This is a genomic window from Wenzhouxiangella indolica (assembly GCF_042310355.1).
Classification (GTDB): Bacteria; Pseudomonadota; Gammaproteobacteria; order Xanthomonadales; family Wenzhouxiangellaceae; genus Wenzhouxiangella.
This window is the reverse complement of sequence record NZ_JBHJMR010000005.1, coordinates 115,344-171,290: the sequence shown is the minus strand read 5'-3', so window position 1 is coordinate 171,290 and position 55,947 is coordinate 115,344. Positions and strand designations below refer to the sequence as shown.

The following is a 55,947-nucleotide window of genomic DNA, read 5'->3' as shown; positions in this document are numbered from 1 at the left end:
CGAGCTGTTCGAGCGCATCTGCGAAACGCCGGAGTATTACGTCACCCGGGCGGACCTGGCCCTGCACAAGGCCCATACCGGCGACTTTGCGGCACTGATCGGGCCTCGGGCGCACATCATCGAACTGGGTTCGGGAGCCGGGATCAAGACGCGACGCCTGCTGGCAAGCCTGGACTCGCCCCGCGCCTACACGCCGATCGAGATCTCCGCCGCCGCCCTGGCCCAGTCGACACGCGACCTCGAGGCCGCCTTCCCCGATATCGGGATTCGACCCGTCCAGGCCGACTACACCCATCCCATCGGGGACGAAGCACTGACCCTCGACCCGCCGGCCCGGCGGCGGATCGTCTACTTCCCCGGTTCCACCATCAGCAATTTCGACCACGACGAAGCAATCGCCTTCCTCGACCGCCTGCGGCGCATCGTCGGACCCGACGGCGCCGTCCTCATCGGCGTCGACCTGATCAAGCCGGTCGAGCGCCTGATCGCGGCCTACGACGATGCCGGCGGTATCACCGCGGCGTTCAACCGCAACCTGCTCGAGCGCCTGCGGCGCGAAGTCGACGCCGAGATCGACGCCGAAGCCTTTTCACACGAAGCACGCTGGGACGAAAACCTCGAACGCATCGAGATGCACCTCGTCGCGCGCTACCCGACAAGAATCACGCTTGCCGATCACGTCTTCGAGTTCGAGCGGGGTGAGTCGATTCACACCGAAAGCAGCCACAAGTACTCCGAGGCCTCGTTCAAGGCCCTGGCCGAAAAGGCCGGCTTGCGCTCGGAGAGGGTCTGGTTCGATCCCGACGGTCTGTTCTCGATGCACTGGCTCGTCGCCGAGAGCTGATTGCCGCGTTCGGGCTGCGCGCGAGAGGCGCAGGATTGGGTCGCGTCCCCGACAGACGGTTTGTAAGGAGTCCGGGAAGGCACCCGTAGGATGCGTGAAGGCCGCCAGGCCGTAACGCATCGCGTCCGACGTCCGATTTGATGCATCGCGCTTTGCTCCACGCATCGCGCGGATCGGGCGCCGGTCCTGGCGGGGCTGGCGCCACCGGGCGGTGTGGTGGCTTCGACAAGTCAACTGCGGTTTCGCCCGGCCTGCTTCGCAGGCGCTTTCGGCGAGTACCTTTTTTCCAAAGCGAAAAAAGATACGAAAAAGCGCTTTTCAAATTCAAAGTCCCACGCTCGATTATCTCGGAATTAACGCGCTGTGCGGGCTGGCCCCTTCGCGGAGCGGGCTTCGCGAAGATTCGGTCGGAGGATCCGGTGGCACTGGCAGGAATGGGACGAAGCCCGCACGAGAACGGCTCGGCTTCGAAGGTGGCGCGCTGCGCGCGCGGGGGGGCTCGATCCAGGCGCGTAGGATACGTGGAGGCCCGTAGGGCCGTAACGCATCGGCCGATGCGTTGCGCTTCGCTCCACGCATCCTACGCTTCTCCGCAACCGCGCAGATGGCGCGCGCAAAGCGCGCGGTGTAACCGATTTCGAGCGCAAGCCCGGAATCCCTCCCATGGCCACTTTCGGAAACGATCCAGGCCACCACGCGACCAGCCGGGCCCTCGCGAAGCCCGCTCACCGAAGGGGCCAGCCCCCACAGTCATCAAGCTCCTGAGGCAACCGAGCGTTGGACTTTGACTTTGAAGAGCAATTTTTGGTGCCTTTTTCTTGCTCTGGAGAAAAAGGTACTCGCCATCAGCCTGCGAAGCAGGCGGGCGAAACGCAGTTGACTTGTCGAGGCCACCAAACCGCCCGGTGGCACCAACCCACCCAACGCCCCAAGTAGAGTCAGCAGCCAGAACCCCGTGGTCAGCTCGCCGCCGGCGGCGGAAGCGGCTCGGCGCCCCGCCCGTCGCGCAGGCGCAGGGCATTGCGGTAGCACTGCGCCGCGGCCTCGAGCTTGCCGGCCCGGTCGAGCACCCGCCCCAGCGCGGCATAAGCCCGGCTGTTGGGGCGCTCGCGGACCACGCGCTCGAGGCAATCCCGGGCATGTTCATACTGCCGGTCTTCAAGGTAGAGCAATCCCAGGGTCTGCTGCAGCCCGACATGATCGGGGTGGGATTGCAGCCATTTTTCGCACTGCTTGATGCGGTGGGTGCGCTCGCCGTCGTCGGCCGCGGCATACAGGGCCAGCAATTCATCGTCAGGCTCGCTGGCGAGGTAGCGCTCGAGCAGGCCGGAAGCCCGGGCGGTTCGCCCCAGGTCGGCTGCGCGCCGCGCGTAGGCTGCGACCAGCTCCCGTCGCTGATGCAGTTTGCGCGGCAGTTCCTTCCAGCTCTTCTCGAGGCGATCGATGTCGATGCTCGCATCCAGTTCGCGCTGTGCGGCCAGGGCGGCCAACTCGGCAGCACGCTCGCGGTCGACAACACCAGCACGACGCAAGGCGGGGGTCAGCAATCGCAGGTCGCGCCAGCGACCGAGCTCCTGGTAGTTCTCCAGCAACAGGCGAAGCACGCCCTGGTGGCGAGGCTTGCGCAGGTGCAGTTTTTCGAGCACGGCGGTCGCCTCCGCGGCCCGGCCCTCGGCCGCCAGCAGGCGCGCCCGCGCCAGCCCGGTCACGAAATGGCGTCGCCCGAAGCGGCTGTCGGCATGTTCGAGCCAGCGATCGCGGCCGGCCTGGTCGCCGCGCCCCTGGGCGGCGCGGGCGGCGGCCAGGTAGCCGGCCGTCGAGTCGCGATGCCTCAGGGATTTCTGCAGCGCCCGCTCGGCACCCTGCCAGTCGCCCTCGGTCAGGCAAAGGAACCCCTTCTCGAGTTGTTGACGCGAACGACGCTCGCGCGATTTGCGTATGAGCTGCGTCGGCAGGCGGAACAGCGCTACTAAAAGGGAAAGCGCGAACCAGGTCGCGATGACCGCCCCGACGAGAACGAGCACAGAGGTTTCGATCCGCCAGGGCCCGATATCGAGCTGAACATGGCCCGGATCGTCGGCAAGGATCGGCGCGATCAGGGCGGTCGCAACCAGCGCCAGGGCGACGAGCAGGATGAACAGCAAACGCTTCACGATGCCGCCAATCGACGTTCGGCCTCGGCCAGGGCGTCGCCGAGTTCGGGCAGGGACTGCGGCGAAACCGCCGAAGTCATGGCCGAGAGGGTCTCTAGCGCACCCTTGACCGAATCGCTGCCGGAATCGAAATGTGCGTCGATCACCTCGACCGCCGCGGCGGCGTGATTCGCCAGCTCTTCACTATCGCGGCGCGCCGCCGCCACTTGCGCCGCCGCCAGGTGCAGGCGCAGCCGTTCGCGCACGCTCTCGGCCGCCGCCGGCGTCAGCGGCGCGGACTCGCGCGGCGAGACGCGAACCAGGCCGCCCATCGAGCGCCGCAGTTCGGCCCACCAGCCATCGCCTTCACCCTCGCCGCCATCGCCACCGGAATCGCTCTCGGGCTCGTCGGTGGCCGCTTGCCGAGACTGCATGGGCCATTGCCCGGTCTCGCCCTCCAGGGCCGCCAGCTCGCCGACCAGCGCCGACCAGTCGGTCGCCTCGATCGAGCGCAGAGCCTCGAGTTCCTGCCCGACCAACTGGCGCAGGCGCTGAGCCCGGCTGTCGTCGATCGACTCGAGCCGCGCTTGCGCGCGACGGTAGACGGACACGGCCGAATCGTAGTCGGCCGCCAGCTCGGCGCGCGACTGGCCCAGCCGCAACAGCCCGGCAACCTCGATCAGGCCCAGCCGGAAACTCGCTTCGGCCAGCGACTCGTCGATTCGGTCGGTCCGGACCGTGCCCAGCTCTTCCAGCTGTGAGTCCATGGCGGAGACCGCCTGATCGAGCTGGCGGGAAAGAGCGTCCACCCGCTGCTCCAGATCGGCCTGCCGCTGTTCGAGATCGGCCTGCGCGCTCGACAGATCGTCGTCGGCGCGCCGCAGGGCCTGGGGTTCGAAACCATCCTCGGGCAGGCGCCCTTCGATCTCGCCGAATCGTCCGGACAAGGCATCCAGGCGATCGCTGAGTTCGCTGGTGCGGCGCGACTGGGCGTCGAGCGCGTCGGCCTGCTCCTCGAGCGCGTCGACCTGCTCCTCGAGCCGCGGGGCCAGCGGATCGGCCTCGACCTCGCTATGGGTCGACAACCACCATTGCCAGGCGGACAGGCCGGCGGCGGCCAAGGCAAGCAGGAGCGCCAGCCAGGCCAGGCCGTTCCCGCCGCGTCGGCCGCCGTTGGAGGTCGACGTGTCATGGCTGTCGCGTCCGGAGGATGAGTCAGTACCGACGGCCGCCGAATCCTCTCCGGCGTCATCGTGAACAACCGGGTGATCCGGCTCGGTCGCTTCGTTCTGGTGGGGCTCTTTCTGCTCGCTCATCAACTTGTCGGGAATCGAAGACCCGCTTGCAAACCGATTTCGAGATTAACGCAAATCACCGACGTGATGTTGCAACCGCTCCGGCAATCGTGCCATCGAGACATTCCTGACCCGCTCCGGGCCTTCGCGCCCGCGCAGAGTTGTTCAGAGGTTCCTTGAACCTCGACCAGGCGAAACCTCGACCAGGCGCTGAAGCCGGGCCAGCATGGCCTCGTCCGAAGCCCCGGTGGCGATCAGGCAATGCCGGAATCCCATTCGGGTCGCGTGATCGGCCACGCGCTGCGATGGCACGACGAGCGGCGCGGACCGGATCGTGTCCGCCGCCGGCTCCGGCAAGCGCTCGATCAGCCCGGTGACCGCCTCCAGGCTGGCCCCGAGCGTCACCAGCGCCTCGGCAGAGGCGATTCTACCGGCCGTTTCATCCGGAAGCTCGCAAGCAACGCGCCGATAAACATGGATCCGCTCGACAACCGCTCCGCGCTTCTCGAGCACTTCGCCCATCAGGCTACGACCACCGGCGGCCGCCAGGATCAATATTTCCAGGCCCTCGACGTCACGCAACTCCGGCATCGCCAGCATGGCTTCGCTGGTTCCATGGCGCTCGGGATAGATGACATTGTCGAGGCCCAGATCGCGCGCGATCGAGGCCGTTCCCTGCCCCGGCACGATGACCAGTGCGCGATTGAGCTGTCGGGTTCCGACCAGGCCGACGGTCTGCCGCACGGCTTCGTGACTGGTAAGAATGACACGGTCGGCGGGCAGGGCCATGGCCAGGTCGTCGGACACGGCCTCCGGGTTCTCGGGCGGCTCGAGCTCGAAGGGCGCGCACTGGAAGGGCTCACAGCCGAGGGCGGCGACCTGCTCGGCCAGCGCCTCGGCCGCCGGACGCGTTCGCGTGATCAACACCAGGGTCTTTTCAGGCATGACAACCGTCTCTTGCCGGGAGCCGAAAAAAAGAAAGCCTGCCGAAGGGGCAGGCTCTCAGGAGAAGAATCCGGGCGTCTGGCGCAACTTGCCAAAGTGCTGGGGGCTTGCGTGTTGGCGTTGGCAGTAGGGGGACGCACCTCAGCAAACTGAGCCGTGGATGACGCCCGGAAATCAAATCGTCTAAACCCCTGTCGTCCTCCTTTTCAAATACTCTGACACACTTCAAACCCGATGTCCAGACTGTCCGCCGCAAAAATTACGGCAGCCTTCAAATCTGTGACAGGATTCGCATTCCTCCCTTCTCAAGGAGCGCTCGCGCCGCCTTTCGACCCAGTTCGGCGGCCTCGCCCGCGGGCCCTTCGAACGACGCGTCGAGCACTTCGCGACCGTCGGGGCTGGCCAGGCGCGCGTCCAGCGTGATGCGATCGCCTTGCAGGCGCGCGAACGCCGCCAGGGGCATGCGGCAGTCGCCACCGAGTTCGGCAACCACGGCGCGCTCGGCGCGCATCGTCGCCAGTGTATCGGCGCAATTGAGTGGCGCCAGCAATTCGCGCGTCTCGGACTCGCCGGCACGACACTGCACCACGATCACGCCCTGCCCGGCCGAAGGCAGAAACGAAGGCGGCTCCAGTGCCATGACATGTTCGCGATCGATTTGCAGGCGCTGCAGCCCGGCGGCAGCCAGGATCAGGGCGTCGACATCCCCACCGTCCAGCTTGGCAAGCCGCGTCTGCACGTTGCCGCGCACGGTGACGACTTCGAGGCCGGGGCAGCGCGCCAGCAGCTGGCTTTGCCGTCGCAGGCTGGCCGTGCCCACTTTCGACCCGGCCGGCAGCTGTTCCGGGCTCGATCCGTCGCGCGTGATCCACCAGTCGCGCCAGTCCGCTCGCGGCAGGAAGGCCGCCAGGTCGAAATCTGCCGACGGCTCCGCCGGAACGTCCTTGAGCGAATGCACGGCGATATCGGCCTCGCCGTCCAGGATCGCGCGCTCGAGTTCCTTGAGGAACAGGCCCTTGCCGCCGATCTCGGCCAGCGACCGGTCGAGCACCTCGTCACCGCGCGTACTCAGGGGCACCAGGGTCACGTCCAGACCGGGGTAGCGCTCGCGCAGCTGCTGCGCTACATGCTCGGTTTGCCAGAGTGCAAGCTTCGACTTTCGGGTGGCGATTCTGAGGGTCTTCATGATTCGGTTCCATCTGAGGGTTGCCGGCCATCGAGCACCTGCCTGACCAGCGCCAGGTTGCGCCGGCTGACCGGCGGCCGGCAGTCGCTGCCGTCGAGTTCGACGCGCTCCTGTCCCTGCTCGTCGCGGAACAGGCCGCGCAGGTAGCGGCGAGCGATCAGGGCCTTGCGGTGAATGCGGATGAACTGCTGATTGAAACGTTGTTCAAGGGTAACCAGCGAGTCGTCGATCAGGGCCTCGCCCTTGTCGAAATGGACAACGGTGTACTTGTCCTCGGCCACCAGGGCACGGACATCGACGACCGGTATCGAGAGTACGCGATCCCCCAGTCGGGTGCGCAACGTGGCCCCGGGGTCGATCGGGCGATTGCGGGCCCGCTCGAGCGCCCGCGACAGCCGCTCCGGCCGCACCGGCTTGACCAGGTAGTCGACGGCCGCCAACTCGAATGCGTCGACGGCGTAATGCTCGAAAGCGGTCACGAAAATCACCGCCGGCGCAGACTCGAGCTTGCGCAGGCGGCGCGCGATGGCGACACCGTCGAGGCCCGGCATCTCGACGTCCAGAAAGACCACGTCGGGGACCAGCTCGCGGCAGCGCGCCTCCACCTGTTCGGCCTGGTCGACGATGCCGCAGCTGCGCACCGAGGGCTGTTGTTCGAGCAGGCGCGCGAGTCGATCGGCCGCCGGCCGCTCGTCGTCGACGATGAGCGCGCGCATCTCGCTCACGTCCAGCGCTGCTCCAGCCACTCATCGATAGCCGCCACTTCCTCGGCACACACCGCATGCGGCATGGGCCAGGTCTGCCAGGACACGTCGAAGCCGGCCGCCTTGAGACGCTTGGCACTCGCCTCGCCCAGACCGACCGGTACGATCGGGTCCTGGCTGCCGTGTCCCATCAGGATCGGCAGCGCGCCCGCCGGGGTGGCGGACCAGTGTTCGAGACCGGCGGCGTCGACCAGGTAAGTCGACAGGCCGATCAGCCCGCCGAGGGTCTCGCGCCGGGCCAGGCCGCAGCGAAGCGCAATCGCGCCACCCTGGGAGAACCCGGCGAGCACCAGGTTTTCCGGCGGGACACCCGCGGCCACCTGCTCGTCGAGCAGCGCATCGACAAGGCGAACCGACGCGAGAATTCCGTCCATGTCCTGGTCGCGATCGATATCCACCCCCAGGATGTCGTACCAGGCGCGCATCGCCATGCCGCCGTTGATGGTGACCGGCCGGACCGGCGCATGCGGAAAGATGAAGCGCACCGGCCGACGTGAGGCGGCGGTCAGCTGCGGTACAATCGGTTCGAAGTCATGGCCGTCGGCACCCAGGCCATGCAACCACACAACGGCGTGCCGCGGATTCTCGCCGGTGTCGAGGATCACGCTTTCGAGTTTCGAGTCACTGGAGTCGTTCATGCGTGCAAGTTTAACCGCCCTCGCCGTCGCCCTGTTGCTCGTCGCCGTCACGGCGGCGACCGGTTGCGGCCTCAAGGGCGACCTCTACTTGCCCGAAAGCGAAGCGCCCGACATCGCCCCGGAGCCTTCCGGCGAAACCGAAGAGACGCGGCAAGCGGACGCAGCGGAGGGCTGACCGATGGCCGACCCGGCCGACTTGCCGCTCGAATTCCACAAGCTCGAAGCCCTGGGCAATGATTTCATGCTGATCGACGCCCGGCGGCGGCCGATCGCGTTTTCCCGCGAGCAAGTACGGCAATGGGCCGACCGTCGCAGCGGCGTGGGATTCGACCAGATGCTGATTCTGCGCCCGACGGCCGAACCCGGCCAGCACTGCCTCGTCGAGATCCGCAATGCCGACGGCGGCGGGGCCGAACAGTGCGGCAACGGCATGCGCGCCGTCGCGCTGTGGCTGGCGCAAGAGGACGGCACCGACGGCGCGATCCGGCTGGCCACGCCGGCCGGCAGCGTCGAGGTCGAATACCGCTCGGACGACGATATCAGCGCGACCCTGGGCGTTCCGGACTTCGATCCCGTTGCCGTCGGCCTGTCCGGATTCGCGCGCTTTCCGGCAAGATTCGAAGTAGCGGGCGAACCGCTGGCTATCTACGGCGCTTCGCTGGGCAATCCGCATTTGCTGGTGCTCGAAACGCGCGCGCCCGACGCCGCAAGGCTGGAAACGCTGGGCCGCGCGCTGGGACAGCACCCCGATCTCGCCCATGGCGCGAACGTCGGCCTGGCCAAGATCGAGTCGCCGCAGCGCCTGCGCCTGAACGTGTTCGAGCGCGGCGCGGGCGCCACCCGTGCCTGCGGCAGCGGTGCCGCGGCGGCAGCCGCGATACTGCTGTCTCTCGGCCGGGTCGAAAACCCGGTCGAGGTCGTACAGCCCGGCGGAACGCTTGTGGTAGATTGGCCGGGTCCGGGGAACGCGGTCGCGATCGCCGGACCCGCCCGCCGAGTGTTTGAAGGAGCGATACCATGTCCGACGCAGAACCGCTGAACGAAGACGACGTCATCGAGTGGCTGGCGGCCAACCCGGGGTTCTTCGAACGTCACCCGGACGTGCTCGAATCGCTCCACCTGCCGCACGAGACCAGCGCCAGTTCCCTGATCGAGGTCCAGGTCGCGCGCATGCGGCGCGACAATCAACAGCTGCGCGCCCAGCTCGAGACGCTCGCCGGTATCGCCGGCGAGAACGAGCGTCTGATGCAGCGCCTCCACCAGCTCACGCTGGAGGTCATGACCACCCGCTCCAGCGGCGAGTTCATCGAGCGCCTCATGGAACGCCTCGCCAGCGACTTCGATGCGCGCAGCGTGCGCCTGCACCTGCTCGAGCCGCACGCGGGCCTGGCCGACATCGCTTCGGCCACGCTGCATGAATCCGGGGTTCCCGACTGGTTCGAGAAGCTGCTGGCCCAGGGCAGCATCGAGTTCGGGCGCTTCACGCGCGCCAAGCTCGAGGCGTTGTTCCCGAACCAGCACGAAAAGATCGGCTCGGCCGCCCTGGTGCCGATCAGCGGCGTGGGCCTGCTGGCGATCGGCTCGGAATCCCCCGAGCGTTTTCACCCCAACATGGGCACGCTCTTCCTCGAGTTGCTCGGCACCACCATCCGCCACCGCCTCGAGCAGGACAACGCCGACGAACGAAAACGGGCCTAGTGGTCACTACGGGCCCAGTGGTCACTAGATGAAGATCCGGGCGGCCATCACCGCCTTTCTCGCCCACGCGGCGGACGAGGCCGGCCTGAGCCCGGCGACCATCGATGCCTACCGCCGCGATCTCGAACGCCTCGAATCCTGGTGCCGGGAGCGCGACATCAGCCGCATCCAGTCCCTCGATTCGTCCGATGTTCGCGGCTTCGCCGCCAGTGAACACCGGCGCGGCCTGTCGCCACGAAGCGTCCAGCGGCGCCTGTCCGGGCTGAGGCGCTTCTTCCGCTACCTGCGGCGCGAGAAGATCATCACGGGCGACCCCAGCCAGGGCGTGCGGGCACCCCGGGTCCGGCGCAAGCTGCCCGAAGTGCTCGACGTCGACCAGGTCCTGGCATTGCTGGACATCCCCGAAGAAGACGAGCTGGCCACCCGCGATCGCGCCATGCTGGAGTTGTTCTACGCTTCGGGGCTGCGCGTGAGCGAACTGGCCGGACTGAACTGGGACCGCCTCGACCTGGAGCAGGGCCTGGTGCGCGTACTCGGCAAGGGCAGGCGCGAACGCATCGTGCCCGTCGGCCGTCACGCCGTGCGCGCTCTCAATCAATGGCGCCGTATTCACGCGACCGCTGCCGGCATCGAGCAGCCGCGCGTATTCACCAGCCTCAAGGGCCGGCCGCTGGGTGTGCGCGCCATCCAGAAGCGCGTCGCCTACTGGTCCCGGCGACAGGGCCTCGACCAGAACGTGCACCCCCACCAGCTCAGGCACAGCTTCGCCTCGCACATCCTCGAGTCCTCGGGCGACCTCAGAGCCGTGCAGGAACTGCTCGGCCACGCCAACCTGGCCACCACGCAGATCTATACCCACCTCGACTTTCAGCATCTGGCGAAGGTGTATGACGAGACGCATCCGAGAGCCAGAAAGAAGTCCGACTAAATCTCAATTCCCAATCACCAATTTCCAAACAAGCCCCAATGACTGAATTTCCAATGTTCGAAACGGCCACCGGCCAAGTCCGCTCGGTGCAACGCCGTTTTGATCATTAGTTATTGGAGGCCCTTGTTTGAAAATTGGTGCTTGGACATTGGTACTTGCCCGACGCCTGCCTTGCCCCATACCACTCGCATCCCCATGTTCCAGTTTCATTCCCGAACAACGGATCAGCCCGTATGGAACAGTACCGCGGCACCACCATCATCTCGGTAAGGCGCGGCGACCAGGTGGTGATTGCCGGTGACGGACAGGTCACGCTCGGCAACACCGTCATGAAGTCCAACGCGCGCAAGGTTCGGCGTCTCTACAGGGACCGGGTCCTGGCCGGCTTTGCCGGCGCCACGGCCGACGCCTTCACCCTGTTCGAGCGTTTCGAAAGCAAGCTCGAGATGCACTCCGGTCACCTCACGCGCGCGGCGGTCGAGCTTGCCAAGGACTGGCGCACCGACCGCATGCTTCGCCGTCTCGAAGCCTTGCTGGCGGTCGCCGACCACGAGGCCTCCCTGATCATCTCCGGCAACGGCGACGTGATCGAACCCGAAGAAGGCCTGATCGCGATCGGCTCGGGCGGTCCCTTCGCGCAGTCGGCCGCGCGCGCACTTCAGCGCCATACCGACCTGGATGCCGAGACCATCTGCCGCGAGGCGCTGACCATCGCCGGCGAAGTCTGCATCTACACCAATCACAACTTCACCGTCGAAACGCTCGAAACGAATTAAGCCCGAGGCCAGTAAGCCATGACACAGATGACGCCCCGTGAAATCGTCCAGGAACTGGACCGCCACATCATCGGCCAGGCCGATGCCAAGCGCGCCGTCGCCATCGCGCTTCGGAATCGCTGGCGCCGCATGCAGGTCGACGAGAAGCTGCAGCCGGAAATCACGCCCAAGAACATCCTGATGATCGGCCCCACCGGCGTGGGCAAGACCGAGATCGCCCGCCGCCTGGCGACCCTTGCCAAGGCACCGTTCATCAAGGTCGAGGCGACCAAGTTCACCGAAGTCGGTTACGTCGGCAAGGACGTCGAGTCGATCGTGCGCGACCTTACCGAGGTGGCCTACAAGCTGGCCCGTGACGAGGCCATGGCAAAAGTACGTTCACGCGCCGAAGATGCGGCGGTCGAACGGGTTCTCGACATCATGCTGCCGCGCCAGCAGAGCTCCGGTTTCTCGAATGCGCCGGAGGAACCCGCCGAGCAATCCTCGGACACTCGCCGCAAGATGATGCGCAAGCTGCTCGACGGCGACTTCAACGAGCGTGAAATCGAGATCGACCTCGACATGAACATGGGCGTGGAGATCATGTCCCCGCCCGGCATGGAAGAGATGACCAACCAGCTCCAGCAGATGTTTTCCAACATGTCGGGCCAGCGCAAGCAAAAGCGCCGCATGAAGGTCAAGGACGCCATCCCGGTGCTGGTCGAGGAAGAGGCCGCGCGCATGATCAACGACGAAGAGGTCAAGCAGCAGGCGCTGAAGACGGCCGAACAGCACGGCATCGTGTTTATCGACGAGATCGACAAGGTCGCCCGCCGCGCCGAAGGCGGCGGATCCGGCGAGGTCTCGCGCGAGGGCGTGCAGCGAGACCTGCTGCCGCTGGTCGAAGGCGCGACGGTCAACACCCGCTACGGGCCGGTGAGCACCGATCATATGCTCTTCATCGCCTCCGGTGCCTTCCACGTGTCCAGGCCGTCCGACCTGGTGCCGGAACTGCAGGGTCGCCTGCCGATCCGCGTGGAACTGCGCGCGCTCGCGGTCGAGGACTTCAAGCGTATCCTGACCGAGCCCGACGCCTGCCTGACCGAGCAGTACGTTGCGCTGCTGGCCACCGAGGGCGTGGAACTGGAATTCACCGACGACGCCATCACGCGCCTGGCCGAGATCAGCTTTTCGGTCAACGAGTCGACCGAGAACATCGGCGCACGCCGCCTCCACACGGTGCTCGAACGCCTGCTCGAGGACATTTCCTACTCGGCACCCGACCACGGCAGCGAAAAGGTCGTCATCGACGCCGACTACGTCGATCGATCGCTCAAGGACCTGGCAGGAAACGAAGACCTGAGCCGTTATATTCTCTAAGACGGCGTTCTTCCAGGTCCCTCCCGGGCTCGCACACGCGACGGCCGACCGGAGCGTGTGCCGATCGGTTTCGAACATTCAAACTTCGGTCAACAGCCGCAAAACTTAAGAGCTCCTTCGCGGTCGGATCACAGACAGGTAGGGACAATAAGGGCAACATGACCGAACAATCCGCCACTGCCATATCCCTCCGGGGCGTCACCGTGCGCCTGGGCGGACGAACCGTTCTCGAGGACCTCGACCTCGATATCCCCGCCGGGCGGGTGACGGCCGTACTCGGGCCGAGCGGTGCCGGCAAGACGACGGTGCTGCGCCTGGTCACCGGCCAGCTCAAGCCCGACAGCGGAGAGGTATGGCTCGGCGAGACCCGCGTCGACCGCCTCGGCGGCAAGGCCTTGGGCCGCTTGCGGCGCAACATCGGCGTGTTGCTGCAAAACGGCGCGCTGTTCACCGACCTGACCGCCTTCGACAATGTCGCCCTGCCGCTGCGCGAGCACACGAAGCTGCCCGAGTCCCTGATCCGGCGCCTGGTGCTGATGAAACTCGAAATGGTGGGCCTGCGCGGCGCCGCCGATCTCTACCCGGCGGAACTGTCCGGCGGCATGAAACGACGCGTCGCAACCGCACGCGCCATGGCGCTGGACCCGGGCATCATGATCTACGATGAGCCTTTCGCCGGTCTCGACCCGATTTCACTCGGCGTGTCCCTGCGCCTGATTCGCGACATCAACGGCGCGCTGGGCACCACCAGCGTGGTCATCACCCACGACGTACGCGAGATCGCCCGACTGGCCGGTCACGCCTGCATCATCGCCGACCGCCGGCTGGTCGCCACCGGCACGCCGGAGCAGCTTGCCAAAAGTGACGACCCGCTGGTGCACCAGTTCATGCGCGGCGAGCCCGACGGCCCGGTGCCGTTTCACTACCCCGCCGACGACCTGACCGCGCAACTTCTGGCGCGGGGAGAAAGGGTATGAGCGAAAGCGCGCCCCGCATGGCCTTGCTCACGCCCGTACGAGAACTCGGCCGGGCCGGGCTGTTCCTGCTCACCGCCTTCTCTCGCATGCGTTTCGGACCGAAACAGCTGGCCGAGATCCTGCGCCAGGTCTACTTCGCGGGCGTTCGTTCGCTGGTGATCATCGTCATCAGCGGTTTCTTTGTCGGCCTGGTGCTGACGCTGCAGACCTACGACACCCTCACGCGCTTCGGCGCCGCCGACGCCGTCTCGACCGTGCTCGCCCTGTCGCTGTTCCGGGAACTCGGGCCGGTGCTCGCCGCGCTGCTGTTCGCCGGGCGGGCCGGCACGTCCATCACCGCCGAGATCGGCTTGATGCGCGCGACCGAACAGCTCGACGCGCTCGATCTGATGGCCATCGACCCGATGGAACGCATCGTCCAGCCGCGCCTGCTTGCCGGGATGATTGCGCTGCCCGCCCTGGTGCTGGTTTTCAATCTCACCGCCATCGTCGGCGGCATCTTTTTCGCCGTATTCCTGATGGGCAGCGATCCGATCACTTTCTGGGCCAACATGCAGTCATCGGTGGAACTGGTGCGCGATTTCGGCGGCGGCATGCTCAAGGCGGTTTTCTTTGGCTTCGTGGCCGCCTGGCTGGCCGTGTGGTTCGGCTGGTCGGCCCGACCCACCAGCGAGGGCGTGGCCCTGGCCACCACACAGACGGTGATCGCCACGGCCATCGCCGTACTCGTGCTGGACTTCATCCTTTCGGCATTCATGCTCTAAAGACGCAAACACCATGAAATCTTCCCACCAGATCGAACTAACCGCCGGAATCTTCCTGCTGCTGGCCATCGCCGCGCTGGTCTTCCTGGCCCTTCACGCCACCGACCGGGGCGTGGTCTCCGGCGAAAGCTACCAGCTCAAGGCGAGCTTCTCGAACATCGGCGGCCTCAAGCCGAGGGCGACGGTCAGCATGGGCGGGGTTCCGATCGGCATGGTCGAATCGATCGAGCTCGACCCCGAAACTTTCGAGGCCAACGTGACGCTGCAGATCAGCCAGCGCTACGACAATCTGCCCGAAGACAGCTCGGCCTCGATCCTGACCAGCGGCATCCTGGGCGATCAATACGTGGGGCTCGAGCCCGGCGGATCACCCGAGGCGCTGCAGGAAGGGGATCGAATCCTGATCACCAGTTCGGCCATGGTGCTCGAGCAACTGATCAGCCGATACATGTTCAATAGCGAAGACGAAAGCGAAGGACAAGGAGAACAATGATGCGTGCCATTCTTTTGACGCTGATTCTTGCCACGGGTACCGGCCTGGCCGCCGAGGATCCGGTATCGGTCATCAGCGAAAGCAACAATGAGCTGGCTGATCGAATCGAGGACAATCGCAAGGACTACCGCAAGAATCCCGAGTCGCTCAAGCGCGACGTCAAGGCCATTCTCCTGCCGACGATCGACCACATCTACTCGGCGCGGCTGGTGCTCGGCCGCCACGGTCGCGGCAAGGACCGCGAGCAGATCGAGGCCTTTGCCGATGCCCTGGCCGAACAGCTGCTCGACCGCTACGCCACGGCCCTGCTCGACTACAACCTCAAGGAGCGGGTCGAAATCCTGCCGCTGGCCGGGGACAACAGTGATCGCCAGACGCGCGTTCGAACGCGCGTCGAGCTCGATAACGGCGAGCGCGCGCCGGTCGACTACGTCCTGCGCAAGACCGACGAGGGCTGGAAGGTATTCGACGTCATTGTCGAGGGCATCTCGTATGTCGCCACCTTCCGCTCGCAGATCGACCAGGAAATTCGCCAGTCGAGCTTCGAGGACGTACTCGAGCGCCTCGAAAGCGGCCAGTACGAAGTGGAAGTCGATGCCTGAATCCACTGACGTCCTGCGCCTGGAAGGCCGGCTGACGGCGCCGGAGGTCGCCGAACTCGAGCGGCGCCATCGCAAGCGCTTCGACGGCGCCGAAGCACCCGCAAGCGTGAGCCTGGCGGACGTCGAAAGCGTCGACGCCAGCGCCCTGGCGCTGCTCCTCGAGTGGCAGGCGAGCGCCCGCGAGCGCGGGCACGAGATACGTTTCGAACAACCACCCGACAGCCTGCGCGTCATTGCCCGCCTGACCGGCGTGGCACCGCTGCTGGGCTGGCCGGACAGCGAATCCGGCGACAGCGCCGGACCGGAGACATCATGAAATCAGGTTTCTTACTGCCGCTCGCCGGCCTGCTGCTGGCCGGCTGCGCCACGACCGCGCCACCGCCGGACGAGCGCCACCCGCGCGACCCCTGGGAACCGTACAACCGCAACATGTTCAAGTTCAACTCGGCGGTCGACCAGGTGTTGATACGTCCGCTGGCGATCGGCTACGGCAAGGTCACGCCCGCACCGGCGCGGCGCGGCATCCGTAACTTCTTCACCAATATCCGTTCTCCGGTCGACCAGGCCAACCTGCTCCTGCAGGGACGGCCCGGCGATGCGGGCACCGAACTGACGCGCTTCCTGGTCAACTCGACCCTGGGCCTGGGCGGTCTGTTCGACATGGCCTCGCGGGCCGAGGTCGAGGATTTCAGCGAGGATTTCGGCCAGACCATGGCCGTATGGGGCTGGGAGGACAGCCGCTTCTTCATCCTTCCGCTGATGGGCCCGTCGACCGTGCGCGACGGCCTGGGGCGCGTGCCGGACGGCTACGCCGACTTCGTCTGGCGCTGGACCCTCGACGAGACCACCTACGGGCTCATCGGCCTCAACGTCGTCCAGATGCGCCACGCCATGCTGCCGCTCGACGAGGACATTCGATCGGCCTTCGATCCCTACACTTTCATGCGCGACGGCTGGCTGCAGCGTCGCGACCATGCCGTCAGCAACGGCGGGAACGCCACGCCGGACTACGACTCGTTCATCGACGACGACTGGGACGACGACTGGGACAACGGCACAGAGAACTGATCAGGCGTAGAGCGACAACAGGTAACCCAGCCTGTCGCGCACCCAGCGGCTGACCGGGGTGAGCCTGACGTCCAGCCGCCGCTGGAGGGCATCGGTGTCGACCAGCGGCCCTTCGTCGAGGCTCGCGTAACCCTCGTAAAGCCCGGCAATCAGCTGCGCGACGTGCGCACTGCCGGAAAGATGACTCATGGTGTTGGCGAACTCGTCGATGCTCTGCGGGGCGAAATGCACCTCGCGTCCGTGAATCTCTGCCAGCAGCCGGCACAGTTCCGGGCCGGTAATCGCCTCGGGGCTGGCGATATCGATGGCTTCCCCCGCCACGTCCGCCTTCAGGCAGGCGACGGCGATCCGGCCCTGGTCTTCGGTCGCGGTCCAGTTCAAGCGCCGATCGGCACCCAGGGGCGGGTAAGTCAACCGTCCGTAATCGCGAACCTCGCGGAACAGGTGCGGCCAGACCAGGTTGGCCAGGTAGAGCGTCGGCCGCAGGACAACCGCCGGGACATCGGCCGACAGGATCCGGTCGGACAATCGCCGCAGTGCGTCGACGAACTCGCCCGGGGGCATCTGTTCGCCGCAATAGCCGCCGGTGGTGAACACGATCCGGGCCACGCCCTGCGCGGAAGCGGCGGCCAGAACGTGGTCCACCGCCCTTTCCGCCTCGGGCGCGTCCGGCATGGCCGGCAGATGAAAGAAGATGGCTTCGACGCCCTCGGCAGCATCGTGCACGTCCTCGGCATCGAGCAGATCGGCCCGCACCTTCTCCACGCGGCCGGGCAACTTCTCCTCGGCCTCGTCGAGATCGCGCGTGGCCGCGCGTACCGACAGGCCTTCCTCGAGCGCCGCCTCCACCACCGGGTGCCCCTGGGTGCCGGTGGCACCGAAAACGAGCAATTTCCTGATAGTCATTACCGCCACCTTCGCGTCGATTTTCCATGCAGCATAGCAAGTTCGGAACCGGGCGCCGAATCCGGCTGGTAGAATTCGTCTCCATGAATCGACTCGCCCCCCTCCCCCGCAGCATCTTCCGCTTGTTCGTCCTGGCCGCTTGCGCCCTCGTCCTGGCTGGCTGTGAGCCGGATGAAGACCAGGGCCCGGGGGCGGTGCGCGAACGCGTCGACCGCACGGCTCCGACCGAGAATCCGATCGCCGAGAGCCCGAACACCCCGTTCGGCGTGCCTCCCTTCCACCGGATTCGCGCCGAGCATTTTCTTCCGGCCCTCGAGCAGGCGCTCGAGGGCGCCGATGAGCGCGTTGCCGAAATCGCCGGGAACTCGGCCGATCCCGACTTCGAGAACACCGTTCTGGCGCTGGAGCAATCCGGCCGCGACGTCGCCCGCATCGCGCGACTCTGGTACGGCCTGGTCGCCGTCGGCGACGACGAGGCCGCCGACCCGGACCAGGAAGCGTTCACTCGCCTGCTGGGTGAACACCAGCGTCGCGTGCTTCACGACCGGGACCTGTTCGAGCGGATCGAGCAGGTTCGCGAGGGTGAGCAGATGCAGGCCCTCGGACCCCAGCAGCGCCGACTGGTCGACGAAACCTACCGCCGCTTCCTTCGCGCCGGCGCACACCTGGCCGAGCGTGAACGCAACGAGCTTGCCGAGATCGACCGCCGCATCGACGAACTCGATCACCGCTATGCCCGCACCAGGCGCTCGGCCACGCACCGCCACGAACTGCTGATCGAAGACGAAGAACGCCTGGAAGGCCTGCCCGAAAGCCTGGTCACCCTGGCCCGCCGCTCGGCGCTAGATCGCGGACACAGCGAAGGCTGGGTCTTCACCCTTCACGCCCACAGCTTTTACCCTTTCATGCGCCACTTCCCGGGCCGGGAGGAGCGCCGCGAGCTCTACCGCGCCTGGATGACGCGCTATGAGGACCTGCGCCGGAACGACGAGGATCTCGGCCGCCTGATCGAACGACTGGCCGATCTACGTGCACAACGCGCACAGATACTGGGCCATGCCTCGCATATCGATTTCCTGCTCGACGACGCCACCATCGATGATCGCGCCGAACTCGATGCCCTGCTCGAGACCCTGACCGACGCGGCGCGCGACAAGGCCCGGGAAGAAACTCGAAGACTGCAAGCCCTGGCCGCCGAAGACGGCATCGAAGGCACGCTCGAACCTTGGGACTGGTGGTACTACCGCGAACGACTGATCGAATCCGACCTCGCCGATGATGCCGAGCCGCTGCGACCGTTCCTCGAGATCGGGCAGGTCCAGGACGGCCTGTTCAACCTGGCCAACCGGCTCTGGGGCCTGACCTTCCACCCCCGCAGCGAGCTTCCCGGCTGGCACATGGACACTTCGGCCTTCGAGGTGCGGGATGCCGGTGGATCGACACTCGGCATCGTCTATTTCGACCTCATCCACCGCGAAGGCAAGCAGGGCGGCGCCTGGACTTCCCATTACCGCCTGCAGGGCCGCGAGGGCGATGAGCGCATCCAGCCGGTCACTGCCGTGATCGCCAACGTGAGCCCGCCGGCGGCCGGCATGCCCGCCCTGTTGTCGGCCCAGCAGGCACGCACGGTCTTTCACGAGTTCGGACACGCCCTTCACGCCCTGCTGTCGGACGTGGATCACGCCGCGCTGGCCGGCACCAACGTGCCGCCGGACTTCGTGGAGTTTCCCGCACTGCTGCTGGAGCGCTTCTCCGTCGCGCCCGAGATCCTGCGCAGCTATGCGCGGCACCACGAAACCGGCGAACAGATCGACGACGACGGCATCCGCGCCCTGCAGCGCCGCGCCGAGCTGACCAGCGGGCTCGAAACGATCGAGCTGCTGGCGGCCATCGAGCTCGACCTCGCGCTCCACGGTGCCGAAGCCGGTGAAGTACCCGACCTGGAAACGGCCGAGGAGCGGGTGCGCGAGCGCCTGGACCTGCCGGCCATGATTTCGCCCCGGCACCACGGCGGCGGGCTGGCCAGCCTGTTCGCCAGCCAGCGTCGCGGCGGCGACTTTCGCACCCTGTGGTCGGAGATGCTGGCCGCCGACGCTTTCGCGGCCTTCGAGGAAGCGGGCCTGACGAACCAGGCGCTGGCCGTTCGCCTGCGCGAGGAAGTCCTCTCGCGCGGCAACGCGCGCGACCCGATGGAATCCTGGCGCGAATTCCGCGGTCGGGATCCGGAAGTTCGCTTTTTGCTCGAGGCTCGCGGTCTTCAGGACGCGGCGAACACACCCAGCGGCGAATAGCTCCCCAGGGCGGGAAACACGCTCTCCAGCGCGGACGGCGCCAGGCCCATGCGCCGGACCAGCGCCTCGGCCAGCACCTGCCGGTAGTCGGTGGTCGTGGCAACGTCCTGTCCCTCGAACAGGGCCGAGCCGTCGAGGCCGGGAAAACTGCCGTGGAAACCGCCGTTGACCTGCCCGCCCAGCGCCAGCATGACATTGCCATGGCCGTGGTCGGTGCCGCCGGCGTCGTTGGGCCGGACCTTGCGCCCGAACTCGCTGACGACGACCACGTTGACACGGTTCATCAGGTTGCCCAGCGACGAGTCGGCCAGGTCGGTGTAGAAGGCGCCGAGGGCGCGCGAGAGTTCCTCGACCCGGTTGCCGTAGTAGTCGTAGTGGTTGGGATCGCCCGGTTGCGGCATGCCCTGCCCGGCGTGCGTATCCCAGCCGCCGTAGTCGACGGTGGCAGCGACGATCCCCATGTCTTCCTTGACCAGCTGCGCCAGGCTGCGGAACTGGTCGCCCAGGGTGCCGCCGGGATAATCGGCGCCACCTTCAGGCTGATAGTCGGAAAAATTCATCTCGCGCATCTGCTCGAGCGCCTCGGCGGTATCGCGGCCGGACTGAAGCAAGGCCCCGCTGCCGCCGCCGGCCCACAAGGCGGCGAGGCGATGGTGCGCGCCCTCGTGCCCGGCCAGATCAGGATCGCTCGAACCCCAGGACCAGTGAAATCCGTCGACCCGGAAGGCGTCGGGCGTGGCCACCGTCAGCGCCGCCGCCGAGCCCATCAGCGACATGGGCCGGGTGTCGGAGAAGCCGAAAACCGGCGCGATGTCGGCCGTGGGCAGGCCGTCGGCCGCGGCCAGGTAGCGCGTCAGCCAGCCGTCGGGCGTGCTCTTGTCGCCGGGCGTGCCCAGGTCGATCCAGGCCTGCGCATCGAAGTGACTGCGCGAGAGATGCTCGGGCATGCCCGCACCCTGGACGACGGCCAGCTGTCCGTCCTGCCAGAGCCGGTGCAGCCATTTGGGCGCGCTATCGGCCGTGTCGCCGGCGAAACCGCCGGCCCGCGGATGAAGGCCCCACTGCGAGCTCAGCGGCCGCAGCCTCGATTCGGGAATGGCCAGGTTGTCGCGCAGCAGCTGGTAGTGCCCCCGTTCCGGGCCGGCGTAGGGCACAACCAGGTGCAGTCCATCGATGCCGCCGCGCAGGAAGACGTAGACGATCACGTCGTTGCTGGTCCGGCCGGCGGCCAAGGCCGGACGCCAGAAAGTCGTCAGGGGAACCGCGCCGGCCAGAGCGGCGGCACAGCAGCCCTGCAGGAACTGTCGACGTCTCATCGCTGGTAGAACTCCGGCAGCATCATCATCATGGCCACGGTGGCGCGCAGTCGCGCCGGCGTGTAATGGGCGCTGAGATCTCCGCCGCTCCAGTTGCCGGCCGGATAGCCGCTGGTAATGTCCAGGGCGGCGTCGGCCGCGGCGTTCTGCCGCAGGAAGTCGATCAGCTCGTCGCGGCGGGATGTCGCCACCGGCCGGCCGAGCAGGCGCTGCAGCCAGAAATCGACCAGCCCCTCGGCGTTGCGCTGCGACGGCGCGGGAAGCCCCGCCAGGGTGAGATCCTGGATGCGCATCAAGAGCTCGTCGTCGTCGCCCTGAAGCTCCGGCATGCGGCTGAGCAGGCGCCAGCTCTGCCCCATCACCGAGGCCGAAGTCCAGCGGTCGGCCCGGTCCGGGTAACCGTCCGGTGCGGGCCAGCGAAAGCAGCCGTGCCCGGCCTGTCGCAGGCGCGAGAGCAGCTCGCCGTAAGGGTTCCAGCCGCCGCCCGGATCGGGCTCGATCTCGGCCGCGGTCTTGCGCAGGGCCGCGCACATCAACTCGAAGGGCCGTCGGGTCTTCGCGCCCGCGCCCTCGAGAAAGCCCGGCGAAGTCAGGATGTGCCGGACCACGATCGCGATCTGATCGTCGGCCTGCCAGTTGTCCTGCCACAACGTGGCGGCCGATTCGACCAGGGCATCGGGTGGATCGTCGTCGATCAGCCGGCGGCAGATCTTCTCGCACAGGTGGCGGGCGGTCTGCCGGTGCATGCACATGAAGTCCATGGCCAGCGAGGCTTCCAGTTGCCCCAACGGCCCGATCCAGCTGCCCAGCACGTACTTGTTGCCGCCCTCGTGCCAGTTGCCGAAGTAGACGAACTCACCGGTGTCGTATTCGGGGATGTCGGGCAACTGCCAGTGACCGTTGCGAACCGTCCAGCCGGTGAAGCAGCGGGCGACGTCGTAAACGTCGGCATCGCTGTACCCGACCGCGAGGCCGTCCTCTCCGATCTCGATCTCGCCGTGCGAGGCGCCTGGAAAGTAGACGTCGGATCCAAGGGTATGCAGTTCGAGCAATTCACGCGCCCAGTTCTCGTTGTAGCCGCCGGCCCGATTGTCCTTGTTGTCGAGGTAGTGCAGCATCGCCGGGGAGCGGGCCACTGCCTCGAGCATCTGGCGGAAGTTGCCCAGGGCGAAGGGCCGGATGACTTCCCGGTCGTGGTGGACGAGCAGCGGCGCAATCGAGAAGTCCCAGCCGGCGACGTTGAAGTGGTCGTGCCAGAACTCCACCATCAGCTCGTAGAGTTGCCGGCGGGAATAGACGGCGCGCAGGATGCGGGCCGCCTCGGTCTCGGCCGCGGGCAGGTAGCGTTCGGCATCGCCGCGGACGTGGTCGGCCCACAGTTGGGCCATGGGTTTGTCGAGCGTCTGGTAGCCGGCCGCGGCCAGGCGTTGGTCGAGGTCGGTATCGGCGAGTGATTGCCAGGCCAGCTGCTCGTCCAGCCAGGCGGTCAGTCGCGCCGAGTCGTTGCTTCCCAGGGACAGGAACGCATCGACATCTTCCGGCCGGGCGCCGTAGGTGGCTCGCTCGAGGATCCGCCGCGCGAAATCGGGACCGGCGCTCGAGTCATCCTCCCAGCGGTCGGCAAAAATGCGATCGTCGCTCCCCTGAACGACATCGCGCATGGTCCCCCCGGCATTGCTGTCCATAAGCGGCAATCCGGATGCGTGGCGGATACTTTAGCCGAAAGCACAGCGCGCTTTCCGTGATCGTCGTCACAACTTGACCCTGAAGAGTCACGAAAGCCAATTTCCAAGTACCAAATACCAATTATCAAACAAACGCCAATGACCCAATTTTCAATATCCCAAACGGTGCCGGACGCGTCCGAGCCGCTTCCTTCTGCGGCCTGGAAACTCCCCGTCAATGCGGGCGGTGTCCAGTTGGGCACCCTCCAAATACGGGGATCAGGGAGGAGGCGTTCCCGTGCAAAGGAGTGTGAAAACTACCCGAGCTTATTGGGTTGGAATTTCGATCATTGAAAATTGTTTGAAAATTGGTGCTTGGTTCTTGGTAATTAAAAACGCCCTGGAAAGACAATCGTTTCAGTCGATCTCAACCACCACCGCCCCACCGGACTCCCACCGCGGATCGTGCGCGGCTTCGACTTCACCGGTCTCGCGGTTCCACATCACGCCGTGCATGTTGCCCCAGGTGCGGTTTCGCACGGTCACCGTATGCCCCTTTTCTTCCAGGGCCTCGATTTCACCGTCGTCGAGGGCGTCGGGCTCGATCGAGATTTCGTCGGGCAGGTACTGGTGGTGGAAGCGCGGCATCGCGACCCAGCTTTCCGGGCCGTTGCCGTCGACGAAGTCGAGAATGCCGAGCAACACCATGGTGATGATGCGCGACCCGCCCGGCGTGCCGAGCACCGCGGTGCGCTCATCGCCGACGACAATGGTCGGAGTCATCGACGAGAGCATGCGCTTGTGCGGCTCGATCGCGTTGGCGGCGAAACCGATCAGGCCGTAGGCGTTGGGTTCGCCCGCCTTGGCCGAGAAATCATCCATCTCGTTGTTGACCAGCACCCCCGTACCCGGCGGGGCAAAGGCCGCCCCGAACGGCAGGTTGACCGTCAGCGTGGCCGAAACCATGTTGCCCTCGGCGTCGACCAGGGAAAAATGCGTGGTGTCGGCGCTTTCGGCACCGAGCCGGTCCGGATCGGCCGCCAGCATGGACGAAGGCGTGGCGCGATCCATGCGCAGGGTGGTCCGCAGGCCGGCCGCGTAGTCCTCGCTCAACAGCATTTCGGTGGGAATGTCGACGAAATCCGGATCGCCCAGGTAAAGCGCTCGATCACGGTAGGCCCGACGCATGGCCTCGGCCAGCACGTGGACGCGATCGGCCCGCGACATGCCGGCCAGGTCGAAGGGTTCGACGATCTCGAGCATCTGGCCGATTGCGATACCGCCCGAAGACGGCGGTGTGGCGGTGATCAGCTCGTAGCCGCGATAGCTGGTACGCACCGGTTCGCGCTCGACCACTTCGTAGGCGGCGAAATCATCGGTCGTCCAGATCCCGCCGGCGGCGCGCACGCCCTCGACCAGCTTCTGTGCCAGTTCGCCGCGATAGAAGCCGTCCCGCCCGCGCTCGGCCAGTACTCGCAGCGTATCGGCCAGGTCGGGATTGCGGATGGTGTCGCCGATGTCGGGCACTTCCCCGTCGGGCATGAAGATGGCCGCGGTCTCGGGCCAGCGCATCATCACGTGAGCCCGGAAGTTGAGCAGGGCCTGGTACTTGGCGTCGACCGGAAAGCCCTCCTCTGCCAGGCGGATGGCCGGCGCCAGCAGTTCGGCAAGGGGCAGCGTGCCGTAAGTGTCGGCGATATGCGCCCAGGCGGCCGGCGCGCCGGGAATGCCGCCCGCGAGCGCACCATTGACGGCGAGATCGCGGTCGACCTCGCCGTCCTCGTCGAGGTACATGTCCGCGGTGGATGCCGCCGGCGCGGTCTCGCGCCCGTCGACCATCACCGCATGATCATCGGCGGCTCGATGAAGCAGCCAGAATCCGCCGCCGCCGACGCCCGAGGATTCGGGCTCGACCACTGCCAGGGCAGCCGACACGGCAACGGCAGCGTCAAAGGCATTGCCGCCTTTCTCGAGAATCTCGACGCCGGCCTGCGTGGCCAGCTCGTGCGCACTCGAAATCGCCGCCTTGCCGGGGCCTTCGGCCGAGACCTGCGCGACCAGCAGTGGCGACAGTATGAGAAAGATCGTCGATCGAATTGCTGAGTTCATTGATTGATTCCGTGTGGGACCCGGGCTGGGCCGTGGCAACACAAAAGTTCGTACAGAGGCCCTAGCCTAGTACAAAAGCGTGGAACCACCGAAGACACCGAAATCACCGAAAGATCGTCAATGTCTCAGGAAGGTGAACGGTGGTCGGTGAGTCAGTCCCTTGTCCTGATGATGTTTTCTTCGGTGTCTTCAGTGTCTTCGGTGGTTCCGGATCTTCTTGGGTTTCCCGAACTGATCGAACCGCCGCTCACGCGTACCGATCACGAAGCGCTTCGGAAACCCGCGGATGAACGAAGCGGCTGACATCGCCCTGCAGGCGGGCAATCTCCTTGACCAGCGACGAGGAGATGAAGCTGTACTGTTCGGCCGGCGTCAGGAAGACGGTTTCGACGTCCTCGATCAGGTGCCGGTTCATCGAGGCGAGCTGGAACTCGTACTCGAAGTCCGAAACGGCACGCAGGCCGCGCAGGATGACACCGGCATCATGCTCGACCACGAAATGCGCCAGGAGATTGTTGAACCCGACTACTTCGACGTTCTCGAGGCCTTCCTCGTCGAGCACCGCCCTGGCCAGGCCGATGCGATCGCCCAGGCCGAAAGACGGCTTCTTGTGCGGACTCTCGGCGATGGCGACGATGATGCGGCGGTACATGCGCGAGGCACGCGCGATCAGGTCGGTGTGACCGTTGGTCAGCGGGTCGAAGGTGCCGGGATAAACGGCGAGGCCGTAATCGGGCTGGGGCATCGATTGCGTCTCGAGCTGAGTGAACACGCATTATAACCGCCTCCCGCAACCTGCCCGGTGAGGACAAGGCTGGGTTCAGACGCGGGCGAGAAGCGTCATGCGCACATCGCCCAGGGTCCGGGCGCGCAACAACTCGAAGCCTTCGCCGGGATCGATCTCGGGGTCGCGGGCGTCCTGTTCGATGTACACGCGGGCAGCGGCGGCCAGTCGATCGTCTCGCTCGAGCAGTCGCAGCACCTTGTCCTGCAATCCGTCAGTGAACGGTGGATCGATGAAAACCAGGTCGAAGCGCCGACGCGCGTCGGCGAGCCAGCGCAGGGCATCGGCCTGCACGATCTCCATGCGCTCACCACCCGGCCACTCAGCGGCGATCGCGCGCAGGGCCGCGACCAGCTGCCGATCGCGCTCGACGAACACCGCCGAAGCCGCGCCGCGGGAAAGCGCTTCGAGTCCCAGCGCACCGGTGCCGGCAAACAGGTCGAGACAGCGCGCGCCCGGCACAACAGCCTGCAGCCAGTTAAACAAGGTCTCACGCGCGCGGTCGCCGGTGGGCCGCAGCCCCGCCCGGTCCGGCACGGCCAGCTTGCGACCGCGCCATTGCCCGCTGATTATCCTGATTCTGCCCTTCATCGGGGTGATAGCATAACCGGTCGCATCACAGACGTCCGTGGTCCGTGGTCCGTGGTCCGTGGTCCGTAACCCGTAACCCGTAACCCGTAACCCGTAACCCGTAACCCCGATGTTCTCGATCTTCAAACGCAAGAAATCCGGCAAAGGCGTCGAAACCACCCAGGTTCGCCCGGTCGAGCAGTCCGGCGGCGATCCGCTGGAGAAACGCCTCGAACGCACCCGTTCCAGCCTCGGCGGCCTGTTCGGCCTGCTCAGCGCGGCCGAACGAATCGACGAAGACCTGATCGAGGAGATCGAAACCACCCTTCTGACCGCGGATGTCGGCGTGGCCGCAACGACCCGGATCGTCGAGCGCCTGCGTGACGGGGTCGACCAGGGTGTCATCAGCGAGCCGTCGCAAGTGCTGCCGGCGGTCCAGGCCGAACTTTACGACCTGATCGAGCCCTGCGAGGACTTCCTGGCCGTCGACCCGGAAAAGAAGCCGTTCGTGATCCTCATGGTGGGCGTCAACGGCGTCGGCAAGACCACCACCATCGGCAAGCTGGCGCGGCGCTACCTCGACGAAGGCAAGTCCGTCATGCTGGCCGCCGGCGACACCTTCCGCGCTGCCGCCGTCGAGCAGCTCCAGGCCTGGGGCGAGCGCAATGACGTGCCGGTGGTCGCCCAGGCATCCGGCGCCGACACGGCCGCGGTCATCTACGATGCGCTGCACTCGGCCAAGGCGCGCGGCGTCGACGTACTGATCGCCGACACGGCCGGTCGCCTGCACACCCAGGCCAACCTGATGGCCGAGCTCTCGAAGATCATCCGCGTGATGAAGAAGATCGATCCCGAGGCGCCGCACGAGACCATGCTGGTGGTCGACGCCGGCACCGGCCAGAACGCCCTGGCACAGGCGCGGCAGTTCAACGACGCGGCAGCGTTGACCGGCATCACGGTCACCAAGCTCGACGGCACCGCCCGCGGCGGCGTGCTGTTCGCCATTGCCGAGGAAATGAACATTCCCATCCGATTCATCGGCGTGGGCGAATCGGCCGCCGACCTGCGCCCATTCGACGCCGGCACCTTCGTCCATGCGATTCTGCCGGTGGAATCCTGAAGAATGCCGATAGATCCACCATCGGCATACAACCAAAGAGCGCTTCCTTTCGGGCGCTTCGTGAATCGTGAATCGTCAATCGTAAATGGCGCCACTCGAATCCATTCACGATTCACGATTCACGATTCACGAAAGGTCTGATCAGGGCCGCAATGATAGACAGCGCCCCGGACTCCGACTTCGCCACCCGACTCCTGACCTGGTGGTCCACCCACGGCCGCCACGACCTCCCCTGGCAGCAGAACCGCACGCCGTATCGCGTCTGGGTCGCCGAGATCATGCTCCAGCAGACGCAGGTCGCAACCGTCATCCCCTACTTCGAGCGCTTCATGGCCGCTTTTCCCGACCTGGAATCCCTGGCCCACGCCGAAATCGACGATGTGCTTTCGCGCTGGTCCGGGCTGGGCTACTACGCCCGGGCGCGCAACCTGCACGCCGCCGCGCAGCGCTGCATGAGTGAACACCAAGGCGCCCTGCCCGACGACGCCGAGGCGATGGAAGCCTTGCCGGGCATCGGCCGATCCACTGCCAACGCCATCGTCGCGCAGGCCCACGATCGCCGGGCGGTGATTCTCGACGGCAACGTCAAGCGGGTTCTTGCCCGCCACGCCGGTATCGAGGGCTGGCCCGGCCGCAGCGCCGTGCTGCGGCAGTTGTGGAACGAAGCCGAAGACCGCACGCCCGAAGATCGCGCCGCGGACTACACGCAGGCGATCATGGACCTGGGCGCCACGCTGTGCACGCCGCGCCGGCCCGATTGCGAGCACTGCCCGGTCAGCGCCGACTGCATCGCCCGCAAGCAGGGGCGCGTCGGCGAGCTGCCCACGCCGAAACCCAGGAAAGAGAAACCCCATCGCAGCGCCACGCTGCTGATCATCGAAAACGAACGCGGCGAGATCCTGATGCAGCGGCGCCCCGGCGCCGGCATCTGGGGTGGCCTTTGGTCGCTACCCGAAAGCGGCGAGGCCACACTATCGGAACCGGCCGAAATACGCCCGCCGCCGGCGCCCGTCCGTCACCAGTTCACCCACTTTACGCTGGAAATCCGCTTCGAACGGACGCTGATCGGGGTTTCCACAGCCATCGAAGAGGCCGCCGACCGGGCCTGGATGCAGCGAGACGAAGCGCTCGATCGCGGGCTACCCCAGCCGGTGCGCAAGGTGCTCGAACGCCTCGACTGAGAACGCATTACCATGCACTCGAACTCGCAAGGATTGACGACCAAATGAGCGAACGAACCGTTCACTGCAGCTACCTCGATCGCGAGGCCGAAGGCCTGCCCCGTCCACCCCTGCCCGGCGAGCTGGGGCAGCGGATCTACGACAACATCTCCAGGGAGGCCTGGCAGAAGTGGCTCCAGCACCAGACCATGTTGATCAACGAGAAGCGCCTCAGCCCGATCGACCCGGAACACCGCAAGTACCTGGAAGCGCAGGCCGAAGCGTTTCTCTTCGGCGGGGATGTCGATGAAGCCGAGGGCTACGTGCCGCCCGAGGACTGATCGGCCGATTCGACGCGGATCGTGTCTTGCTTGTCCGGGCTTGACTCGAGTTCGGACTCGACCGCCTCGAAGTCCAGCCGGCGAATGGACTGGATCTGGCAGGTCCGCCCCCGCACGACGACATCGTCGAGTTCACCCAGCACGTTGCGGCGGCTCGACGCCAGGCGCAGCGTGATCGCGCTATCGAGCTCGAGGTCGCAGGCGCCGATCAGTTCGACCAGGTAGTGGCGGGAGCGATCCATTTCGAACACCACCGAGTGACGGCCCACCGCCCACCAGTTTCGGATGCTCGTGTAACGCACCCAGCTTTGTGCGGCGCCGGCATGGCGTTCGTAGACGGCCATTTCCCCGGCCCGGTCACGCTGGTTCGAATCACCGGAAGCGGCGCAGGCGGCGATCAGCAGCGTCGAAAGGATCAGCAGGAGTTTTCGCATTTTCGATCTCATCGAAATGGTCTATTGGATGTTGACGCCGTGAACTCGAAAAAGTGCCCCGGAATCGGTGGTTGACTTCCAGGGCCGAAAAAGGTTTAATGTGCGGCTTCCCGGCCACGGGTCGGGAGCGCCAGAAACGGCAAGGCCGGGTAGCTCAGTTGGTAGAGCAGGGGATTGAAAATCCCCGTGTCGGCGGTTCGATTCCGTCCCCGGCCACCATTTCCCAGATTCACCCCCAAAGACTTCGCTAAACGCGTTCCACCGAACCGCCAACTCCGGCTTCGCCGGGCGGTTAGATTGCTGACGCGAGGTCAGCGACCTTCGGTTCCGTCCCCGGCCACCATTTCCCAAGCCCCCCCCGCAACAGTTCCGATCAAAGCTTTCCACCGAACCGCCTAGCGCCCGCTGACTCGACGCAACTGCCCCGTCTCGACCAGTTCTCCGCAGCGCGCCTTGACCGCGCCGACGAAGTTGTCGAACGAAGCCGGATCGAGATCGTCGCCGGGCAACAGCTGCACCCAGCGATCGCGCCCTTCGGTCTTGGCCTGGTAGACGGCGGCATCCGCCAGCTGTACGACCTGCTCCCAGTCGAGCGCGTCGACGGGTCGGCCGAACGGGTAGCAGGCGATTCCCGCCGAGCAGGTCACGGCAATGCGCTCGCCTTCATCGTCGAGGCGAATCTCGGCGGCCCGGACCGAGTGAATGATGCGCTCGGCGATCTGCCAGGCCCGGTCGCATGCGGTCTGGCAGGCCACCACCATGAACTCTTCGCCCCCCCAGCGAATCATGTAGTCGCTCTCGCGCAGCTGATCGGAAACCACCCGGCTGAACTCCGCCAGCACCTGGTCACCGCAGTCATGCCCGTGCTCGTCATTGATTCGCTTGAAATCGTCGAGATCGATCATCACGAAGGCCATATCGCCGTTGCTGGGCGCCCCGTCGAAATGGGCCCGTCTGCTCTGCGCTACGTCTTCGCCGATCCGGTCAAACAGGTAGCGTCGGTTGGGCAGGCCGGTCAACTGGTCGGTTCGGGCCACGCGCTTGAGGCGGCGATTGGCCTCGCTGAGTTCCGCTGTCCTTTGCCGGACGGTCTCCTGCAGTCGCCTGCGCGTGAGCTCGATATGCCTCAGGCGCAGGTGAACGCCCAGCCAGACCAGGCCGGCCAGCCCCAGTCCGAGCACAAGCAGAAACCAGGTTCTTGCCCAGAAGGGCTTGGCGACAACGAACGCGAAACTCGCGGGCTCGGGGCTCCAGACGCCGTCGGGGTTGGCGGCCACGACCTCGAATACGTAGTCGCCGTGGCCGAGGTTGGCGTAGGCCACCTGGTGGTTGTCCGTGGGATCCGACCAGCGATCCGTGGCCCCGGTGAGCCGGTACCTGAAACTCACTGCCGCCTCGTCCTGGAAGCTCAGGCCGGCGAAGTTGAACACCAGGCTGCCCGACCGGTAGGGAAGTCGTTGCCCGGGGGGCACGGCCTCGCGATCGAGCATCGCCGATTCGACCACGACCGGCGGCGGCAGGCTGTTGCGGTACTCGCGCTCGGCGTCGTAGCGCATCAGGCCGTCGGCCGACGCGAACCACAGCAGCCCGTCGCTGCTCTGGTAGGCGCCGGTGGCGCCACCTTCGAGGTGCAGGAGACCGTCACGCTCGGTGTAGTTGACGAATTCATCACTGCCCAGGCGCGAAAGCCCACGGTTGGTGTAGGCCCAGAGCCGGGCCTGATCATCCTCGAGAACCTGCCAGACCGAATCGTCGGCCAAACCCTCGGCGCTGGTGAACTGTTCGATGCGCCCGTCGGGCCAGACGCGAAAGATGCCGTCGCCGTTGCTGCCGACCCACATCGAGCCGTCCGCCGAAGGCGCCAGGTCCCAGAGCATCTCGTCGGTCAGGCCATCCTGCTTGCGGTACTGGTCGAGGCGGCCATCGGGGTGCAGCACCAGCAGACCATCTCGCAAGGTCGAAAACCACAGCCGCCCGGCGCGATCCTCGCGGATGCGCAGCGCGAATGCGCCGGCCAGGACCTGTTGCGGCGGCGTCTCGAGCACCCCGCCTTCGCGATAGCGGATGCCCCGCGTGCTACTGATCCAGAGCCGTTCGGCACGGTCGATCAGCAAGGCGTGCACTTCCTGCTCCGGCAGACCGCTGGAGCGATCAATCAGCTCGACCACGCCCTTCCCTCGCTGCCATTGCACCACGCCCTGGGCGGTGGCGATCCAGGTCGTTCCGGGTTGCCCGAATTCGACGGCATAAACGCGGTTGTCGGGCAGACCGTCCTCACGCAGGATCGTCCGGGCGGCGGCGAAATCCCATTCCCCCTCCGAGCGAGGGACGATCTGCAATCCTTCGCGCGTTCCCAGCCACAAGCGCTGGCGATCATCCTCGTTGATCGTGCGCACGAACGAGGCCAGCAGGCCACTTTCGGCGGAGTAGCCCTCGAAGGGCCCGGGAAGAATCTTCACCAGGCCCTGGTCGGTGGCCACCCAGATCAGGCCCTCACGATCCTCGGCCACGGCCAGCATGCGTCGGTTCGGCAGGCCGTCGCGGGTCGTCAACCGCTGCAGCCGCCCCGGTTGGCCGCGCACCAGTCCATCCGGGGTGGCGAGCCACAAGCGTCCCTCGGAATCGAACTCGATATCGCTCACCCGGGTTCCGTCGGGCACGGGAAGAGACATCTCCTCGAACTCGTCACCGTCGGCATCCAGGGTGAAAAGCCGGCCGGCAGTTCCCGCCCAGAGCCGGTCCTCGTGCCAGGCCAGGGCGTAGACGGGCGGGTCGGCGGTCGGCAACTCGACCCGCCGCGGACCGCCATCGTCGAGGCGGAACAACCCGGCCTGCGCGGCCACCCACAGCCTCCCATTGGCATCGAGGGCGAGGGAATTGACGGCCACCGGACCCGAGTCGGCGGGCCATTGCGCGACCGCTTCGAGCAGACCGTCGCTGTAGCGGAAAAGCCCCTCGTCGGCGGCGACCCAGACCCCGTCCGAATCGATCAGGATATCGGTCACCATCAGCTGATCCAGGCCGGGCGGATTGAAGCATTCGAAGCGCGCGCCGTCGAAACGACACAGCCCCCGCGCCGTTCCCACCCAGACCGTGCCGTCGGCGTGCGAATCGACGATCGTGATGTAGGTCGTCGACAAGCCGCTTTCAGCACGGAACACGGCAAACCGGTTGCCGTTGTAGCGCGCCAGCCCGCCGTAGGTGCCCACCCAGAGATAGCCGAGCGGGTCCTGGTGCACGCTGCTGACCTGGATCTGGGGAATGCCGTCTCGGGTATCGTAGTGATCGAGGTTGAGCTGGGCGGCCCGTGCCGGCAAAACGGCCAGGCAGCAGGCGGCCAGGCAAACGGCGCCTGCCGCGATTCGCAGCTGATCGCAAACCATGCTCATCGAACCCCTTTGATTGCTGCAGCGCCGCGACGGAAGGAACCAGGCCCCACCTCTTCCCTGCAATGGCGACTGGTCACGAACCGAATACTCCGCAGCATTTGCTGTGGCGCTATCATGCCCCGGTCATCAATGGTTCACAAGCCCGCAACGCCCGCGTTTGCGGACACCGTCACGATACCCGGCAGGCAGGATGATGCATTCGACCGGCAAAAACGGAAACCCGGGTTCGCCGACCGTCAACGAAGCCCTCAGCGAGGCCCGCCGCAAACTGGCCAGTCGCCTGGAAGCCGACCTGCTCGGCTGCCGCGCCCTGGCCTGCGAGAGAAGCTGGCTGTACGCCCACGGCGACGATGCCATAGCGGATGAGGCCCGTCTGCGCCTTCGACAACTGGTTGACCAGCGACTCGACGGGCATCCCATCGCGCAGCTGTGCGGCGGCCGGGAGTTCTACGGCCGCGAGTTCGCGGTCGACCCGCGCGTGCTCATTCCCCGGCCCGAAACCGAGCAGCTCATCGACCTGGCCCTCGCCCTGCGCCTGCCCGCCGAAGCGCGCGTGTGCGACGTCGGCACCGGCTCGGGTTGCATCGCCCTGACCCTGGCGGCCGAACGGCCCGGCTGGCGGATAAGCGCCGTGGACCGCAGCACCGATGCCCTGGTCGTGGCGGCCGACAACCGCAAGCGCCTCCAGCTCGGTGGAGTCGAGCTGCTCGCGGGCGACCTGCTCGAACCCGTGAGCGACCGACGCTTCGATCTGGTCGTCTCCAACCCGCCCTACATTGCCGCCACCGATCCGCACCTGCAGCGCGGTGACCTGCGCTTCGAACCACGCTCGGCGCTGGCCGCCGGCGCCGATGGTCTCGATCTGATCAGGCGCCTCGCGCCCCAGGCCTTCGAGCGGCTCGATCCCGGCGGATGGCTGCTGATCGAGCACGGCCACGACCAGGCAGCGGCCGTGCGCGAGCTGCTCACCCGTGCCGGATTCGTCGGCGTGGAATCGCGGCACGATCTCGCCGGTATCGAGCGCGTGGCGGTCGGCTGCAAACCTGCGTAGAAACACTGATGGGCCTTGAACGGCCCGGCGGGTATGCTGGCCCCATCGTCTCAAGACAGGCAGTTTCCCGATGAGCTCACGAACGCTCCTGCGACTGGCCGTAGCGGCGGCATTCCTTGCCGCCCTGATGGCCTTTTTCATCTTCGACCTGCAGGCCTACCTCAACCTCGATACCCTGCGCGATCAGCGCGACGCCCTGCTCGACTGGACCCGCGAGAACCTGCTGCTGGCGCTGGGCGCCTACGTCCTCGTCTACGTGGTCATGGCCGCCTTGTCGGTGCCGGGCGCGGCCGTTCTCACCCTGGCCGGGGGCGCGCTGTTCGGCGTGGTCACGGGCACGATTGCCGTCTCCTTCGCCAGCACCATCGGCGCCACGCTGGTTTTCCTGGCTGCGCGCTTTCTGTTCCGCGACGCCATCCAGAAGCGCTTCAGCAAGCGCCTGGCCAAGATCAACGCCGGCGTCGAAAAGGACGGCGCCTTCTACCTGCTGGCGCTCCGGCTCGTGCCCGTCTTTCCCTTCTGGGTGATCAACCTGGTCATGGCGCTCACGCCGATCCGCACCTGGACCTACTACTGGGTCAGCCAGCTCGGCATGCTGCCGGCCACCGTCGTCTACGTGAACGCCGGCACCCAGCTCGCGCAGGTCGACTCGATCGGCGACGTCCTTTCTCCGGGACTCATCGGCGCCTTTGTCCTGCTCGGCCTGTTGCCGCTGATACTGCGCGTACTGCTGCGCATCCTGCAGGCGCGCAAGGTTTACGCCGGACATCGCAAACCGGCTCGCTTCGACTACAACCTCGTCGTCATCGGTGCCGGCTCCGCCGGCCTGGTCTCGGCCTACATCGGCGCAACCGTCAAGGCGAAAGTCGCGCTGATCGAGAAGAACCGAATGGGCGGCGACTGCCTCAACACCGGCTGCGTGCCCTCCAAGGCCCTCATCCGCACGGCGAGGATCATGGCCGAGGCGCGCGACAGCCAGCGCTACGGCATCCGAAACATGAGCGCGGAACTCGACTTCGGCGATGTCATGGCGCGTGTTCGCGACGTCATACGAAAAATCGAACCCCACGATTCACCCGAGCGCTACCGCAACATGGGCGTCGATGTCATCGAGGCCGAGGCGAAGCTGGTCTCGCCCTGGGAAGTCGAGGCCGGCGGACGCCGCATCAGCGCGCGCTCGATCGTGCTCGCCACCGGGGCCGAGCCGATGGTGCCGCCGATCGAGGGACTCGGGGAAGTCGACTATCTCACCAGCGACACCCTTTGGGACCTCGAAGCTCTGCCCGAACGCCTGGTCGTGCTCGGCGGCGGCCCGATCGGTTCCGAGCTCACGCAGGCCTTAGCCCGGCTGGGGTCGAAGGTAACCGTGATCGAGATGGCCGAGCGCCTGCTGCCGCGCGAGGACGCCGAGGCCGGCGCGCTGATGGCGCAACACCTCGAGAAAGACGGCGTCACAGTCGCCACTGCGCACAAGGCCCTGCGGGTGGAAAGCGACGAAGCCGGCCAGCGCCTGGTCTGCGAACACGACGGGCGGGAAGTGACATTCGAGTTCAGCCACCTGCTGGTCGCGCTGGGCCGAAAGACCCGCACCAGCGGCTACGGTCTCGAAGAGCTGGGCGTACGCCTGGATGAAGCCGGCCGCCTCGACGTCGACGGCTTCCAGCGCAGCAACTTTCCCAACATCTACGTCTGCGGCGACGCCGCCGGCCCCTACCAGTTCACCCACGTGGCCTCCCACCAGGCCTGGTCGGCCGCGATCAACGCCCTGGTCAGCCCGCTGTGGTCGTTCAAGACCGACTACCGGGTGATTCCCTGGGTGACCTTTACCGACCCCGAGGTCGCACGCGTGGGCCTGAGCGAGGACGAGGCCCGGGCGCAGGAGATCGACTACGAGGTCACGACCTACGGGCTCGACGACCTTGACCGTGCGATTGCCGACAGCGCCGACTACGGCTACGTCAAGGTGCTGACCGAGCCGGGCAAGGACCATATCCTGGGCGCGACCATCGTCGGCGCACACGCCGGCGAGATGCTGCCCGAGTTCGTCCTGGCCATGAAGCACGGCCTCGGCCTGAACAAGCTGCTCGGCACGATCCACGTCTACCCCACCTTCAGCGAGGCCAACAAGTTCGCCGCCGGGAACTGGAAGAAGGCGCATCAGCCCGAAGCCGCCCTGCGCTGGGCCGAGCGCTTCTTCGCATGGCGTCGTGGACGCTGAGCCGTGCGGCCATCGGCGCCCGGAAGGGAGTACACTGGGCATACAGGAAGGGCCGGCAGCCGTCGCAGTGACGGTGTCGGCCTTTCGTGCATTCAGAAGCCTCAGGACAGGAAACATGACGACCAGACCTCCCATCACCATCTCTTCGATGGATCTACACCGGCTCGAGCAATTGCTCGACGACCTGCCGGCCAACGCCTTCCCGGGCTTGGCTGAACTCGAAGCCGAACTGGCCCGTGGCAAGGTGGCCGAACCGGCAGAGATACCGGCCGACGCCGTGACCATGAACTCGACGGTGGGCTTTTCGGTCGACGGCCACGACTACACCAAGACCCTGGTCTACCCGGCCAGGCTGACCGATTCGGAGCAGCAGATATCGGTGATGGCGCCGGTAGGCAGCGCCCTGCTCGGCATGCAGGAGGGCAAGGGCATCGACTGGCCGCGGCCTGGTGGCGGCACGATGCGCGTTCGGGTCGACAAGATTGTCTACCAGCCCGAGCGCGAGGGCGAACTGCACCGCTGAAGCCAATGCCCGGTTCGCTGCTCAGCATCGTCGTACCGGTCGGACCGGGAGATCGCCTCGCCCCCGGCCTGTACCGCGCGTTCGACGGGCGCCCGGCCGACTGTGCGCTCATCGTCAGCGCCGTCGCCGAACCGGCGCATGCGTTGCCTCGCGATGCCGTGACGCTGCTCGGCCCGGCCGGCCGTGGCCGGCAGCTCAACGCCGGTGCCGAAGCGGCTGACGCCGACTGGCTGTGGTTCCTGCACGCCGACAGCCTGCCCGAGCCCGACGCCATCGAGCGAACGCTCGCCTTCATTCGCAGCGAGCCCGACGCGATCGGCTACGGCTGGTTGCAGTTCCAGCCCGACGGCCCGGCGCTCACCCGCCTCAACGCCCTCGGCGCCAACCTGCGCTCGCGCCTGTTCGGCCTGCCCTACGGTGACCAGGGGCTGTGCGTCTCAGCAGCGTCGTGGCAAAGCCTGGGCGGATTCCGGGAAGACCTCGAACGCGGCGAGGACCTGGACTTCGTCGTGCGCGCACGTGCTGCCGGCATGGCGATCCGGCCCATGGGGCTGCGTGTCGCCACCAGCGCGCGGCGTTACGCCGAACGCGGCTGGCTGCGCACCAGTTGGCAGCATCAGGTCGCCGCCTGCCGGCTGATCCGGAATGCGCGCGACAGGATCAGGGCCGAATCGTCATGACCGCGATCGCGATCTTCGTCAAGACACCGGGCCTGTCGCCGGTCAAGACCCGCCTGGCAGCGACGCTTGGCACAGAGCGCGCCGAGGCGCTCTACCGGCACTGCGCCGCCACGGTCGCGGAGGTCGCCGGCGAGGCAAGCAAACATGTCTACTGGGCGATCGCGGAGCCAGCGGATCAGGCTGCCGAACATTGGCCGGGCTTCGCGCATATCGACCAGGGAGCTGGCGGCCTGGGCGAACGCATGCACCGCGTGCTGGCCACGCTGGTGGCGCACCACGGCGCCGGCCTGCTGCTCGGCGCCGACGCCCCGCAAATCGACGCGGCGATGCTCGGGCGAGCCTGCGCCTGGCTGTCCTGCGACCTCCCGATGCGGGTGTACGGCCCGGCCAGCGACGGCGGCTTCTGGACCTTCGGCGCCAACCACGTCCCACCGCTGGAGCGATGGACACGCGTTGCTTACAGTCGGCCTGATACGCTGCAATCGTTCCGGTCGTCGATTGGAGACGACATCAAATGGGTATCATTGCCGACGCTTACCGATCTCGATACAGCCGAAGACATGGCGCGGGTGGCTACCGAATTGAAAGCGCTTCCCGAGCCATTGGACCGGCAGGTTCAATTAGTGGACATGCTTGGCGAACCGTAACCCATTGTTTTCCCTGGCCCCTGGCCCCTGGTTCCTGAATCCTGAAACCTGAAACCCGAAACCTGAAACCTTGATCCTGGTGCAATCCGAACCCATCATCCGCGTCACCATCTTCCTCGCCACCCTGGCCCTGCTGCTGATCATCCAGCGCCTGTGGCCGACGCGCGGCGACGGTCGCTGGTCGATGCGGCAACTGACCAATGCCCTGCTGGTCGTGATTGACACCCTGGTGCTGCGCCTGGCCTTTCCCGTGCTGGCCGTGGCCTTCGCCATGCACATGCACGGCAGCGGGCTTTACGGCTGGCTGGCCTGGCCTGCCTGGCTGGAAATCCTCACCGCCGTGCTGATCCTGGATGTCGCGATCTACTGGCAGCACCGCCTCCTGCACATCGTTCCCGTTCTCTGGCGCATGCACCGCGTCCATCACGCCGACACCGGCTTCGACGTCACGACCGGCGTGCGCTTCCACCCGTTCGAGACGACCCTGTCGATGGGGATCAAGCTGGGGCTGGTGTGGCTGCTGGCCCCGCACCCGGCCGCCGTGCTGGTTTTCGAGATTCTGCTCTCGGCCGGATCGCTGTTCACGCACGCGGACTTCCGCTTTCCACCGGCGTTCGACCGACGCCTGCGCTGGCTGATCGTCACCCCGTCCATGCACCGCATTCACCATTCGACCTGGCGGCCCGAAACCGACAGCAACTACGGCTTCCACCTGTCGATCTGGGACCGCCTGTTCGGCAGCTACACGCCGGCGCCCCGCGAGGACGAGCGCAGCATGCCCATCGGGCTCGATCGCTTTCGCTCGAAACGGGAACAGACCCTTCTGCAACTGCTGATCAATCCATTTCGCTCGCGTACCGACACGGACAGACAAACGGAGAAAGACGATGCGTGACGCCTGGCCGCTACTGCAAAAGACCGACTTCCCGGCCATCGCGCGAGAGCGCCTGGACACGCTGCAGATGAACCTGGGCTACCTGTGCAATCTCGCCTGCCTCCACTGCCACGTCAATGCCGGACCCAATCGAAAGGAACTCATGGACCGGGCCACGATGGCCTCGGCGCTGGCGGTAGCCGATCGTTTCGGCGCGAAGACCCTCGACCTGACCGGCGGCTCACCGGAAATGAACACGCACTTTCGCTGGCTGGTCGAGCAGGCGAAAGACAAGGGGCTGCACGTCATCGACCGGCTCAACCCCACGATCATGAACGAGCCCGGCTACGAATGGGTCGGGCCTTTCCTCGCCCAACACGACATCGAGGTCGTTGCCTCCCTGCCCTGCTACTCGAAAGACAACGTCGATGCCCAGCGCGGCAACGGCGTGTTCGAGTCCTCGATATCGGCCCTGCAGCAACTCAACGAACTCGGCTACGGCAAGCCGGAGACCGACCGCACCCTGAACCTGGTCTACAACCCGCTCGGCGCCTCACTGCCGCCACCGCAGGAAGCCCTGGAGGGTGACTACAAGCGACTGCTCGCCGACGAGTTCGGCATCGAGTTCAACCAGCTGTTCACGATCACCAACATGCCGATCAAGCGCTTCGGCGCCATCCTGCTCAGCAAGGGCGAGTTCGGCGACTACATGACCCTGCTCAAGAACGCCTACAAGCGCGAGAACCTGAACGGTGTAATGTGCCGCAGCCTGCTCAGCGTCGACTACCGCGGCTACCTCTACGACTGCGACTTCAACCAGATGCTCGGGCTACCGCTCGAGGGCAAATCGCAAGCCACCCACCTCGACGACTTGCTCCAGCACGGCGAACTGCCGCGCCGCATCGGCATCGCCGACCACTGCTACGGCTGCACCGCCGGCCAGGGCTCGAGCTGCGGCGGCGCCCTCGCCTGAACTGCCCCTCGGGTTCAATTCCAGATTGCCTTCGGGCGCCGGGCAGAGGATCCCGGGAAACCCTCGTTCACCCGGCGGAAGTGCAGGTCACACTCTCGCCGGATCAGCAAGTGGACAAAAGCGGCAAGGCAAGCTGCCAATCCATTCCACCAGCTTCATTGTGCTCGGACTCCAGTGCGCCGCCGAACTGGTTTACGACCATGTGAACGATCGGCAGCCCCAGCCCGTGGCTCTGCGAGCCGACGCTTCCGGAATCGGAACTGCCCGGGACGCCACGGTCCCGGACGGTCACCCGCAACTGGGGCCCGCCGCTTGTCGCTTGAAGGTCCGAACAGTCCAGCACAAGATCACACGTGCCGACCGAGTGTTTCAGCGCATTGTCAACGAGGTTGCGCAGCACCACAGCCACCAACGTCCGCGGCACTGCCACCCGGCCCTCCTTGCAACGGTTGTCCAACCGCACACGCTCGCGTTCCGGCAGCCCTTCCAGGGCATCATCGACAGCCTGAGCGATCAAGCATCCTTCGCGCGCAATTTCACCCTTGCGCTCCATCCGGGACAGCAAAAGCAGTTGCTCCGTGACCGACTGCAGCTGCGCGACACCCTTTTCGGCGTTGACCAGGGCCTGCTGCTGGGGTTCGCCCGATACCCGTCTGGCTACATGCAAATGCGTCTTGATGCCGGTCAGGGGGGTACGGAACTCGTGAGCGGCGCTGTTTGCGAAGCGCTTCTCCCAGGCCAGCGTCGTGGCGACGCGCTTGAACAGCTCGTTCAGCGTCTCGACGACGGGCGCAAGCTCCGACGGTGCCCGGTCGACAGTGACGGGGTCCAGGTTTTCCGGGGTACGACGGCGCAGCTGGTCACGCAGGACCTCCAGTGGCCTGAGCCCCCCTCGAATCCCCCACCAGAGAACGACCAATCCGCCCAGCAAGGCCAGCGCAAAAGGAACCACCATGACCAGAATGATGCCGTTGGCCAGCACTGCGCGCTCGGACATGCGATCCGCGGTAGTAATGAAAGTGCCGCTCTGCTCCAGGGTATAAAGCCGCCACTGCTGGCCACCGATCTCCCGGGTGCTGAACCCCGGACGGGCATCGTTGAGAACCTGGTCTTCCACGCCACTCGTCTGCAGCAACACTTCCCCGCTGGCACCCCGGATCTGGCAGGCCACCCCTTCGGATTCCGGTGAAACCAGCAACGGGCTGCTGCGCGAAGACATCAGCATTTCCGGTTGTCCGGCGATAAGACCAGCAACCATGGTGGCCGAGGCTGCCAGCCGCTGATCCAGGGTCTGTGACACCTGCCGATCAAGGTGGAAATACATCAGTGCCGCGACCGACAGCCAGAGCAACAGGAATGCACTGCCCAGCGACCACAGCAGCCTGCGCTGCAGGCTCAAGACCCATCTCCTTCCGGTTCAACCGGCGGCGGGCCGAGACGGTAGCCAAGACCTCGCTCGGTAATCACGACATGCCGATAGAGTTTGCGGCGCAGGTGGTGAATGTGGACGTTCATGGCATTGCTTTCGACACTGGCATCCATGCCATAGAGACCATCCTTGAGTTGCTCTTCCGACAGAACCGCCCCACGGGCGTTCATCAGCCGCTCCAGCAAGGCGAGCTCCCGGCGCGACAGGTGCACCGGCTTGCCGTAAAGCATCACCTTTCCCGAGCGTGGCTGAACGATCAGTTCGCCATGCTTCACTTCCGACACCGTTCGCCCGGCTGCACGACGCACCAGGGCATGCAGCCGAGCCGTCAATTCGTCCAGGTCGAAGGGCTTGAGCACATAGTCATCCGCGCCCGCCTCGAGCCCCTTGACCCGATCCTCGACCGCATCGCGGGCTGTCAGAATCAGCACGGGAGCGGCTACGTCACGTTGCCGCCACTCCGACAGCAGTGCCAGGCCATCACCATCCGGCAGCCCCAGGTCGAGAACGACCACATCGCACCCGAACTGATCCATGGCCGCCCTGGCCTCACGCGCGGTACGCACACGGTCTACGGTGCAGTGATACAGCGCCAACCCGGCTTCCAGCCCGGAGGCCACCAGGTCATCGTCCTCAATCACCAGGACATGCATGTCGCTCCAACTCCTGCGTCGCGCTCTACCAAACAGCGTTAATGCTGACTTAATCAGGCCGCTCCAGACTACAGCACAAGAAACGGAAGAAACATCCCAGGAACCCCAAGGAGCAACGCGTGCCGACTTTCCGAATCTGGATTCTGATCTTATCCGCTCTCGCGGCATTCGCAAGCAGCGGAATGGCCTCGGGCCAATCTGCATTGGTGGGCAACGACGACTTCCTGCAAGCCCAGCAGGCATTCCAGTACGAGCTTCGCGACAACGGCGACGGAACCCTGATCCTGGCCTGGGACATTGCGCCCGAGTACTACCTGTACCGTAAACGCATGAACATCGAAGGAGCGGATGGTGAGCTGGGCGATGTCCAGTTTCCCGTCGGCACCGTCATTCACGACGAGTTCTTCGGCGAGTCGGAAGTGTTCTACAACCACGCCGAGATCCTGATCGACAGCGGGAGCGCAAGCAGTCTCGAGCTCACCTGGCAGGGCTGTGCCGAAGCCGGCCTTTGCTATCCGCCCGAATCCGCCACGGTGGCCTTGAACACAAACCCGGCCAGCTCCGACAAACCCGGCTCATCCACCCCGGCCACCGAAATGCCAACGGCCAGCAGCTCGACTGCGGACACGACACTCGCCGCGGATCAGTCGCTGACCCGGCAACTGGACGAAGGTGGTCTGTCCTGGAACCTGGCGGTGTTCTTCGGCCTCGGGCTGCTGCTGGTCTTCACGCCTTGCGTACTGCCGATGATTCCAATCCTGTCGACAGTGATCGTCGGCAGCGAGGCCAGTCCCGGTCGATCCTTCGCGCTATCAAGCGTATACGTGATCAGCATGGCAGTGACCTACGCCCTGCTTGGCGTTGCTGCCGCTATGGCCGGCTCCAATCTGCAGGCCGTATTGCAGGCCCCGATCTTCATCATCGGCATCGCGTCGGTTTTCGTGCTGCTGGCGCTGTCCATGTTCGGGCTGTATGAACTGCAGCTGCCGGCCTTTATGCGAGATCGCCTTCACCGGGTCAGCCAGCGCCAGCAGGGCGGGAGCCTGGCCAGCGCCTCCGCCATGGGAGTTGTCGCGGCCCTATTGGCCAGCCCCTGCATGACCGCCCCGCTGGCCGGCGCCCTGCTCTACATCGCCGACACGGGGAATGCCACCCTGGGCGGGCTTGCCTTGCTGGCGCTGGGCCTGGGCATGGGCGCACCGCTGATCGCTCTGGCCACCTTCGGGGCCGGCTTCCTGCCAAGGCCCGGGGCCTGGATGAATGGCGTGAAGGCAGTATTCGGATTCATCCTGCTCGCAACAACGATCTACTTCCTTGACCGCATCCTGGATGACGCCATGGTGCTGGCGCTCTGGGGTGGACTGTCCATTGCAGCCGGGCTTTCGCTGTGGCAGGCCGTGCGCTCGCTCTCCCGAACCCCGGCACTGCGCAGCTTGGCGACCAGCACAAGCGCGGTCATCACATTCTGGGGTGGGTTGATGCTGATCGGGGCGGCTGCCGGTGGTGGCCATCCCTTCCAGCCGCTCAAGGAACTCTCGGGCAATGCCCGCAGCGACATCGAGAGTGAGCAAGCGCATGCGGACTTCGAGTACTTCAAGTCAATGGCCGACCTCGACCGTGCAGTTGCCGACGCCGGGGAACAAGGTCAGTGGACCCTGGTCGAGTTCTACGCTGACTGGTGTGTGTCTTGCAAAGTCATTGAAAAGGAAGTGTTCGGTGACGCAACCGTGGTCTCCTCGTTGTCGGACATGCAGCTGTTGCGTGCCGATGTCACTGCCAATGATGCGCTCGACCAGGAGTTGATGCGCGAGCTGAACGTCGTCGGTCCACCCACCATCCTGATCGTCGGACCGGACGGGAAGGAACGACGAGCTCAGCGCACCACCGGCGAAGTGTCGGCAAAGATGTTTCACGATCGCCTGGTTCAGGCACGAGAATCCTGAAGGAGACTTGAATGACAACCCTTGATATCGGACCTCTCGCACTTCCGCTCAGTCGAGCTTTGCTGGTGGCAGCTGGCATCGTGGCCCTGCTGGTCGGAGCGATCGCGGGCAGAAAAAAGGAAGTGTCCGTAACGGACTCCGTGTTCTACGTGTTCTTCGCGGGCATTCTTTCGGCACGCGCCGCGTTTGTGTTCAGCTATTGGGAACAGTACCGGAGCGACCTCGTTGGCATCATCGATATCCGTGACGGCGGATTCGATCTGACCTTCGGCCTCATCGGTGCACTGCTTGTGCTGGCTTGGCAGCTCTGGCGCCAGCCGACCATTCGACGCGCTCTGAGCGGTGCGGCGGCCGCGGGGTTCCTGACCTGGGGCGCGGGGGCACTGGTCACCGGAGTGATCCAGCCCCCGGCTCCAAGCGTTCCGGATAGCACACTGACCGCGCTGGACACTCGCGTGACCACGCTACCGCAGCTTGCCGACGGCAAACCGATGGTCGTCAACCTCTGGGCGAGCTGGTGCCCGCCCTGCGTTCGCGAAATGCCGGTGCTGGAGAAGGCCCAGCAAGAAAACCCCGACATCACCTTTGTCTTCGTCAACCAGGGCGAACAATCCGAAACCATTCAGAACTTCCTCGCCAGGCAGGGCCTGTCGCTGGAAAACGTGGTAACCGATACCGGCGCCAGCATCGGGCGCAGCACCGGCAACCGGGCCTTGCCGACCACGCTCTTCTACAACCGCCAGGGCAGGCAAGTAAACGCCCACCTGGGCGAACTGTCCGCCGCTTCCCTGATTCACAACCTCGAACGATTCAACTAAGCTGGAGAAAACCGCATGAAAACCGTCAATTTACTGACCATAACCCTGCTGACGAGCACGATCCTCGCAGGAGTCAGCTTCAGCGCCACCGCGACAGCGCAGGCCTACCCACCGGCCGTGCAGAGCCTGGTCGATCGTGGCGTCACCATCAAAGGCACATTCGACGCCCCGGGTCGCCTTACCGGCTACGTCGGCGACATGCAGGGACAGGCCGTCGCCTTCTACCTGACGCCCGACCGTGAGCATGTCGTGGTCGGGTCCATGCTCGACGCTGAAGGGCAGAACCTCACCGAACCTAAGATCCAGGAGTTGGTGCTGGGGCCGCAGAACGAGCAAGCCTGGAGCCAGCTCGAAGATGCCGACTGGGTCGTCGATGGCGACCCCGAAGCCCCGGTCGTCGTTTACACCTTCACCGATCCGAACTGCCCCTACTGTCACCGCTTCCGGCAGGCGGCAAAGCCCTGGATCGAGGCCGGACGGGTTCAGCTGCGTCATATCCTGGTGGGTATTCTGAGGGAGGACAGCCTGCCGAAGTCAGCAACGATCATGGGCGCAACAAGCCCGAGTGAGGCATTGAGCGAGAACCAGGAGCGCTATCCAGATGGCGGCATCGACGTCGTTCCCGGGCTCGTCTCCGACAACACCTCCCGAGTACAGGCCAACAACCAGCTGATGACCAGCCTGGGTCTGGGTGCGACACCCAGCACCTACTACCTCGACGACAGCGGCAACGTGCAGACGAAGCAGGGCGCACCCCGACCGGATGAACTCGAAGCAATCATGGGAAGCGAAAAGCCCGATTGACCCGGGCTATATGGAGCGACGCAACCCCACGATCATGAACGAGCCCGGCTACGACTTGGCCGGGCCCTTTCTCGCCGAACACGACATAGAAGTCCTTGCCTCCCTGCCGCCGCCGCAGGAAGCCCTGGAAGGTGATTACAAGCGACGACTGGCCGCCGAGTTCGGCGACTACATGACCCTGCTCAAGAACGCCTACCAACGCGAAAACCTGAACGGCATGATGTGCCGCAGCCTGCTCAGCGTCGACTACCGCGGCTACCTCTACGACTGCGACTTCAACCAGATGCTCGGGCTACCGCTCGAGGGCAAATCGCAAGCCACCCACCTCGACGACTTGCTCCAGCACGGCGAACTGCCGCGCCGCATCGGCATCGCCGACCACTGCTACGGCTGCACCGCCGGCCAGAGCTCAAGCTGCGGCGGCGCCCTGGAAATTTCGGCTACGACTTGAGCTGACTCCCACCTGGCCTCAATCGAGTCGGTATGGACGCCGCAGCTGCAGCGCCTAGTGGGCCATTCGAATTTGTTTGGTACTTGGTGCTTGATATTTGAAAATTCGGACACCTGATTTCCCAAAAAAAACGGGCGCCAGTGGCGCCCGCTCTCATTTCTTACGTCATCCCCGCTCAATCTCGAGGATGCTTGGGCCCACCACCTTCGTAGGCGCCCGGCTCGTCCTCGCGAACCATGTCGTCGGCGGATACCTGGTCCAGGGCAGCCTTCTTCTTGAGGAAGGGCGTGGCCACGAGGAAGCCGAGGGTCACGACACCGCAGAAAATGACGACCTGACGGAAACGCTCCGGGAACTCGCTGACGTTGTCGCCGCTGAACTCGCCGGCGAGCAAGCCTGCCAACAGGTTGCCCAGGGCTGCGCCGAAGAACCACATGCCCATCATCTGGCTGTAGTACTTCCGCGGCGAAAGCTTGGAAGTGGCAGACAGGCCGATCGGGCTGAGGCAAAGCTCACCGGTGGTATGGAACAGGTAGGTGAGCAGCAGCCAGGTCGGCAACACCTGGTCGCCTTCCTGGATCAGGGTGGCGGCGAACCACATGAAACCGAAGCCAATGCCGAGCTGTGCAAACCCGAGTGCGAACTTCATCGGGATCGACGGATCGAGGTTGCGGCGCCCCAGGGTGATCCACAGCGCCGAGAAGAACGGGGCGAAGATCAGGATATAGAGGGGGTTGAGCGACTGGTACCACTCGGCCGGAACCAGGAAGCCGAGAATATCCCGGCTCGTGTATCGCTCTGCAAACAGGTTAAGCGAAGATCCCGCCTGCTCGAAGCCCGACCAGAACAGCGCCGCCCCGATAAACAGGGCGACCAGGACAACGACGCGGTTCTTTTCCAGCTTGGACAGTGTTCCATCCAGCAGAACGCGGCCGAAGAACATCGCTGCCACGATGACGATCACGTAGGCGCTGTACTGGGACAGCATGATCGCATCGATCGAGATGAATCCTTCAAGGCCGAGCACGGCCAGCACGAACAGCAATCCGGCGCCCGCATAGACGGCCCATTTCATCGCATTGGTCTGGCCTGCCTTCTCCGGCGGCGCCGGGTGGGGTTCCTTGCCGAATTCGCCCAGGTGCTTCTGGGTAATCCGGTAGACGATCAGGCCGGCAATCATGCCGATCGCTGCCGCGGCAAAACCCCAGTGCCAACCCATATTGATTCGCAGATAGCCACATATCAGCGGCCCCAGAAACGCGCCCAGGTTGATCCCCATGTAGTAGATGACATATCCCGCGTCTCGACGAGAACCGCCCTCGGGATAGAGTTCCCCCACGCAGCTGGAGATATTGGGCTTGAGCAGACCGGTTCCGACGACGATCAGGATCAAACCGACGAAGAACCCGTAATACTCGCCGACCAGGCCGAAGCCCGGGAGCGAAAGCACGATATGCCCGGCGGCAATAATGATGCCGCCGTACCAAATGGCGTTCTGCTGGCCGAAAATGCGGTCGGCGAGCCAGCCGCCCGGCAGCGCGGCCAGGTAGACGCCCGCGGTATACAGGCCATAGATGGCCGATGCGGTCGGGTCATCCAGGCCCAGGCCGCCCTCGGCGACTGTGGCAACCATGAACAGCACCAGCAGTGCGCGCATGCCGTAGTAGCTGAAGCGCTCCCACAGCTCGGTAAAGAACAGCGTGCCGAGACCGGCCGGATGGCCGAAGAAGCGACGCTGACCCGGAATCGCCGGGCTCCCCTCGTTATTCTGGGACATCAATCGAACCCTCGTTGAATTGGTTTTTAGTGGACCCGGGGAGTTGACCAGAAATCCCGGGGGGAATCAAGGCAGCGCCCGGCCGAGCCGGGCGCAGTCCGCATGCTACATGTTGCGCCGGTACTCCCCGCCGACTTCGTAGAGCGCGTGCGAGATCTGGCCCAGCGAACAGGTCTTGACCGCTTCCATCAGCGCGTCGAAGGTGTTGCCGCGCTCGCGCGCGGTGGCCTGCAGGCGCTCCAGCGTTTCGCGCGAGCGCGATTCGTTGCGCCGATTGAAGGCCTGGACGTTGCGCACCTGCTGCTGCTTTTCTTCCGCGGTCGAACGGGCCAGTTCGATCTCGCCGCCGGCCTGCTCACCGCCCTCGGGCGGCTTGAAGGTATTGACGCCGACCAGCGGCAGCGAGCCGTCGTGCTTCTTGTGCTCGTAGTAGAGCGATTCGTCCTGGATCTTGCCGCGCTGGTACATGGTGTCCATCGCGCCGAGCACGCCGCCGCGTTCGGAGATGCGCTCGAACTCGGTGTAGACGGCGTTCTCGACCAGGTCGGTGAGCTGCTCGATGATGTAGCTGCCCTGGAACGGGTTCTCGTTGTAGTTCAGCCCCAGTTCCTTGTTGATGATCATCTGGATGGCCACCGCCCGGCGCACGGACTCCTCGGTGGGCGTGGTGATCGCCTCGTCGTAGGCGTTGGTGTGCAGGCTGTTGCAGTTGTCGAAGATGGCGTAGAGCGCCTGCAGCGTGGTCCGGATGTCGTTGAACTGGATTTCCTGGGCGTGCAGCGAACGACCCGAGGTCTGGATGTGGTACTTGAGCATCTGCGAGCGCTTGTTGGCGCCGTAGCGCTCGCGCATGGCGCGCGCCCAGATGCGGCGTGCGACCCGGCCGATGACCGAGTATTCCGGGTCCATGCCGTTGGAGAAGAAGAAGCTCAGGTTGGGCGCGAACTTGTTGATGTCCATGCCCCGCGCGAGGTAGTACTCGACGATCGTGAAACCGTTGGAAAGCGTGAACGCCAGCTGGCTGATCGGGTTCGCGCCGGCCTCGGCGATGTGATAGCCCGAGATCGACACCGAGTAGAAGTTGCGAACCCCCTTGTCGATGAAGTACTGCTGGATGTCACCCATCATGTGCAGGGCGAACTCGGTCGAGAAGATGCAGGTGTTCTGGGCCTGGTCCTCCTTGAGGATGTCGGCCTGAACCGTGCCCCTGACGACCTTGAGCGTGTCGGCCTTGATTTTCGCGTAGGTGTCGGCGTCGACCAGCTGGTCACCCGTGACACCCAGCATGCCCAGCCCCAGGCCGTCGTTGCTCTCGGGCAGTTCGCCGGTGTACTGGGGCGCATCGTCCCCGAGCAGCTCGGCCTTCTTTTTCTCGGCCGCATCCCACTGCCCGTTCTGCTTGAGGTGCTTTTCGACCTGCTGGTCGATCGCCGTGTTCATGAACATCGCCATGATCATCGGCGCCGGCCCGTTGATCGTCATCGACACCGAGGTGGTCGGATCGGACAGGTCGAAGCCCGAATACAGCTTCTTCATGTCGTCGAGCGTGGCGATCGACACGCCCGAGTTGCCCACCTTGCCGTAGATGTCGGGCCGCTCGGCCGGATCCTCGCCGTAGAGCGTGACGGAGTCGAACGCCGTCGAAAGACGCTTGGCCGGCTGGCCCTCGGAGACATAGTGGAACCGGCGATTGGTCCGCTCCGGCGTACCCTCGCCGGCGAACATGCGAATCGGGTCTTCATTCGTTCGCCGGTACGGATAGACGCCGCCGGTGTAGGGATAGTGCCCGGGCAGGTGCTCCTTCATCAGGAACACCAGCTGCTCGCCCCAGTCACGCGTTTGCGGCGGCGCGATCTTGGGCACCTCGAGCTTCGACAGGGTCTCGCGGTAGTTTGAACCGGTGATGGTCTTGCCGCGCACCTCGTAGCTGTATTCCTCGGCCTCGACGGAAGCCTTCAGGTCGGGCCATGCCCTGAGCAGGTCGCGGGCTTCTTCGGGGAGGGCCTTGAGGGCTTCCGTGTAGCGTTGAAGAAGATGGTCGGCCATGCGGGCATCTTCGGAATCGCTGTCTTTCGGTTGCCGGTTTCCGGTTTCCGGTTTCCGGTCGGCGTTCGGTAGCTCCAGGGGGGCCGGAAGCACATCGACTTCGAGTTCGCGCAGCACCTCGTAATAATGCTGGGCGCGGCGGGCCTCTTCGGCCCATTCGAGGATCCGCTCGTTGAGTGCCCTTCCCTGCTCGGCAATCTCTGCCAGGTAACGCACCCGCTTGCCCGGAATCAAGACAGAAGGCCTCGGCTCCTTCTCTCCCAACTCCACGTCCGGATCGAAGTCACACCGATCGGTACCCCACCCGACCCCTGATCCCTGGTCCTTGGCCCCTGGTCCCTGGTCCCTAGTCCCTAGTCCCTGGTCCCTAGTCCCTAGACCCTCGTCCCTGGCCCCTGACCCCTGGTCCCTCAACAACCGACACAAATTCGCAAACATCCACGTCACACCCGGATCGTTGAACTGGCTGGCGATGGTCGGGTACACCGGCACATCCTCGTTGGCCAGGTCAAAGGCCAGGCGATTGCGCTTCCACTGCTTGCGCACGTCGCGAAGCGCATCCTGCGAGCCCTGGCGGTCGAACTTGTTGAGCACCACCAGTTCGGCGAAATCGAGCATGTCGATCTTCTCGAGCTGGCTGGCGGCGCCGAAATCCGAGGTCATGACGTACATCGGGAAATCGACCAGGTCGACCACCTCCGAGTCCGACTGGCCGATACCGGCCGTCTCCAGGATCACCAGGTCGAAGCCGGAGGTCTTGAGCAGCGCCAGCGAATCACCCACCACTTCGGAGGTGGCCAGATGCTGCCGCCGGGTTGCCATCGAGCGCATGAAGACCCGTTCGGATCGCAGCGAATTCATGCGGATGCGATCCCCCAGCAAGGCCCCGCCGGTGCGCCGCCGCGTCGGATCCACGGCCAGCACGGCAATGCGCATGTCCGGGAAGTACTGCAGAAATCGATTGAGCAATTCGTCGGTCACCGAGGACTTGCCGGCCCCGCCGGTACCGGTCAGGCCGATGATCGGGACTCGGGACTCGGGACTCGGGACTCGCGTCTGTTGGCGCAGTTGCGCCAGTTCGTGCTCCGAGATGGTTCCGTTCTCGATCGCCGACAGTTTCCGGGCAACAACTTTGGCGTCGATCGCACCCGTCGAGTCCCGAGTCCCGAGTCCCGAGTCCCGATCACCACCTTCCGGCGAAGCCGCTCCCGCCTGCCGCTCTCCCCTGGCCTGCCGAGCCCGCCCCACCAAATCCCCAATCATCTCCTTCAACCCCATCTTCATCCCGTCCTCGGGGTGATAGATGCGGGTCACGCCGTATTCCTGCAGCTCGCGGATCTCGGCCGGCGTAATGGTGCCACCACCGCCGCCGAAGACCTTGATGTGGCTGGCGCCAAGCTCGGCGAGCATATCGACCATGTACTTGAAGTACTCCACGTGCCCGCCCTGGTAGGAACTGACCGCGATCGCGTCGGCATCCTCGCAGATGGCTGCACGGACGATATCGGCCACCGAACGGTTGTGCCCCAGGTGAACGACCTCGCAGCCCTCGGCCTGGATCAGGCGCCGCATCAGGTTGATGGCCGCGTCGTGGCCGTCGAACAGGCTGGCGGCCGTGACCACGCGCAGCGGCATGTCCGAGTCGGTGTTCGGGGTTTTCGAAAGGGATTCGGCAGTCTGGCTCATGGCATGCTTTCAGGCTTGAACGGGAACCGCCCATTGTAGCCTGCGAGGTTGCCGGGAGCCAAAGCCGCGCCGGCCGCGTGCCTCGGGGTGGCGGGGTCGGATCCTCTACGACCAAATTCCTTTTGCGAAAGACTCCGCTTATGGGCAATAATTACGCGCTATGGCTACCGCAACCTCCATTTCGACTCCGACGCGCCTGGAAATGCCCTCGCCGCGGGACATGGCGCAGCACGCGGAAAATGCGGCCGGGTTTCTCAAGCTGATGGCCAACCCCCATCGCCTGATGGTGCTGTGCCATCTGCTCGACACCGAGATGTCCGTCAGCGAACTCAACGGCCACCTGCCGCTGAGCCAGTCCGCGCTGTCGCAACACCTGGCCGTATTGCGCAATGCCGGCCTGGTCCAGACCCGGCGCGAACAGCAGGCGATCTACTACTCGCTGGCGAGCACCGAAGTGCGCGCGCTCATGGCGACCCTCTATGAAGAATTCTGCCGGCCAGCCTGACGGCGTCGCAGCACGCGCAGCAGCGTCCAGCTGACCGATACCGCCGCCGCGCCCCAGGCGGCGTAGCGCAGCCATTCGGCCAGCGACCTGTCGGCAATCAGCGGCGCCCCGCCCCAGAGTCTGAGCGCAACCGAGGCAGTCAACAGCGCAAACGTGATCACCAGGGCGATGTAGTAAGGCTGCCGGCGCCGGATCCAAAGCGCACCGAAGGCGAACAGGTGGACGGCAAAGACCACCAGCAGCAGCCACGCCAGGCCGTCGCTCATGCCGCGCCCGCCCCTTTCGAGTCCACGCCACCCCGCCTGCCGGCCAGGGCGATCGACAGGGCGATGAACAGCGGCGCCAGGCGCTCGATCGCGTTGCCGGGCGCCTGAGGAAAGAAGCTGATCGCGACCGTCAGCGAAAAACCGGTCAGCATGGCGGCCAGCCGGTAGCCGGGGCGGACGCCGCCGGCAAACAGCATGACCACCAGCAGGGGGCCGAAGGCGTTGCCCAGGGCCTGCCAGGCGAACAGCACCCGATCGAAGATGGAAGCCGGGAACCACAGCGCCAGCCCCACGGCCGCCAGGCCCAGCAACACGATGACCACCCGGTCGGCGGCAAGCGACACGCTGCCGCGACGCAGGTCGTGGCTGACCGCCGAACCGGCCACCAGCAGCTGGCTGTCGGAGGTGGACATGATCGCCGCCAGCACCCCGCCGGTGACCAGGCCGCCCAGCACCGCCGGGAGCAGATCCACGGCCAGCTCGAGAAGAACGGACTCGCCGTCGGCCAGTTCCGGCATCAGAACGCGACCGCTCCAACCCAGGACCACCATTCCGACGTAGATCACCGCGGCCCAGCCCAGCGCGATATTGCGGGCAAAACGGATCTCGCCCTTCGAGCGAAGCGCCATGAATCGATTGACCACGTGGGGCTGTCCCGGGTAACCCAGCCCGATCCCGAAGAGACCGGCGACGAAAACCATCGACAGCAGCAGTCCCGGCTGGTCGACCAGGCGCATGAGCGAAGGGTCTTCCAGCGCCATCAGGCCCGAATGCAGGCCAGCGGGACCGCCCACGGCAACCAGCGCGACAGCCGGCAGCACCAGGGCGACGAACAGCATCATCAGGCCCTGCAGGGCGTCGGTCACGCTGGCGGCCCAGAAGCCGCCCAGGAACACGTAGGCAATCACGATCGCCGCGCCGGCAGCGATCGCGACCACGGTGTCGACCGGAAGCGCCGTGCTGATGGCCGCCCCGGCCGCCTGGAACTGCGAGGCGACGTAGAAGGTGAAGCAGAACAGGACGATGGCAGCGCCAAACGCCCGGATGCGCCGCTCATAGACCGCATCGGCGCCCCGGCCGAGGAACTCGACCAGGGTCAGCGAGCCATTGTCGTGGCTGGCCGGCTGCAACCTCGGGGCAATGAACACCCAGTTGATGAAGAACCCCGACCAGATCGCCGGCACCAGCCAGATCGCCTGGAGGCCCCATGCATAGGCCGCGCCGCTGACACCCAGCAGGGTCCACGCCGACGACGAACTCGCCGACGCGCTGAGCGAGGCCACGATCGGCCCCATGCGGCGCCCGGCCAGGTGAAAGTCGGCGGTGTCGCCGACCCGGCGCTGCGCCCAGACCCCGATGGTCAGCAGCAATACGAGATAGACGACGAGTGTGGCGGCAACCATGCGGCGCAATCCTGGTGGGCGGCGCCGCTCAATGTATCAGAAGGCGCGCCTTACAACTTGTAGGTAAAGCGAACGTAGAGATCGCGGTCCTGCTGCCGATCCGTCGCGAAAGCGCGCCGCTCGATTTCCTCGCGGATGCGGAACCGAACGTCGACGCGAAGCTGATCGTTGAAGTGATGCTGGTAGCGCACTTCGTAGAGATCGTCGTTGTTGCGGAAATCGTTGGAGATCAGCCAGCCGGATTCGACGTGCCCATAAACGACCCCCAGATTGTGTCCAGGACGGATATCGAAGAAGTTGGCGCTGACCTGGAAGCCGTCGCCACCGACGTCACCATTCGGAGAATCGAGCAACATCGTACGCTCGCGCGGGGTCTCGAAAGCGTGACCGTACTCGCCGGCAAGCACGAATCGCGTGCCCGCCGCGCCGACGGGCCACTCGGCCGCGGCCTTGGCAGTCATTGTCAGGTAGTCCTCGCGACGGGGGTCGGATACGCCCATCGGCGCGAGGGCATCTGGCATCCAGTTGAGCGTGAGCATGCGCATCGAAACCGGCCCCCAGCGCTCGGTCGAGCGAAGGCCGAGAAACGCGCCCAGGCGGCTGCTGTCGTCGCTGAAACTGATCGGATTGCGAACGGTGTTGCCCGTACCCCGCCGATGATGGGCCTGGGCGATCACATGACTCTCCCAGCCGCCGCCGAGCTGACGGGTCCAGTGCAGGCCGTCGGTCCAACCGATGCCCACGTTGGATGAGTCGTTCCGATCGAGACTCTTGTCGGGAACGACCGGAAGCTTGAAGCCGGTCTGGAATCGGCCGATACGCAGCTGGTTGCGCCCGGCATCGTCAGCCCACTGCAAGAAGAACTCGTCGAGGTGGACCTCGCCCGGTCGCGTGCCGGTGCCCGTGGCGCGATAGCGGTCAAACTCGAGCGAAACGTCGTTGCCGTCGCTCGTCAGCCAGGTCGCCACCCGCCCGCGGAAAGACCAATTGTCGGACAGATCGCGCTGGGCGAACAGTCGGAAGCGGCCGCGGGCGCTTTCCGAACGCTCCTCACCGGAGCCGTCGCGGAAGTCACGCTCGCTGGCGTAGAACCCGGCGCGCAGGTCGCCGCCGAACTCCCACTCGCGATCCTGCGCCGATGCGGGGAACACCAGCATGCTGATCATGGCGGCCATCAGCCACCCGAAGGCGCCCGCAGCGCCTGTCCTGCATTCGATTCGTGTCATTGGCCTTTCGCCTGCCTTGGATTTCAAGGTCGCCTAGTTTGTGGCGGAATTATGACAGAACGATTAAAAATTCACGCTAATGAAGCCCGACTGTCACATTTCTGGCGCGACCGGTGTCAATGACCCGACGCGTCGAGTTCGGTCAGCTTGCGTTCGACTTCGGTCAATTCCGCCTCGGCAACGCGCGCGATCTCCATGAGGGTTTCCTGGTTCTCGAGCTGCTGGGCCTGGTCTTCGAGGTCGCGCTCGAGGCCACCGCCAACATCACGGCGAATCGCCTCGAGCCGCTCGCGCAGCTCGTCGCGGCGTTCGATCAATTGCTTGCGGTCCATGACCATTCTCCCGACCGAAAATGTAGGGATAGTCTAGGACGGATTCAGCGGAGTGGAATTGACGCCGATCAAGCGCTCAGTCGTCGGGGTCGCCGGCGTCGGCTTCGCGCGCGCCACGGGCGGGCAATTCCCCGGCGCCAACCAGGCGTTCGATGCGTGAGAACACTTCGAAGCGGCCGAAAGGCTTCTTCATGAAGCCGTCGGCCCCGATCTTCTTGAGGTAGAACTCCTCGACGGCCTGCGGGTTGCCGCTGATCATGATCACCGGCACCGACTCGGTGGCGCGTTCGCGGCGCAGCTTGCGCAGCGCCGTGAAACCGCTCATGCCCGGCAACACGATGTCGAGAAAGATCAGGTCCGGGGGATCCTCGATCGCCATTTTCAGGGCGGTTTCGCCATCCTCGGCGCTGCTCGTCTCGTATCCGTTCTGACCCAGCATGTGGCTGAGTGCTGCAACGATCGTGCGCGAGTCATCGACAATCAGCACCCGCAGTCCCCGGCGGGCGTGCAGGCGACGACGCTGACGGCGATCGTCGGGCTGGCTCATCCCCAGCAGCCGTCGAAATCTGTTCAACTGGCTCATCCACGTACCCTCTAGTCTCGCTTGGCGGTGGTCAGCAAGGTTTTTGCGAACCTGCGCCCATTATTCCCCATGCGCAACGAACAGTCCAAGCGCGCTCAATCCTGGGCCTCGCGCTCGAAAGCCTCCGACAGCAGCCGGATGTCGACGCTCTCGTGACCGTCGGGCAGAACCTCGGCCACCCGCACCGGCGCATCCCCCGTCTCCGGGCGCTGCCGGGACAGGTCCTGGGTAGCGCCCAGCCGGTAGCCGCCCGCATGCGGCTCGAGCAAACGCACCAGGGGCAACAGACCCCGCCCTTCCCGGGCGTGCAGCACCAGGCCGAGCTCGCCGCTGGTCAGGCGCACCAGGGTGCCGGGCGTCACCCAGCCCAGGTACTGGGTGAAAGCCTCGACCATGGGACCGTCGAATTGCCGATTGCGCTGCTTCCAGAGGATCCCCAGCGCGTCGTGGTGAGAACGCGCCGGGTCGTACACCCGCTCCGAGGTAATGGCATCGTAGGCGTCGAC

53 protein-coding genes and 1 tRNA gene (2 of these 54 running past the window's edge) are annotated in these 55,947 nt (G+C 65.5%); 30 read left to right on the top strand and 24 right to left on the bottom strand.

Annotated elements, in window-relative coordinates:
- Positions 1–844 carry the 3' portion of an L-histidine N(alpha)-methyltransferase gene (gene egtD / locus ACDC67_RS08285; protein ID WP_376692201.1) on the top strand. Its footprint begins 107 nt before the window's first position, so 844 of the gene's 951 nt are visible here — the last part of the coding sequence; its start codon lies beyond the left edge, outside the window; it ends in the stop codon at positions 842–844.
- A 959-nt stretch (positions 845–1,803) separates the two neighbouring features.
- Here the strand turns inward: egtD and ACDC67_RS08280 are convergent.
- The 6 genes from ACDC67_RS08280 to ACDC67_RS08255 all read right to left on the bottom strand — a co-directional run bounded on the left by ACDC67_RS08280 (position 1,804) and on the right by ACDC67_RS08255 (position 7,804).
- The gene (locus ACDC67_RS08280; protein WP_376692199.1) at positions 1,804–2,997 is read right to left on the bottom strand and encodes a heme biosynthesis HemY N-terminal domain-containing protein; all 1,194 of its coding nucleotides are present in this window, start codon (positions 2,995–2,997) and stop codon (positions 1,804–1,806) included.
- The gene (locus ACDC67_RS08275) at positions 2,994–4,292 is read right to left on the bottom strand and encodes a uroporphyrinogen-III C-methyltransferase (protein ID WP_376692198.1); all 1,299 of its coding nucleotides are present in this window, start codon (positions 4,290–4,292) and stop codon (positions 2,994–2,996) included. The genes ACDC67_RS08280 and ACDC67_RS08275 overlap by 4 nt, the downstream gene beginning before the upstream one ends.
- Before the next feature lie 144 nt (positions 4,293–4,436).
- On the bottom strand, positions 4,437–5,216 hold the full coding sequence (locus ACDC67_RS08270) for a uroporphyrinogen-III synthase (RefSeq protein ID WP_376692196.1): 780 nt from the start codon (positions 5,214–5,216) through the stop codon (positions 4,437–4,439).
- Positions 5,217–5,487: 271 nt separating this feature from the next.
- Positions 5,488–6,402, bottom strand: coding sequence for a hydroxymethylbilane synthase (hemC, locus tag ACDC67_RS08265; RefSeq protein WP_376692194.1), 915 nt, complete (start codon positions 6,400–6,402; stop codon positions 5,488–5,490).
- On the bottom strand, positions 6,399–7,118 hold the full coding sequence (locus ACDC67_RS08260) for a LytR/AlgR family response regulator transcription factor (protein WP_376692249.1): 720 nt from the start codon (positions 7,116–7,118) through the stop codon (positions 6,399–6,401). Before ACDC67_RS08260 ends, hemC begins: the two co-directional genes overlap by 4 nt.
- 5 nt (positions 7,119–7,123) lie before the next feature.
- Entirely contained in the window at positions 7,124–7,804 is a 681-nt protein-coding gene (locus tag ACDC67_RS08255) for an alpha/beta hydrolase (protein ID WP_376692193.1), read from the bottom strand.
- On the opposite strand from ACDC67_RS08255, the gene lptM reads away from it, so the two are divergent.
- From lptM to ACDC67_RS08195, 12 genes are all read left to right on the top strand, one after another.
- Positions 7,803–7,979: an LPS translocon maturation chaperone LptM gene (gene lptM / locus ACDC67_RS08250; protein WP_376692191.1), complete on the top strand. Its 177-nt coding sequence runs from the start codon at positions 7,803–7,805 to the stop codon at positions 7,977–7,979. The two genes, ACDC67_RS08255 and lptM, sit on opposite strands and share 2 nt — an antisense overlap.
- A gap of 3 nt (positions 7,980–7,982) precedes the next feature.
- Positions 7,983–8,843, top strand: a complete 861-nt coding sequence (gene dapF, locus ACDC67_RS08245; protein WP_376692190.1) for a diaminopimelate epimerase — start codon at positions 7,983–7,985, stop codon at positions 8,841–8,843.
- A complete protein-coding gene (locus tag ACDC67_RS08240; RefSeq protein ID WP_376692189.1) occupies positions 8,822–9,502 on the top strand; it encodes a DUF484 family protein in 681 nt (226 codons plus the stop codon). The genes dapF and ACDC67_RS08240 overlap by 22 nt, the downstream gene beginning before the upstream one ends.
- 28 nt (positions 9,503–9,530) lie before the next feature.
- Positions 9,531–10,430, top strand: coding sequence for a tyrosine recombinase XerC (gene xerC / locus ACDC67_RS08235; protein WP_376692187.1), 900 nt, complete (start codon positions 9,531–9,533; stop codon positions 10,428–10,430).
- A gap of 233 nt (positions 10,431–10,663) precedes the next feature.
- Positions 10,664–11,206 carry an ATP-dependent protease subunit HslV gene (hslV, locus tag ACDC67_RS08230; RefSeq protein ID WP_376692185.1) on the top strand — a complete coding sequence of 181 codons (543 nt, stop codon included), beginning with the start codon at positions 10,664–10,666 and terminating at the stop codon, positions 11,204–11,206.
- A gap of 18 nt (positions 11,207–11,224) precedes the next feature.
- On the top strand, positions 11,225–12,565 hold the full coding sequence (hslU, locus tag ACDC67_RS08225) for an ATP-dependent protease ATPase subunit HslU (protein ID WP_376692184.1): 1,341 nt from the start codon (positions 11,225–11,227) through the stop codon (positions 12,563–12,565).
- A gap of 158 nt (positions 12,566–12,723) precedes the next feature.
- Entirely contained in the window at positions 12,724–13,542 is an 819-nt protein-coding gene (locus ACDC67_RS08220; protein WP_376692182.1) for an ABC transporter ATP-binding protein, read from the top strand.
- On the top strand, positions 13,539–14,306 hold the full coding sequence (locus tag ACDC67_RS08215; protein ID WP_376692180.1) for an MlaE family lipid ABC transporter permease subunit: 768 nt from the start codon (positions 13,539–13,541) through the stop codon (positions 14,304–14,306). The genes ACDC67_RS08220 and ACDC67_RS08215 overlap by 4 nt, the downstream gene beginning before the upstream one ends.
- Positions 14,307–14,319: 13 nt before the next feature.
- Positions 14,320–14,799 carry an outer membrane lipid asymmetry maintenance protein MlaD gene (gene mlaD, locus ACDC67_RS08210; RefSeq protein ID WP_376692179.1) on the top strand — a complete coding sequence of 160 codons (480 nt, stop codon included), beginning with the start codon at positions 14,320–14,322 and terminating at the stop codon, positions 14,797–14,799.
- Positions 14,799–15,401: an MlaC/ttg2D family ABC transporter substrate-binding protein gene (locus tag ACDC67_RS08205; protein ID WP_376692177.1), complete on the top strand. Its 603-nt coding sequence runs from the start codon at positions 14,799–14,801 to the stop codon at positions 15,399–15,401. Before mlaD ends, ACDC67_RS08205 begins: the two co-directional genes overlap by 1 nt.
- Positions 15,394–15,717 carry an STAS domain-containing protein gene (locus tag ACDC67_RS08200; protein ID WP_376692175.1) on the top strand — a complete coding sequence of 108 codons (324 nt, stop codon included), beginning with the start codon at positions 15,394–15,396 and terminating at the stop codon, positions 15,715–15,717. Before ACDC67_RS08205 ends, ACDC67_RS08200 begins: the two co-directional genes overlap by 8 nt.
- Positions 15,714–16,469 carry an MlaA family lipoprotein gene (locus ACDC67_RS08195; RefSeq protein WP_376692174.1) on the top strand — a complete coding sequence of 252 codons (756 nt, stop codon included), beginning with the start codon at positions 15,714–15,716 and terminating at the stop codon, positions 16,467–16,469. The genes ACDC67_RS08200 and ACDC67_RS08195 overlap by 4 nt, the downstream gene beginning before the upstream one ends.
- Here ACDC67_RS08195 and ACDC67_RS08190 read toward each other — a convergent pair whose 3' ends face one another.
- Positions 16,470–17,375, bottom strand: coding sequence for an SDR family oxidoreductase (locus ACDC67_RS08190; protein WP_376692172.1), 906 nt, complete (start codon positions 17,373–17,375; stop codon positions 16,470–16,472).
- 83 nt (positions 17,376–17,458) lie between these two features.
- Between ACDC67_RS08190 and ACDC67_RS08185 the strand changes: the two genes are divergently transcribed.
- On the top strand, positions 17,459–19,666 hold the full coding sequence (locus ACDC67_RS08185) for a M3 family metallopeptidase (protein ID WP_376692170.1): 2,208 nt from the start codon (positions 17,459–17,461) through the stop codon (positions 19,664–19,666).
- Here the strand turns inward: ACDC67_RS08185 and ACDC67_RS08180 are convergent.
- The 5 genes from ACDC67_RS08180 to rsmD all read right to left on the bottom strand — a co-directional run bounded on the left by ACDC67_RS08180 (position 19,633) and on the right by rsmD (position 26,130).
- Complete coding sequence (locus tag ACDC67_RS08180) at positions 19,633–20,982, bottom strand: DUF1501 domain-containing protein (RefSeq protein ID WP_376692169.1); 1,350 nt, start codon at positions 20,980–20,982, stop codon at positions 19,633–19,635. The two genes, ACDC67_RS08185 and ACDC67_RS08180, sit on opposite strands and share 34 nt — an antisense overlap.
- Positions 20,979–22,667 (bottom strand): DUF1800 domain-containing protein, encoded by a 1,689-nt coding sequence (locus ACDC67_RS08175; RefSeq protein ID WP_376692168.1) that lies wholly within the window; start codon positions 22,665–22,667, stop codon positions 20,979–20,981. Before ACDC67_RS08175 ends, ACDC67_RS08180 begins: the two co-directional genes overlap by 4 nt.
- Positions 22,668–23,063: 396 nt before the next feature.
- Positions 23,064–24,755 carry a gamma-glutamyltransferase gene (gene ggt / locus ACDC67_RS08170; protein ID WP_376692166.1) on the bottom strand — a complete coding sequence of 564 codons (1,692 nt, stop codon included), beginning with the start codon at positions 24,753–24,755 and terminating at the stop codon, positions 23,064–23,066.
- A gap of 247 nt (positions 24,756–25,002) precedes the next feature.
- Positions 25,003–25,500 carry a pantetheine-phosphate adenylyltransferase gene (gene coaD / locus ACDC67_RS08165; protein ID WP_376692164.1) on the bottom strand — a complete coding sequence of 166 codons (498 nt, stop codon included), beginning with the start codon at positions 25,498–25,500 and terminating at the stop codon, positions 25,003–25,005.
- Positions 25,501–25,575: 75 nt separating this feature from the next.
- Positions 25,576–26,130 carry a 16S rRNA (guanine(966)-N(2))-methyltransferase RsmD gene (gene rsmD / locus ACDC67_RS08160; protein WP_376692162.1) on the bottom strand — a complete coding sequence of 185 codons (555 nt, stop codon included), beginning with the start codon at positions 26,128–26,130 and terminating at the stop codon, positions 25,576–25,578.
- 109 nt (positions 26,131–26,239) lie between these two features.
- On the opposite strand from rsmD, the gene ftsY reads away from it, so the two are divergent.
- The 3 genes from ftsY to ACDC67_RS08145 all read left to right on the top strand — a co-directional run bounded on the left by ftsY (position 26,240) and on the right by ACDC67_RS08145 (position 28,730).
- On the top strand, positions 26,240–27,229 hold the full coding sequence (ftsY, locus tag ACDC67_RS08155) for a signal recognition particle-docking protein FtsY (RefSeq protein ID WP_376692161.1): 990 nt from the start codon (positions 26,240–26,242) through the stop codon (positions 27,227–27,229).
- A 152-nt stretch (positions 27,230–27,381) separates the two neighbouring features.
- Positions 27,382–28,410: an A/G-specific adenine glycosylase gene (gene mutY / locus ACDC67_RS08150; RefSeq protein WP_376692160.1), complete on the top strand. Its 1,029-nt coding sequence runs from the start codon at positions 27,382–27,384 to the stop codon at positions 28,408–28,410.
- A gap of 44 nt (positions 28,411–28,454) precedes the next feature.
- Complete coding sequence (locus ACDC67_RS08145; protein ID WP_376692159.1) at positions 28,455–28,730, top strand: oxidative damage protection protein; 276 nt, start codon at positions 28,455–28,457, stop codon at positions 28,728–28,730.
- On the opposite strand, the gene ACDC67_RS08140 is transcribed toward ACDC67_RS08145, so the two are convergent.
- Entirely contained in the window at positions 28,709–29,164 is a 456-nt protein-coding gene (locus ACDC67_RS08140; RefSeq protein ID WP_376692157.1) for a DUF6491 family protein, read from the bottom strand. The two genes, ACDC67_RS08145 and ACDC67_RS08140, sit on opposite strands and share 22 nt — an antisense overlap.
- A gap of 143 nt (positions 29,165–29,307) precedes the next feature.
- Between ACDC67_RS08140 and ACDC67_RS08135 the strand changes: the two genes are divergently transcribed.
- Positions 29,308–29,383, top strand: a tRNA-Phe gene (locus tag ACDC67_RS08135).
- Between the two features lie 176 nt (positions 29,384–29,559).
- Here the strand turns inward: ACDC67_RS08135 and ACDC67_RS08130 are convergent.
- Entirely contained in the window at positions 29,560–32,553 is a 2,994-nt protein-coding gene (locus tag ACDC67_RS08130; RefSeq protein ID WP_376692155.1) for a diguanylate cyclase, read from the bottom strand.
- A gap of 190 nt (positions 32,554–32,743) precedes the next feature.
- On the opposite strand from ACDC67_RS08130, the gene prmC reads away from it, so the two are divergent.
- The 7 genes from prmC (at position 32,744) to arsS (ending at position 39,519) form a co-directional block, all read left to right on the top strand.
- Entirely contained in the window at positions 32,744–33,604 is an 861-nt protein-coding gene (gene prmC / locus ACDC67_RS08125) for a peptide chain release factor N(5)-glutamine methyltransferase (RefSeq protein WP_376692153.1), read from the top strand.
- 70 nt (positions 33,605–33,674) lie between these two features.
- Positions 33,675–35,822: an FAD-dependent oxidoreductase gene (locus ACDC67_RS08120; RefSeq protein ID WP_376692151.1), complete on the top strand. Its 2,148-nt coding sequence runs from the start codon at positions 33,675–33,677 to the stop codon at positions 35,820–35,822.
- Positions 35,823–35,937: 115 nt separating this feature from the next.
- The gene (rnk, locus tag ACDC67_RS08115; RefSeq protein WP_376692149.1) at positions 35,938–36,345 is read left to right on the top strand and encodes a nucleoside diphosphate kinase regulator; all 408 of its coding nucleotides are present in this window, start codon (positions 35,938–35,940) and stop codon (positions 36,343–36,345) included.
- A gap of 5 nt (positions 36,346–36,350) precedes the next feature.
- On the top strand, positions 36,351–37,025 hold the full coding sequence (locus tag ACDC67_RS08110) for a glycosyltransferase (protein WP_376692147.1): 675 nt from the start codon (positions 36,351–36,353) through the stop codon (positions 37,023–37,025).
- The gene (locus ACDC67_RS08105; RefSeq protein WP_376692145.1) at positions 37,022–37,672 is read left to right on the top strand and encodes a TIGR04282 family arsenosugar biosynthesis glycosyltransferase; all 651 of its coding nucleotides are present in this window, start codon (positions 37,022–37,024) and stop codon (positions 37,670–37,672) included. The genes ACDC67_RS08110 and ACDC67_RS08105 overlap by 4 nt, the downstream gene beginning before the upstream one ends.
- Before the next feature lie 79 nt (positions 37,673–37,751).
- Positions 37,752–38,567, top strand: a complete 816-nt coding sequence (locus ACDC67_RS08100) for a sterol desaturase family protein (RefSeq protein ID WP_376692143.1) — start codon at positions 37,752–37,754, stop codon at positions 38,565–38,567.
- On the top strand, positions 38,560–39,519 hold the full coding sequence (arsS, locus tag ACDC67_RS08095; RefSeq protein ID WP_376692141.1) for an arsenosugar biosynthesis radical SAM (seleno)protein ArsS: 960 nt from the start codon (positions 38,560–38,562) through the stop codon (positions 39,517–39,519). The genes ACDC67_RS08100 and arsS overlap by 8 nt, the downstream gene beginning before the upstream one ends.
- A 103-nt stretch (positions 39,520–39,622) precedes the next feature.
- Here the strand turns inward: arsS and ACDC67_RS08090 are convergent, their stop codons facing one another.
- Positions 39,623–40,918, bottom strand: coding sequence for a histidine kinase dimerization/phospho-acceptor domain-containing protein (locus ACDC67_RS08090; RefSeq protein ID WP_376692139.1), 1,296 nt, complete (start codon positions 40,916–40,918; stop codon positions 39,623–39,625).
- Positions 40,915–41,601 (bottom strand): response regulator, encoded by a 687-nt coding sequence (locus ACDC67_RS08085; protein ID WP_376692137.1) that lies wholly within the window; start codon positions 41,599–41,601, stop codon positions 40,915–40,917. The genes ACDC67_RS08090 and ACDC67_RS08085 overlap by 4 nt, the downstream gene beginning before the upstream one ends.
- A 119-nt stretch (positions 41,602–41,720) precedes the next feature.
- Between ACDC67_RS08085 and dsbD the strand changes: the two genes are divergently transcribed.
- The 4 genes from dsbD to ACDC67_RS08065 are packed head-to-tail and all read left to right on the top strand — an operon-like array spanning position 41,721 to position 45,617.
- On the top strand, positions 41,721–43,544 hold the full coding sequence (dsbD, locus tag ACDC67_RS08080) for a protein-disulfide reductase DsbD (RefSeq protein WP_376692135.1): 1,824 nt from the start codon (positions 41,721–41,723) through the stop codon (positions 43,542–43,544).
- Positions 43,545–43,555: 11 nt separating this feature from the next.
- Positions 43,556–44,362 (top strand): prolipoprotein diacylglyceryl transferase family protein, encoded by an 807-nt coding sequence (locus tag ACDC67_RS08075; RefSeq protein WP_376692133.1) that lies wholly within the window; start codon positions 43,556–43,558, stop codon positions 44,360–44,362.
- 15 nt (positions 44,363–44,377) lie between these two features.
- Positions 44,378–45,166, top strand: a complete 789-nt coding sequence (dsbG, locus tag ACDC67_RS08070) for a thiol:disulfide interchange protein DsbG (protein ID WP_376692132.1) — start codon at positions 44,378–44,380, stop codon at positions 45,164–45,166.
- Positions 45,167–45,176: 10 nt separating this feature from the next.
- Positions 45,177–45,617, top strand: coding sequence for a DUF3641 domain-containing protein (locus ACDC67_RS08065; protein WP_376692131.1), 441 nt, complete (start codon positions 45,177–45,179; stop codon positions 45,615–45,617).
- A 175-nt stretch (positions 45,618–45,792) separates the two neighbouring features.
- On the opposite strand, the gene ACDC67_RS08060 is transcribed toward ACDC67_RS08065, so the two are convergent.
- Positions 45,793–47,394: a peptide MFS transporter gene (locus ACDC67_RS08060; protein WP_376692129.1), complete on the bottom strand. Its 1,602-nt coding sequence runs from the start codon at positions 47,392–47,394 to the stop codon at positions 45,793–45,795.
- Between the two features lie 105 nt (positions 47,395–47,499).
- Positions 47,500–51,126, bottom strand: coding sequence for a methylmalonyl-CoA mutase family protein (locus ACDC67_RS08055; protein ID WP_376692127.1), 3,627 nt, complete (start codon positions 51,124–51,126; stop codon positions 47,500–47,502).
- Positions 51,127–51,286: 160 nt separating this feature from the next.
- Between ACDC67_RS08055 and ACDC67_RS08050 the strand changes: the two genes are divergently transcribed.
- Positions 51,287–51,631: an ArsR/SmtB family transcription factor gene (locus ACDC67_RS08050; protein ID WP_376692126.1), complete on the top strand. Its 345-nt coding sequence runs from the start codon at positions 51,287–51,289 to the stop codon at positions 51,629–51,631.
- Here ACDC67_RS08050 and ACDC67_RS08045 read toward each other — a convergent pair.
- The 6 genes from ACDC67_RS08045 to ACDC67_RS08020 all read right to left on the bottom strand — a co-directional run.
- The gene (locus tag ACDC67_RS08045) at positions 51,604–51,897 is read right to left on the bottom strand and encodes a hypothetical protein (protein ID WP_376692124.1); all 294 of its coding nucleotides are present in this window, start codon (positions 51,895–51,897) and stop codon (positions 51,604–51,606) included. The genes ACDC67_RS08050 and ACDC67_RS08045 overlap by 28 nt on opposite strands.
- Positions 51,894–53,300, bottom strand: a complete 1,407-nt coding sequence (locus ACDC67_RS08040) for a sodium/proline symporter (protein WP_376692122.1) — start codon at positions 53,298–53,300, stop codon at positions 51,894–51,896. The genes ACDC67_RS08045 and ACDC67_RS08040 overlap by 4 nt, the downstream gene beginning before the upstream one ends.
- A 50-nt stretch (positions 53,301–53,350) precedes the next feature.
- The gene (locus tag ACDC67_RS08035; protein ID WP_376692121.1) at positions 53,351–54,526 is read right to left on the bottom strand and encodes a hypothetical protein; all 1,176 of its coding nucleotides are present in this window, start codon (positions 54,524–54,526) and stop codon (positions 53,351–53,353) included.
- A gap of 116 nt (positions 54,527–54,642) precedes the next feature.
- Positions 54,643–54,858 carry a hypothetical protein gene (locus ACDC67_RS08030; protein WP_376692120.1) on the bottom strand — a complete coding sequence of 72 codons (216 nt, stop codon included), beginning with the start codon at positions 54,856–54,858 and terminating at the stop codon, positions 54,643–54,645.
- A 76-nt stretch (positions 54,859–54,934) separates the two neighbouring features.
- Positions 54,935–55,441 (bottom strand): response regulator, encoded by a 507-nt coding sequence (locus ACDC67_RS08025; protein WP_376692119.1) that lies wholly within the window; start codon positions 55,439–55,441, stop codon positions 54,935–54,937.
- Positions 55,442–55,536: 95 nt separating this feature from the next.
- Positions 55,537–55,947, bottom strand: the 3' end of a protein-coding gene (locus ACDC67_RS08020) for an HD-GYP domain-containing protein (RefSeq protein ID WP_376692117.1). The gene runs 846 nt beyond the window's last position; only the last 411 of its 1,257 coding nucleotides appear in the window; its start codon lies beyond the right edge, outside the window; its stop codon occupies positions 55,537–55,539.

Coding starts and splice junctions, on each gene's coding strand:
- ACDC67_RS08275 (WP_376692198.1), bottom strand. CDS start 4,292: ATGAGCGAGCAGAAAGAGCCCCACCAGAACGAAGCGACCGAGCCGGAT.
- ftsY (WP_376692161.1), top strand. CDS start 26,240: ATGTTCTCGATCTTCAAACGCAAGAAATCCGGCAAAGGCGTCGAAACC.
- xerC (WP_376692187.1), top strand. CDS start 9,531: ATGAAGATCCGGGCGGCCATCACCGCCTTTCTCGCCCACGCGGCGGAC.
- ACDC67_RS08045 (WP_376692124.1), bottom strand. CDS start 51,897: ATGAGCGACGGCCTGGCGTGGCTGCTGCTGGTGGTCTTTGCCGTCCAC.
- ACDC67_RS08175 (WP_376692168.1), bottom strand. CDS start 22,667: ATGGACAGCAATGCCGGGGGGACCATGCGCGATGTCGTTCAGGGGAGC.
- rnk (WP_376692149.1), top strand. CDS start 35,938: ATGACGACCAGACCTCCCATCACCATCTCTTCGATGGATCTACACCGG.
- ACDC67_RS08185 (WP_376692170.1), top strand. CDS start 17,459: ATGAATCGACTCGCCCCCCTCCCCCGCAGCATCTTCCGCTTGTTCGTC.
- lptM (WP_376692191.1), top strand. CDS start 7,803: ATGCGTGCAAGTTTAACCGCCCTCGCCGTCGCCCTGTTGCTCGTCGCC.
- rsmD (WP_376692162.1), bottom strand. CDS start 26,130: ATGAAGGGCAGAATCAGGATAATCAGCGGGCAATGGCGCGGTCGCAAG.
- ACDC67_RS08140 (WP_376692157.1), bottom strand. CDS start 29,164: ATGCGAAAACTCCTGCTGATCCTTTCGACGCTGCTGATCGCCGCCTGC.
- ggt (WP_376692166.1), bottom strand. CDS start 24,755: ATGAACTCAGCAATTCGATCGACGATCTTTCTCATACTGTCGCCACTG.
- ACDC67_RS08240 (WP_376692189.1), top strand. CDS start 8,822: ATGTCCGACGCAGAACCGCTGAACGAAGACGACGTCATCGAGTGGCTG.
- ACDC67_RS08030 (WP_376692120.1), bottom strand. CDS start 54,858: ATGGACCGCAAGCAATTGATCGAACGCCGCGACGAGCTGCGCGAGCGG.
- ACDC67_RS08040 (WP_376692122.1), bottom strand. CDS start 53,300: ATGGTTGCCGCCACACTCGTCGTCTATCTCGTATTGCTGCTGACCATC.
- ACDC67_RS08195 (WP_376692174.1), top strand. CDS start 15,714: ATGAAATCAGGTTTCTTACTGCCGCTCGCCGGCCTGCTGCTGGCCGGC.
- ACDC67_RS08105 (WP_376692145.1), top strand. CDS start 37,022: ATGACCGCGATCGCGATCTTCGTCAAGACACCGGGCCTGTCGCCGGTC.
- ACDC67_RS08060 (WP_376692129.1), bottom strand. CDS start 47,394: ATGTCCCAGAATAACGAGGGGAGCCCGGCGATTCCGGGTCAGCGTCGC.
- ACDC67_RS08145 (WP_376692159.1), top strand. CDS start 28,455: ATGAGCGAACGAACCGTTCACTGCAGCTACCTCGATCGCGAGGCCGAA.
- ACDC67_RS08220 (WP_376692182.1), top strand. CDS start 12,724: ATGACCGAACAATCCGCCACTGCCATATCCCTCCGGGGCGTCACCGTG.
- mutY (WP_376692160.1), top strand. CDS start 27,382: ATGATAGACAGCGCCCCGGACTCCGACTTCGCCACCCGACTCCTGACC.
- ACDC67_RS08110 (WP_376692147.1), top strand. CDS start 36,351: ATGCCCGGTTCGCTGCTCAGCATCGTCGTACCGGTCGGACCGGGAGAT.
- dapF (WP_376692190.1), top strand. CDS start 7,983: ATGGCCGACCCGGCCGACTTGCCGCTCGAATTCCACAAGCTCGAAGCC.
- hslU (WP_376692184.1), top strand. CDS start 11,225: ATGACACAGATGACGCCCCGTGAAATCGTCCAGGAACTGGACCGCCAC.
- ACDC67_RS08120 (WP_376692151.1), top strand. CDS start 33,675: ATGAGCTCACGAACGCTCCTGCGACTGGCCGTAGCGGCGGCATTCCTT.
- mlaD (WP_376692179.1), top strand. CDS start 14,320: ATGAAATCTTCCCACCAGATCGAACTAACCGCCGGAATCTTCCTGCTG.
- ACDC67_RS08085 (WP_376692137.1), bottom strand. CDS start 41,601: ATGCATGTCCTGGTGATTGAGGACGATGACCTGGTGGCCTCCGGGCTG.
- ACDC67_RS08035 (WP_376692121.1), bottom strand. CDS start 54,526: ATGACACGAATCGAATGCAGGACAGGCGCTGCGGGCGCCTTCGGGTGG.
- coaD (WP_376692164.1), bottom strand. CDS start 25,500: ATGCCCCAGCCCGATTACGGCCTCGCCGTTTATCCCGGCACCTTCGAC.
- prmC (WP_376692153.1), top strand. CDS start 32,744: ATGATGCATTCGACCGGCAAAAACGGAAACCCGGGTTCGCCGACCGTC.
- ACDC67_RS08065 (WP_376692131.1), top strand. CDS start 45,177: ATGGAGCGACGCAACCCCACGATCATGAACGAGCCCGGCTACGACTTG.
- ACDC67_RS08130 (WP_376692155.1), bottom strand. CDS start 32,553: ATGAGCATGGTTTGCGATCAGCTGCGAATCGCGGCAGGCGCCGTTTGC.
- dsbG (WP_376692132.1), top strand. CDS start 44,378: ATGAAAACCGTCAATTTACTGACCATAACCCTGCTGACGAGCACGATC.
- ACDC67_RS08190 (WP_376692172.1), bottom strand. CDS start 17,375: ATGACTATCAGGAAATTGCTCGTTTTCGGTGCCACCGGCACCCAGGGG.
- hslV (WP_376692185.1), top strand. CDS start 10,664: ATGGAACAGTACCGCGGCACCACCATCATCTCGGTAAGGCGCGGCGAC.
- ACDC67_RS08215 (WP_376692180.1), top strand. CDS start 13,539: ATGAGCGAAAGCGCGCCCCGCATGGCCTTGCTCACGCCCGTACGAGAA.
- ACDC67_RS08050 (WP_376692126.1), top strand. CDS start 51,287: ATGGCTACCGCAACCTCCATTTCGACTCCGACGCGCCTGGAAATGCCC.
- hemC (WP_376692194.1), bottom strand. CDS start 6,402: ATGAAGACCCTCAGAATCGCCACCCGAAAGTCGAAGCTTGCACTCTGG.
- ACDC67_RS08260 (WP_376692249.1), bottom strand. CDS start 7,118: ATGCGCGCGCTCATCGTCGACGACGAGCGGCCGGCGGCCGATCGACTC.
- arsS (WP_376692141.1), top strand. CDS start 38,560: ATGCGTGACGCCTGGCCGCTACTGCAAAAGACCGACTTCCCGGCCATC.
- ACDC67_RS08075 (WP_376692133.1), top strand. CDS start 43,556: ATGACAACCCTTGATATCGGACCTCTCGCACTTCCGCTCAGTCGAGCT.
- ACDC67_RS08180 (WP_376692169.1), bottom strand. CDS start 20,982: ATGAGACGTCGACAGTTCCTGCAGGGCTGCTGTGCCGCCGCTCTGGCC.
- ACDC67_RS08255 (WP_376692193.1), bottom strand. CDS start 7,804: ATGAACGACTCCAGTGACTCGAAACTCGAAAGCGTGATCCTCGACACC.
- ACDC67_RS08025 (WP_376692119.1), bottom strand. CDS start 55,441: ATGAGCCAGTTGAACAGATTTCGACGGCTGCTGGGGATGAGCCAGCCC.
- ACDC67_RS08200 (WP_376692175.1), top strand. CDS start 15,394: ATGCCTGAATCCACTGACGTCCTGCGCCTGGAAGGCCGGCTGACGGCG.
- ACDC67_RS08205 (WP_376692177.1), top strand. CDS start 14,799: ATGCGTGCCATTCTTTTGACGCTGATTCTTGCCACGGGTACCGGCCTG.
- ACDC67_RS08055 (WP_376692127.1), bottom strand. CDS start 51,126: ATGAGCCAGACTGCCGAATCCCTTTCGAAAACCCCGAACACCGACTCG.
- ACDC67_RS08270 (WP_376692196.1), bottom strand. CDS start 5,216: ATGCCTGAAAAGACCCTGGTGTTGATCACGCGAACGCGTCCGGCGGCC.